Origin of the sequence: Streptomyces sp. 2-1 (assembly GCF_048564895.1) — a bacterium.
In the GTDB taxonomy this organism is placed as follows: Bacteria; Actinomycetota; Actinomycetes; order Streptomycetales; family Streptomycetaceae; genus Streptomyces; species Streptomyces phaeochromogenes.
Window position 1 is genome coordinate 968,400 of record NZ_CP183383.1, and the last position, 57,671, is coordinate 1,026,070.

The following is a 57,671-nucleotide window of genomic DNA, read 5'->3' on the forward strand; positions in this document are numbered from 1 at the left end:
CCTGCTGGTCACCCCTGGCGTCTACCACCTGAACCAGACCCTCAGGGTGACCCGCCCCGACACCGTCGTGCTCGGTCTGGGCCTCGCGACGCTCATCCCGGACAACGGCATCACCGCGATGACGGTCGCCGACGTGGACGGCGTCAAGCTCGCCGGGATCCTCGTCGACGCCGGAACGACCAACTCGGCGCAGCTCCTCGAGATGGGGCCGAGCGGCTCCTCCGCGGACCACGGCGCCAACCCGAGCTCCCTGCACGACGTGTTCTTCCGCGTCGGCGGCGCGGCCGTGGGCAAGGCCACCACCAGCCTCACGATCAACAGCGACGACGTCATCGGCGACCACCTGTGGATCTGGCGCGCCGACCACGGCAGCGGCGTCGGCTGGAACACCAACACCGCCGACACCGGGCTCGTGGTCAACGGCGACGACGTCACCATGTACGGCCTGTTCGTCGAGCACTACCAGAAGCACCAGACGATCTGGAACGGCAACGGCGGGCGGACGTACTTCTACCAGAACGAGATGCCGTACGACCCGCCCAACCAGGCGGCCTGGATGAACGGCTCCACCCAGGGCTACGCCGCCTACAAGGTCGCGAACTCAGTGACCAGCCACCAGGTGTACGGCTTCGGCAGCTACTGCTACTTCAACGTGAACCCGGGCGTCACCGCGGAGCACGCCATCGAGGCGCCCAACAACGCCAACGTGCGCTTCCGCAGCATGGTCACCGTCTCGCTCGGCGGCACCGGAACGATCCGGCACGTCATCAACGACCGCGGTGGCCCGTCGAACTCCGCCACCAACGTCGCCAACCTCGTCAGCCACCCGTGATCGTGAAAAGGCCTGTGATCGTGAAAAGGAAGGAACGTTCCATGCTCGGAATCAGATCCTCCGGTCCGGCGCGCGTCACTCCGCGGGTCCTCGCCCTACGAGTCCTCGTACTGCTCGCGACTCTGCTGGGCCTCGCCGCGCCGCCTGCCCAGGCGGCCTCCACGGCGGCCCCGTTCAAGGTGCTCGCCCTCTACAGCGGTACGTGGGACGCCGCGCACATCAGCTTCGTCCGCGAGGCCAACCAGTGGTTCCCGGCCCGGGCCGCCGAGAACGGCTTCACCTACACGTCGAGCACCGACTGGAACCTCCTGGCCAACGGGGGCGTGAACGCGTACCAGGTCGTGCTGTTCCTCGACGAACTGCCGCAGACCGCCAACCAGCGCGCGGGCTTCGAGCGGTACATGCGCGGGGGCGGCGGCTGGCTGGGCTTCCATGTCTCGGCGTTCACGACCGCGGCGCAGAACTGGCCCTGGTACCACCAGCAGTTCCTCGGCAGCGGGAACTTCAGGTCCAACACCTGGGGTCCGACGACCGCCGTCCTGCGGACCGAGGACCGCACGCACGCCTCGACCAGGAACCTGCCCGCCACGTTCACCTCGTCGGTCAGCGAGTGGTACAGCTGGTCCAACGACCTACGGCGGAATCCGGACATCAAGATCCTTGCGTCGGTCGACGCGAGCAGTTTCCCGCTGGGCACGGATCCCAACCAGACCTGGTACAGCGGGTACTACCCGATCCTGTGGACGAACGCGAAGTACCGCATGCTGTATGCAAACTTCGGCCACAACGCGATGGACTACGCCTCCAACACCCCGCTGTCCTCCACGTTCGCGAGTGCGACCCAGAACCGCTTTCTGCTCGACGGGCTGAAGTGGCTCGGCACCACCTGAACCGCTCTTTCCCGAAAGGACATCAAGCCAGGCGTTCGACGGTTCGTGCTCCACCCACCGCCGCCGTGGGCTAGATTTCGAACGCCTCGATTCCGGACTTCATCGGAGGGGCGCTCTGCGCGGAATTTCTGGAGCGGCACATGCACCCCTTGGAAGTAGTCAGACCGGCTCGGCCATTGATGCAGGGAGGGCTCGCGGACAGTCTCTTCGAGACGGCTGAACGCGATCCCACCCTGTCCCAACTGGCCCGTCGTTCGGACGCCGCTCCGGGGGCCTGGGAACCGGTGGCCGCGGTGGAGCTGCGGGACGAAGTCGTGGACGTGGCACGGGGCTTCATCGCCGCCGGAATCTTCCCGGGCCACCGCGTGGCCGTCATGGCGCGCACCCGCTACGAGTGGACCGTGCTCAGCTACGCGCTCTGGTCGGTGGGCGCCGAGATCGTGCCGATCTACCCGACGTCGTCGCACGAGCAGGTCGGCTGGATCCTCAAGGACGCCGGCTGTGTCGCCGTCGTGGTGGAGGACGAGCAGGGCATCATGACGGTCGGCTCCGTGTGCGCCTCGCTGCCGGCCCTGCAGCACGTCTGGCAGCTGGACTCCGGAGCCCTCACCGACCTGATGGAGCAGGGCCGTTCGGTACCCGTCACCACCGTCGAGTCGATGCGCCGGATCGTGCTGCCCGACTCGACCGCGGTCATCGCCTACACCTCGGGCACGACGGGACCTCCCAAGGGATGCGCCCTGAGCCATCGCAGCCTGGCGAGTTCCTGCGACACCCTGCTCGCCGGCTGGGGCCACACGGTGGCACCTCCAGGACAGCAGCCGGCCATCCTCGCCTTCCTGCCGTTCTCGCACGTGTACGGCCTCATGATCCAGGGGCTGTGCATGCGCGGCGGGATGCTGATGGGGCACGTGCCCGATCTGCGCCCGGAGACGCTGTCCGCCGCCCTCCTGTCCTTCCGGCCCACGTTCCTCTACGCCGTCCCGTCCGTCTTCGAGAAGATCTACAAGAATTTCCTGCGCAAGGCTCAGGAGGCGGGCCGCGGCGCCCTGTTCGAGCGCGCGGTCCGCACGGCGCAGGATTTCGCCGCGGCCTCCGAGCGGCAGCGGCTGGGAACGGGTCCGGGCCCCGGTTTCGATCTGCGGCTGCAACACGCCCTCTACGAGAAAACGGTGTACCGAAAGCTGCGTGCGGGGCTGGGCGGAAGAGTCCGCGGCGCGGTGTCGGGCGGCTCGCCCCTCAACCGTGAACTCGCCCTCTTCTACTCGGGAATCGGGATTTTCGTCCACGACGGATACGGGCTCACGGAAACCAGCGGAGGAATTACGGCTCAGCCGGTGGGCCGGGAGAAGTTCGGAACCGTCGGACGCCCCCTGCCCGACATGGAGGTCCACGTCGCCGAGGACGGGGAGATCCTGGTGCGGGGACCCTCGGTCTTCCAGGGCTACATCAACGACGAGGCGAGCACCCGGGCCGCGCTGTACAACGGCTGGCTGTCCACCGGCGACATCGGCCGGATCGACAGTGAGGGCTATCTCAGCATCACCGGGCGCAAGAAGGACATCGTCATCACGAGCAGCGGCAAGAGCGTGGCTCCCGCGGCTCTCGAAGAGCGGCTGCGGGTCCATCCGCTCATCCATCAGGCGGTCGTCGTGGGCGACAACCGGCCCTGTGTGGGAGCGCTGATCACCCTCGATCCGGACTTCCTGGCGCACTGGCGCTCGGTCCTCGCCATTCCGGGCGAGGTGCACGACCGCGAGATGCGCGAGGAGAACGCCCTGCGCGAAGAGGTCAAGCGTGCCGTCGCCGCGGCCAACAGCACCGTGTCGCGCTCGGAGTCTATCCGCGTGTACCGCGTGCTCCCCGAAGCGTTCGACCAGGCCAACGGCATGCTCACCCCCTCGATGAAGCTGCGCAGGGACGCCATCGCGGACCGCTACGCCGCCGAGATCGAGGCCATGTACCAATCGTCCTCGCGAGTCCCCCGTAGTCTCTCGGCCGGTGATCCCTACAGCTGGGACGACGCGGACAATGTCTTCAGGTGAGCTTCGTGTTCACCTGAAGACATTCGTACGACGCCTGACGTGGTCGGGTCCGGGAGACAGATATGCGACGAGTACACGGGGTCCGGCTGCCGGCGTTGGCCGGGGTGACGGCATTGCTGGCGGCCGTCGTGGCCTGTGGGAGCACGGAAGCGGGTGCCGGGGACGCCTCGCCCGGCTCCGACACCACCCAGGCCTCGCCCACCTCCCCCAGCACCCGCCCCTCGCCGTCGCACGCCCGCTTCGTCGAGGAGATCGAGTGGGCCGACGGGCGTCGCGTGGGCATGTACTACGCGGCGAAGCGCGGGCTCATGGAGCAGCACCAGGACACCGCGGGCGGGGCCTGGAGCAAGCCCCGCCTGGTGTACGCGACCAAGTCCGATCCGTGCCAGAGCATCATCCTCAAGGCGTTCGACGGCGGTACGGTCGCGGCCATCGCGAACTGGGGTCCCTACTGCTCCGACGGTGAACCGCCGATGGAGTCGATCGCCGCGGTCGGCACCAAGAACCTGTCGAAGTGGGACACGAAGCTCAAGGAGAGCTTCGACGGCTGGGCGAAGGTCGAGGCGTCGGACGGCGCCGAGCGCCTGACGTTCACCCGCTCGTCCACCGAGTGGCTGACCCGGCTGCGCTGGAGCCGGACGGACGGCTTCGGCGAGGTGGAGGAGACCCGCCGGTAGATCCACGGGGTCACCAACGACAGCCTCACCGCCCGGCCGGCTCTCCTCAGGAATTTGCGTCGTGCACGCTTCTTGACGCCTCTTGATCGAGAGACTTACTTTCGCAGCGATTAAAACGATTCAACCCACCAGGCCCCTCAGGGGGTCTCTTCGTGCTGCCCTCCGGGAGTGACAGGAACCATGGACGACCTCACCGCAGTTCACCGGCCGGGCATTCCACGCCGTACGCTGCTCGCCGCCGCCGCTGCCACGACGGCAGCGGCGGGTGCGCTCACCTGGGCGGGACCCGGGAGCGCCGCGGCCGCCTCCGCCACCGGGGCCTCCTCGGGCTTCGCCGAGCCGGGCCGCGCGGTGCGGCCGAAGTTCCGCTGGTGGTGGCCCGACGGCCTGGTGCGGCCCGACGAGATCAGACGGGAGATCGACCAGATCGCCGACGCGGGCTTCGGCGGCGCCGAGATAGCCGCCGTGCACCACAGCGTCGCCGACCCGTCGGTGCTGGACACCGAGCGCCACGGCTGGGGCAGCCCCTCCTGGGTCGCCGGTGTCGAGGCCGCACTGAGCCAGGCGGCCCGACGCGGCCTCACCATCGATCTCACCGTCGGCCCCGCGTGGCCCGCGGCGGTACCCGGCATCACCCCCGACAGCGAGGCCGCGGTCAAGGAACTCGCCCACGGGGCCGTCACGTTGGCCCCTGGTACCGCCTACTCCGGCCCGGTCCCCGAGCCCGTCCACGAGGCGGCGTCCGGCGTCACCGGGCAACGGCTGCTCCTGGTGCAGGCGGCGCGGGTGAACACCGCGAACTCCACCCGCAAGGAGACCGGCCTCGACCAGGACTCGGTCCGCGACCTCACCGCCGCCGTCTCCGACGGCACGATCGGCTGGACCGCGCCCGACGACGGCACCTGGGTCCTGATCGCGTACTGGGTGCGCGGCTCCGGCCAGACACCGGAGGCCGGCCCGCACACCGACCCGCCCTCCTACGTCGTCGACCACTTCAGCGCGGCCGGCACCCGAGCGGTGACCGACTTCTGGGAGGCCCACCTCCTCACCCCGGCGATCCGCCGCCTGCTCAAGGTCTCCGGCGGCGCGCTCTTCGAGGACTCCATCGAGCTGGAGACCGACGGGCTCCAGTGGACGCCCGGCCTGCCCGACGCGTTCCAGGAACACACCGGCCGTTCCCTGCTGCCGCTGCTGCCCGCCGTGATCCTCGACAACAGCAACCAGGTCTTCGCCTTCGAGGCCGCCGCCACCCGACAGATCCGGCACGACTTCTGGGAGACGGTCTCCACTCTCTTCAACAGGCACCACGTCGGGGCGCTGAGCACCTGGGCCCACTCGCTGGGCCTCCAACTGCGTTCCCAGCCGTACGGGTTGCAGACCGACGCCATCGCCTCGGCCGCGATCCTGGACATCGCCGAGGGCGAGTCCCTGGGCTTCAAGAACCTCGACGACTACCGCTGTCTGGCCGGCGGCCGTGACATGGCCGGGCACACCGTGCTCTCGTGCGAGGCGGGCGCCTACTCCGGCAGCGCCTACAGCACCACCTGGCAGCGGTTCCTGCGCACCATGGGCGGCGCCTACGCGGCCGGCGTCAACCAGACCGTCGTGCACGGCTTCTCCTACGCCGAGCTGCCGGGCGTCAACTGGCCGGGATACGCGGCCTTCACCCCGTACAGGGGCACGGTCGGCTACGGCGAGTCCTGGGGACCCCGCCATCCGACCTGGAAGCACGTGCCGGACGTCTCCGGCTACCTGGGGCGGGTCCACCAGGTGCTGCAGACCGGCCGGCCGAGAGCCGATGTGGCGGTGTTCCGGCAGACCGGCTACACCGCCACCGGCATCGGCGCCTCCTGGTTCACCGCCACGGGCATCACCATGGGCTGGACCCATCAGTTCCTCAGCGGCCCGCTGCTCGACCTGCCGGCCGCCACTGTGCGCAGGGGACGGCTCGCACCCGACGGCCCGGCCTACAAGGCACTGTTCGTCGAGGGTGACTTCTTCTACGGCTCCACGGTGACCCTTGCCCTGCGGGACGCCCGGGCCCTGCTGCGGCTCACCCGCGCCGGACTGCCGATCGTGCTGCTCGGGGCGTGGGACACCGTCGTGCCGTCCGGCGTCCCCGACAGCGGCGAGACCGACGAACTGCGTGCGGTGGTCGCGGAGTTGCTCACCCAGCCGCGGGTCCGTCGCGTCACCGACAAGACCGCGGTACCGGCCGCGCTCACCGAGCTCGGCGTAAGGCCCGACGTCGGGTACGCGTCCGCCTCCACTCTCCTCAACGCCCACCGGGTGGCCGACGGCGTCGACTACTACTACCTCTGCAACGGCAAGCACGCCGAGACCGTGAAGCCGCCGGTGGCCGCCATGGACCACGAGGTCACCCTGCGTCGCACGACGGCCAAGGGGGTGCCGTATCTGCTGGACCCGTGGACCGGCGGAGCCGAGCGCATCGCCCGGTACACGGAGGACGGCGACACGGTCACCGTGCGGGTCGCCCTGCAGCCCGCGGAGACCCTCGTCGTGGCGATCGGCCGCCCCGGCCTCTTCGGCGACCGCAACGGCGGCCGCCCGCACGCGGTCGCCAGCGAGGCCGAAGAGGTGCGCTTCACGGACGCCGGGCTCACCGTCCGCGCCACGACGGCGGGCACGTACCGGACCGATCTGTCCCACGGACGCACGGTGCGTACGTCCCTCAAGGACGTGCCCGAGCCGACGGAACTCACCTCCTGGCGCCTGCGCGTACAGGACTGGCGGCCCGGCGCCACGGCCGCCGGAACCACCGTCGTCGAGCACGACCTGACCCTGGACGCCCTGGTGCCCTGGTCGCAGATACCGGAACTGGCCGACGTCTCGGGCATCGGCCGCTACCGCACCACGGTCACGCTCGGGGACGCCTGGACGGGCGGCCGCGGCGCACGCCTCGAACTGGGCGCCGTCACCGACACCTGCCGCGTCACCGTCAACGGCCACCGCCTCGACCCGGTCGACCAGATCCACCCGGTGGTGGACTTCGGTGGCCTGCTCCGCCGCGGGCAGAACGTCATCGAGGTCGAGGTGGCGACCCCGCTCGCCAACCGGCTGCGGGTCAGCGATCCCGGGGTGTACGGCGGTCTGGCACGGCAGGCGTACGGGCTGATGGGGCCGGTACGCCTCGTGCCGTACGGAGAAGCCCGCGTCGGCACGCCCACTCGCTAGAAGCTCGCCGTGGTGTTCCGGAGGCCGGGCTCCCCCTGCCCCGGCCTCCGGAACCCCACTCGTCCGGCACTGTCCCCCGTCCGGTGTCGGCGGGCCGGCACCGCGGAACGTTCCCCCGTTGTTCCCCCGTGCTCCCCCGTACGCCCACGTCGGTCGCACCGGCCCGCCATGACCTCAGCCTTCAGGTTCGGGCCATTGTCCGGCAGTCCCCTGTCGCCACTTCAGACAATTTCCCGGCGCGAGTGGTGCGTTCTCGCCATGCCCCTTTCCCCACCGCCGCCAGGATTCGTAGCGTGCGGGGCGAACGGTGCACACAGCGACGGGGGATGCGATGGGACGTCGTGAGCGGCCACTGGACCCGGCCGACGGACCTGTCGCGCAATTCGCTTACGAGCTGCGGAAGTTGCGCCGGGAGGCGGGCGGGATCACCTACCGCGCGATGGCCAGGCAGGCGCACTACTCAGCGGCCACGCTCGCGCACGCGGCGGCCGGGGAGCGGCTCGCCTCGCTGCCGGTGGCCCTCGCCTATGCCGAGGCGTGCGGCGGGGACCGCGACGAGTGGGAGCGACGGTGGCACCAGGCCGCCCAGGACACGGCCGAGGAGAGCCGCGCGGCCGACGACGACGCGGAGGCTCCCTACCCCGGTCTGACCCGCTTCGAGGCGAGCGACAGCGAACGCTTCTTCGGCCGGGACCACCTCGTCGGCCAACTCGTCGACCTGGTCCGGGAGAAGGACTTCGTCGTCCTGACGGGCCCGTCCGGCAGCGGCAAGTCCTCACTGCTGCGCGCCGGCCTCATCCCGCGCCTCCAGAAGAGCGACCCGCCGCGCGTCCGGCCCGCGACGATCCGGATCCTCACCCCGGGACCGCACCCGGCGCGCACCCACGCCGACGTCCTGGATCCGGGCAACACCCGCCCCGGGACCGTCATCGTGGTCGACCAGTTCGAGGAACTCTTCACCCTCTGCGCCGATCCCGCCGAGCGAAAAGGCTTCCTCGACCTGCTGTTCACCGCCGTCCGACCCGATCACGGCAGCCGCGTCGTCGTCGCGGTCCGCGCCGACTTCTACGGCCACTGCGCCCGGTACCGCCGGCTCGCGCAGGCCGCACAGGAGGCGACGCTCCTGGTGGCTCCCATGAGTACGGAGGAGCTGCGCGAGACGATCGTGAAACCGGCCGCGCTCGGGGGTCTGATCGTCGAGCGGACGCTGACCTCGCGGATCGTCGCCGAGGTCCAGGACGAGCCCGGTGGCCTGCCCCTCATGTCGCACGCCCTGCTGGAAACCTGGCGCAGACGCCGGGGCAGAGCGCTGGGCGAGGCCGCGTACGACGCGGCGGGAGGCATCCACGGGGCGATCGCCCGCACCGCCGAGGAACTCTACGAGAGCCTCAGGGGCGGGCAGGCCGACACCGCCCGTCGCATCCTGCTCCGCCTGGTGAGCCCGGGTCAGGGGACCGGGGACACGCGCCGTCCGACCCGGCGCACGGAGCTCACCGCGCTGGGCGGCGGCACGGACGCCGACACGGATGTCGTACTCGAACGGCTCGCCCGCGCCCGTCTCATCACGCTCGACGAGGACACCGTCGACCTCGCCCACGAGGCCGTGCTCACCGCATGGCCCCGGCTGCGCACCTGGATCGACGAGGACCGCGAGCGGCTCAGGTCCCAGCACCGGCTCACCGAGGCGGCGGCCACCTGGCACGACCTCGGACGGGACGCGGGCTCCCTCTACCGGGGCGTACGGCTGTCCACCACCGAGGAGCAGTTCGGCGCCACGGACGATCTCACCCCGCTGGAACGGGAGTTCCTCGACGCCGGCCTCGACGCCCGCCGGGGCGAGCAGCGAGGCCGCAGGACCCGTACGGTCATCCTGTCCGTCCTCGTCGTGCTCAGCCTTGTCGCGGCGCTCGTCGCCTGGCAGCAGAACCAGTCGGGCGAACGGCGGCGGATCGAGGCGGAGGCCCGTCGGCTCGTCGGAGTCGCGGAGAGTCTGCGCCTGTCCGACCCGGTCACGGCGATGCGGCTGAGCCTCGCCGCGTGGCGTGTCGCCGACCTTCCCGAGACACGCTCCGCGCTGCTCGGCGCAGCGGCGCAGCGGAACCAGGACGTGTTCACCGATCCCGACGGCACCGACGAGACCATGCGGCATCTCAGCGCCGACGGCCGCACGCTCCTCAGCGTCGGCACCGATCGGGTGACCCGGTGGGACGTGGGGACAGGACGGCGTACGGCCACCTGGCCCGGGCTCGGCGGGGCCGCGAAGGACGTGGGGTTCATCCGGGCGGACGCGTCATGGATCCCCGAGTTCGACAAGGGAAGGGCCGCGCTGCGGAACCTCGCCACGGGGCGCCGGGATGGGACGCCGCTGGCGGTCGCCGACGGCGGTGTCGAGATGGGGCCGAGCGGTCGCAGCCTCCTCGTCTACCACGCCGAGCGATCCGAGCGCCGGGTGCAGCTGTGGGACGCCCGGTCCCGGCGGAAGCTCCTGGAGATCACGCGCGACACTGACCCGAAGACGGACGGGGCGACCGGCGCCCAGATCGAGTGGGCGAGACTCACGGCCCACATGAACCGGCAGCGGAAGGACGGCCGAGGTACGGCCCTGACGGACGACCCCGCCTTCACGGATGCCGCGGTCAGCGCGGACGACCGTCTGCTGGCCCTGTGCGTCCCGGGTGAGCGCTTCGAGTTGTGGGATGTCACCGAGAAGCGCCGCCTTCCCGCGCCCTGGCTGCCCAGGGCGACCATCGAGCAGTGCGTCAAGGAACGGATCGAGTTCACACCCGACGGCCGGTATCTGGGGCTGATCGACACCACCGGATTCCGGGCGTGGGAGGTCGCATCGGGCAAGGAGCTGCCCGCTGTCGCGTACCCCGGCCTGAAGGTCGCTCAACTCAGCGCGGACGGCGCCTTCTTGGTGGCGTCGGACGGCGAGGAGATCCTGGTCTGGCGGACGGACTCACCCGACTTCCCGGTCGTACGGCACCAGCTGGCCGGCGAGACCGTCCAGGAGATCCGGATCGACACGGAGGCGGGCATCGTCCGGTACCTCGGCGGCCCGGAGGGCTCATGGGGACCCGCCGTCCACACACTGAACGTGGGCAGCGCGGTGAACACCCGCTGGGATCAGTCCCCCGCCCTGGCCGTCGAGTTCGGCCCTGACGGCAGGACGCTCGCCACGGCCCGCCCGACCAAGGACGGGACGTACCTTCGGTTCCGCCTGGTCGACGGACGTACGGGACGACTGCTGGCCGAACCTCCGCGGATACCGTGCCGACCCCCCTCGAAGGATGTGCTGTTCCCCAGCTGCGACGCCCTCCTCGCCTTCGATTCCACCGGCAGGACGCTCGCGTACGGCGTGGTGAACTACGAGTCGGCGCCCACGGCGACGCAGCTGTCCCTCTACGACATCCCGCGGCGACGCGTCACCACCACCCTGGACAGCGACGCGCTGGGCATGGGCGCCCTGACCGACATCGCCTTCGGCGCCGACGACCGGTCGCTGCTCCTCTCCCCGCTGCCCGGGTCCGTACCCGAGACCACCCGCATCTGGGACCTGCGCCGCCGGACCACGACCGGCACGCTCCCCGGCTCCGTCGGCGCGGTGACCTCACATCCCGACGGCGACCTGCTCGTCACCGAGCGCGGCCAGGCCTATCGCATGCCCGCGGGCACCCGGCTGCCGTCAGTCAGAAGCCCCGGCAGGTCCACGGCTCTGGCGTTCAGCCCGGACGGTGATCATCTGGCCGTCGGTGACGGCTCCGGCCGGGTCGTCCTCTGGGACGGGCGCCTCGGCCGACGGCTCGGTGTCCTCGCCGACCCGGACACGACCACCTACCAGTACGTGTCGGCCCTGACCTTCTCCCCCGACGGCCGCACCCTCGCCGTCGCGGGCGACGAGGGCACCCTCCAACTCTGGGACGTCTCCTCCCGCCGACGGATCGGATCCGCACTCGTCACACCGGGCGACACTGTCCGCGCACTGGCGTTCGGCACCGACAGCGGCACCCTCTACGCCGCCGGGGACCACGCCCCCTTGCAGACGTACGAGATCACCCCGGACCGTGCGGCGGGGACCGTCTGCCGTCGCGTGACCACCGGGCTGTCGCGGGAGGACTGGGACCGTTACGTCCAGGGCGTGGCCTACAGACGGAGTTGCCCGAGTGGCTAGACGGACCGTCGGGGCGCCCCCGGCGAGGAACGCCACCGGCCCGCGACCGCCTGAGCGGTTGCGGGCCGGTGCGGCGTTCTCCCCGGAGACCGGATGGATCCACAGGGCCTACCCGGAGGCCGCCGCGACGACCTCGTCCTCGATCGAGCCCACGGGCGTGGAGAACGCCATCGCAGGTACGGGCATCTCGCGGGGCGTCCGCCGCGCCTCGCGCAGACTGGGCGCGGGGCCGGCCGGGACCAACGGGGCGCGCTCGATGGCTCGGGCCCGGCGCGAGAACCAGACGATCTTTCCGCCGGTGTCCGTGCCGCAACAGCCCCATCCGTCGCTCAGCGCGGCGATGCGGGCCAGACAGCCGGGCGTGGCGGACTCCGGGTGGAACCCGCCGTCGGTGTCGGCGACGGCGGTGATGAGGTGCTGGCCGTTCCACCACATCTCGATCGTGGTGTTCTTGTCGGCCGCGTGCTCCCCGATCGAGCGGAGCAGCACATCGGCGCAGTGACAGACGGGCTCGACGAGGTTCTCAAGGTTCCAGTACCGGAGATGGGCGGCCAGAATGCGCCTTACCTGGTCGACCCGCTCCGGACTGACTTCCACGTCGAGGTGGTAGTAGCAGGGCACTACGGTCTTCATCGTCGTTGGCTCCTCACCGGCGAAGCTCTTGCTCCTCCTCGCCCCCTGCGGGCCGAGCCCCGAACACGAAGCGTGAGCAGTGATCGCTCCTGAGTCAGTCCCAGAGTGGGATCGGTACTCCATTCGTGCAACACGAGAGCGCGCCTGATGTAGTTGAAGCGACAACAGGACGTTGAGTGTCACCGCGTGCACCATGGGTGAGGGCGTCGGCCGCTGTAGTCGGTCGATGCCTCTCCGTGCACGGGCCTCACGCACGATCCGGGCGAACCGTGCACATTCGAGGGAGTGGAAGGTGACCAGTGAAATGCTGCTGCCTGCCAAAACCGAGGTCGCCAGGCATCTGGAGCTGTACCGAGCCTGGGAACGCATGATGCTCGCGGCCCCCGCCGACCGTGCGGCGCGGGGCAATTTCGAGGACACGGGATACACGCTGTGCGTGCTCATGGGCAAACGCTGCGCGCGGGAGGCCGTACACGCCGCCGAGCGTTATCTGTCGGTCGGGCCGGGCGCCCGCCGCCGCGACCGGGCCAAAGGCGGCTCGGCCAACGGCAGACGCCCCGCCAAGTCCGGCAGGCCCGGCCGTTCCGACGGTCTCGCGGCAAGCCCGGTGGCGTAACGGGATCTCCGACGCTGCTGCCCGGCTCGGACCGGGCGCGAGGAACGACGAGAACGACGAGGAACGGCGGGAGCGGCGAGGACGGCGCGAACGCCGAAGAAGCAAGCACAGCGAAGAAAGCGCAGAAGTTCGCAGATGACGACGGAGGTGAGATCCATGACCGACAACCCGGCCGACGGCCGTGTCCCCCCTGTTGGCCGCGTGCCCATCGTCCCGATCGGCCGCGTCCCTGTGGTGGATGTCCGACCGGCCGTCGACCGCGGCACCCGCCCGGCGAAGGCGGTACCGGGCGAAACGTTCCAGGTCACCGCCACCGTCTTCGGCGAGGGTCACGACGCGGTCGCCGCGAACGTCGTCCTGCGCGATCCGCAGGGCCGTACGGGCCCCTGGACCCCGATGCGCGAACTGGCCCCCGGCACCGACCTCTGGGGCGCCGAGGTCACCCCCGGATCGGTGGGCGACTGGGTCTACTGGGTGGAGGCCTGGTCCGACCCCGTGACCACCTGGCGCCGCGCCGCCGGCATCAAGATTCCGGCGGGCATCGATGTCGGGCTGGTCCTGGAGGAAGGCGCCGAACTGTACGAACGGGCCGCCTCCGGAGTCCCGCACGAGGCCGGGCGAGCGGCGGTACTGACCGCCGTTGCCGCCCTGCGCGACGAGTCCCGGCCGCCCATCGCCCGCCTCGCCGCCGTCCTGACCCCGGACGTGGACACGGCGCTGGCGGACCACCCCCTGCGGGAACGGGTCTCCCAGTCGGCCCCGCTGCCTTTGCTGGTGGAGCGGGAGCGGGCGCTGTACGGCTCCTGGTACGAGTTCTTCCCGCGCTCGGAGGGCGCGGTGGTCGAGGACGGCAAGCCGCCGGTCACCGGCACGTTCCGGACCGCCGCGCGACGGCTGCCCGCGATCGCGGAGATGGGCTTCGACGTGGTGTACCTGCCACCGATCCACCCCATCGGTACGACCTTCCGCAAGGGCCCCAACAACAACCTGTCGGCAGGCCGTCAGGACGTCGGAGTCCCCTGGGCGATCGGCTCACCAGAGGGCGGGCACGACGCCGTCCACCCGGATCTGGGCACGATCGACGACTTCGACGCCTTCGTACGCACCGCGGCGGAGCTGGATCTCGAAGTCGCCCTGGACTTCGCGCTCCAGTGCTCGCCGGACCACCCGTGGGTGGAGAAGCACCCGGAGTGGTTCCACCACCGCTCGGACGGCACGATCGCGTACGCCGAGAACCCGCCGAAGAAGTACCAGGACATCTACCCGATCGCCTTCAACAAGGACATGCCGGGTCTGGTCGCCGAGACCGGGCGGATTCTGCGGTTCTGGATGGACCACGGTGTACGGATCTTCCGCGTGGACAATCCGCACACAAAGCCGGTGCTGTTCTGGGAGCAGGTCATCGCGGACATCAACCGCACCGACCCCGATGTCATCTTCCTGGCCGAGGCGTTCACCCGCCCGGAGATCATGCATTCCTTGGCGCGCGTGGGTTTCCAGCAGTCGTACACCTACTTCACCTGGCGCGACACCAAGGCCGAGCTGACCGAATACCTCACCGAACTCTCGAGCGACGACGTCGCCGCGTATATGCGTCCCAACTTCTTTGTGAACACGCCCGACATCCTGCCCGGGTATCTCCAGCACGGCGGCCGGCCGGCTTTCGAAGTGCGGGCCGTTCTGGCGGCGACCCTTTCGCCGGCCTGGGGAATGTACGCCGGATACGAGCTGTGCGAGAACACCCCGTTCCGGGCGGGCGGTGAGGACTACCTCGACTCGGAGAAGTACCAGCTGCGGCCCCGGGACTGGGCGTCGGCCGAGCGTGACGGGCGTTCCATCGCGCCTCTCATCGGTTCCCTGAACCGGATCAGACGGCAGCACAGCGCACTGCGCCGGCTCAGGAATCTCCACTTCCACGAGACCGACAACGATGCGGTGCTCGCGTACAGCAAGCACGACGAGTCCGACAGGGTATTGGTGGTGGTGAATCTCGACCCTCACCACACCCAGGAGGCCACGGTCTCGTTGGACATGCCACGACTCGGCCTCGACTGGCACGAGTCGTTCCCGGTGCGCGACGAGCTCACCGGCGAGACCTACCACTGGGGCAGGACCAACTACGTACGCCTAGCGCCCGGGCACCAGCCCGCGCACGTACTGACCGTCCTGCGACCGTCCTCACCGCCAACCGGAGGGTCACCCACACCATGATCGTCAACGAGCCCGTCCCGGACACCTTCGAAGACACCCCGCAGAAAGACCGGGACCCCGAATGGTTCAAACGCGCCGTCTTCTACGAAGTCCTCGTCCGCTCCTTCCAGGACAGCAACGGCGACGGCATCGGCGACCTCAAAGGCCTCACCGCCAAACTCGACTACCTGCAATGGCTCGGCGTCGACTGCCTCTGGCTCCCCCCCTTCTTCAAATCCCCGCTCCGCGACGGCGGCTACGACGTCTCCGACTACACCGCCGTCCTCCCCGAATTCGGTGACCTCGCCGACTTCGTCGAATTCGTCGACGCCGCCCACCAACGCGGCATGCGCGTCATCATCGACTTCGTCATGAACCACACCAGCGACCAGCACCCCTGGTTCCAGCAGTCCCGCAACGACCCAGACGGGCCCTACGGCGACTACTACATGTGGGCCGACGACGACAAGCAATACCCCGACGCCCGCATCATCTTCGTCGACACCGAAGCCTCCAACTGGACCTTCGACCCCGTCCGCAAGCAGTACTACTGGCACCGCTTCTTCTCCCACCAACCGGATCTGAACTTCGAGAACCCGGCCGTCCAGGAGGAGATCGTCTCCGCGCTGCGGTTCTGGCTGGACCTGGGCATCGACGGCTTCCGCCTCGATGCGGTGCCGTACCTGTTCGCGGAGGAGGGCACCGACTGCGAGAACCTCCCCGCCACCCACGAGGTCCTCAAGCGGGTCCGCGCCGAGATCGACGCCCACTACCCCGACACCGTCCTCCTCGCCGAGGCCAACCAGTGGCCCGAGGACGTCGTCGACTACTTCGGCGACTACAGCGCCGGCGGCGACGAATGCCACATGGCGTTCCACTTCCCCGTCATGCCGCGCATCTTCATGGCCGTGCGCCGCGAGTCCCGCTACCCGGTCTCCGAAATCCTCGCGAAGACGCCGGCGATCCCCTCCGGCTGCCAGTGGGGCATCTTCCTGCGCAACCACGACGAGCTCACCCTCGAAATGGTCACCGACGAGGAACGCGACTACATGTACGCGGAGTACGCCAAGGACCCGCGCATGCGCGCCAACATCGGCATCCGACGCCGGCTGGCCACCCTGCTGGACAACGACCGCAACCAGATCGAACTCTTCACCGCCCTGCTGCTGTCCCTGCCCGGCAGCCCGATTCTGTATTACGGCGACGAGATCGGCATGGGCGACAACATCTGGCTCGGCGACCGCGACGCGGTCCGCACCCCCATGCAGTGGACCCCGGACCGCAACGCCGGTTTCTCCTCCTGCGACCCGGGACGCCTCTACCTGCCGACGATCATGGACCCGGTCTACGGCTACCAGGTCACCAACGTCGAAGCCTCCATGAGCTCGCCCTCGTCGCTGCTGCACTGGACCCGGCGGATGATCGAGATCCGCAAACAGAACCCCGCCTTCGGCCTGGGCTCCTACACCGAACTGCCCTCCTCCAACCCCGCCGTCATCGCCTTCCTGCGCGAACACGGCGACGACCTCGTCCTGTGCGTCCACAACTTCTCCCGCTTCGCCCAGCCCACCGAACTGGACCTCCAGGCCTTCAGCGGACGCCACCCCGTCGAACTCATCGGCGGCGTCCGCTTCCCCGCCATCGGCGAACTCCCCTACCTCCTCACCCTCGCCGGACACGGCTTCTACTGGTTCCGACTCCGCGCGGTAGCTCCCCACACCAAACAGCGCTTGATGGTGTGCGCCTGAAAGGACGGGTCGCCATGCGCAAGGTCGTATCACCCCGCCCCAGCAGTCACAGTCCGGCTCTTCTGCTGACGTCTCTCGCGGGACTGCTGCGGACGTGGCTGCCGGAGCAGCGCTGGTTCGCGGGCAAGGGCCGGCGGGTCACGGAGCTGGCGCTGCTGTCGGCGACCGAGCTGCATCCGGGATGCCTGCATCTCCTGGTCAGTACGCGGCACGACACCGCCGCTCATCTGCCCGGGGACTGCTACCAGTTGCTTCTCGGTGTCCGGGAGGTCCTGCCACCACGGCTGGCCCACACCCGTATCGGCCGGGCAAGCGAGGGACCGCTGGCCGGAATGATGGTGTACGACGCCCTTCAGGAGCCCCGGTCGGCGGACCTGCTCCTGGAACGGCTGCGCACTCCGGGGACGGTGGGCCCACTGCGGTTCGAGCGCGAGGCGCATGTGGCGATCCCCGCCGGTCTCACCCCACGTCTCCTCGACGCGGAGCAGTCCAACTCCTCGCTGGTGTACGGGGATTCGTACATCCTGAAGATCTTCCGGCGGGTCCAGCCCGGCATCAACCCTGATCTCGAAGTGCCCTGGGCGCTGGCCCGGCAGGGCTGCACCCGCGTACCCGCACCTGTGGCATGGTTCCGGACCTCGCAGCCGCAGGAGGCGACCCTCGGTGTGCTGCAGCCCTTCCTGCGCGATGCCGACGACGGATGGACCCTGGCACTCGAATCGCTCGCCGCGGGACGGGACTTCACCGACGAGGCGTACGAGCTGGGCAAGGCGACGGCCGAGGTGCATCTCGCACTGGCCGGTGCGTTCGCCCTCGGCGTCCCGGTCGGACGCCGGAGCAGACGGCTCGCGGCCTCGATGAACGAGCGGCTGGACGCCACGAGCCGGTCGGTGCCGGACCTGCTGCCGTACGTGGACGGGCTGCGGGGTGCCTTCGACGCACTGGCCGCCCTCGACTCGGGCCGTCCGGTGCAGCGGATCCACGGCGATCTCCACCTCGGTCAGGTGCTGCGGGCCGGAACGCGGTGGTTCGTCATCGACTTCGAGGGCGAACCGGCCCGGCCCATCGCCGAGCGACGGCACCCCCAGCCTCCCGTACGCGATGTCGCGGGCATGCTCCGCTCCTTCGACTACGCCGCCCGCAGCCGTCGCCCGTGGCGTCCGGAGTGGGCGCGGCGCTGCCGGGACGCGTACTGCGCGGGGTATGCCGCCCAGGCACGCTGGGACCCGCGCGCCGAGCCCGAGTTGCTGCGCGCCTACGAGACGGACCGGGCCGTGTACGAGGTGCTGTACGAGGCCCGGCACCGACCCGACTGGCTGCCCGTACCGATGGCGGCGATCGCCCGCCTCGCCGAGCTCGCCCCCGCATCCTCCGGCACTGGTCCGCAGAAGCCGGTCCCGTCCTTCCACTCATTCCACAGCGCTCAAGGAGGCTGAACCCGTGGCCCGCAACATCACCGCAGCCGTGACTCTTCCGGTGACCGAGGACGTCCGGCCCGCAGCGCGGCCGTCGGCGTTCCCCATGGACGTGACGGATCGGGAGCGTCTGTTGTCGGGCGCCCACCACGATCCTCACGCGCTGCTGGGGGCCCATCCCGTGCAGGACGGGGTCGTCTTCCGCGCGTTGCGGCCGTTCGCCATGGCCGTGGCCGTGTTGTTGGCGGACGGGCGGCGCATGGAGCTGGACAGCGAGGGGGATGGTCTCTTCTCGGGTGTACTGCCGCTCGATTCGTTCCCCGAGTACACGTTGCTGGTGAAGTACGAGGGCGGCAGCGAGCTGGCAGTTCAGGATCCCTACCGGTTCCTTCCCTCGCTCGGCGAGTTCGATCTGCATCTGTTCGGCGAGGGACGGCACGAACAGCTGTGGAAGGCGCTCGGCGCCGAGCCGATGGCCCACCAGGGTGTGGCCGGCACGCGCTTCACCGTCTGGGCACCCAACGCGCGGGGTGTCCGGGTGGCCGGGGACTTCAGCCACTGGGACGGGACCGCGTTCCCGATGCGGTCCCTGGGTTCGTCCGGGGTGTGGGAACTGTTCCTGCCGGGCATCGGCGAGGGCGCGCGGTACAAGTTCGAGATCACCTCACGGCACGGCCACCGGTTCCTCAAGGCCGACCCGATGGCACGCCGGACCGAGGTGCCGCCCGCGACGGCGTCGATCGTGACGGCGTCCCACCACGAGTGGGGCGACCAGGAGTGGCTGGCGCACCGCGGGGACATCGCCGTGCACGAGGCGCCGTTCTCCGTCTACGAGGTCCATCTGCCGTCCTGGCGACCGGGGCTGTCGTACCGTCAACTGGCGGAGGAGCTCCCGGAGTACGTCAAGGACCTCGGCTTCACCCATGTTCAGCTGATGCCGGTGGCGGAGCACCCCTTCGGCGGTTCCTGGGGCTACCAGGTCACCGGCTTCTACGCACCGACCTCCAGGCTTGGTACACCCGACGACTTCAAGTACCTCGTCGACGCGCTGCACCGGGCCGGGATCGGCGTGATCATGGACTGGGTGCCCGCCCACTTCCCGAAGGACGACTGGGCGCTGGCCCGCTTCGACGGGGAGCCGCTGTACGAACCGGGCGACTCGCGCCGCGCCGAGCATCCCGACTGGGGGACCTACGAGTTCGACTACGGTCGCACCGAGGTGCGCAACTTCCTCGTCGCCAACGCGGTGTACTGGTGCGAGGAGTTCCACATCGACGGCCTGCGGGTCGACGCGGTGGCTTCCATGCTCTACCTCGACTACTCCCGCGAGCCCGGGCAGTGGGCGCCCAACGTCCGTGGCGGGCGCGAGGATCTCGCCGCGGTCGCGTTCCTCCAGGAGATGAACGCGACGGTCTACCGACGAGTGCCGGGTGTGATGACCATCGCCGAGGAGTCGACCGCCTGGGAGGGGGTGACCCGTCCCACCGACAGTGGTGGTCTGGGGTTCGGTCTGAAGTGGAACATGGGCTGGATGCACGACTCTCTCGAGTACATCGCGCACGAGCCCGTCCATCGCAAGTACCACCACAACGAGATGACGTTCTCGATGGTGTACGCGTACAGCGAGAACTACGTCCTGCCGATCTCCCACGACGAAGTCGTCCACGGCAAGCAGTCGTTGGTGTCCAAGATGCCGGGTGACTGGTGGCAGCAGCGGGCCACGCACCGGGCGTATCTCGGCTTCATGTGGGCGCACCCCGGCAAGCAACTCCTCTTCATGGGGCAGGAGTTCGCGCAGGGCGCCGAGTGGTCCGAGGCGCACGGGCCCGACTGGTGGCTCCTCGACCCGTCGTACGGGGCCGCCGCCGATCACCAGGGTGTGCGGGACCTCGTCCGGGAGCTCAATCGTCAGTACGGGGTGACGCGGGCGCTCTGGGAGCGGGACTGTGACCCCTCCGGGTTCGCCTGGGTCGCCGGGGGTGCGGCTGAGGACAATGTCTTCGCATTCATGCGGTTCGACGCGGATGGCTCGCCGTTGCTCGCCGTGTCCAACTTCTCGCCTGTGGTGCGGCACGAGTACCGGCTCGGGGTTCCGGATGACGTGCCTGCGTGGGGGGAGGTTCTGAACACCGATGCGGTGTCCTTCGGAGGCAGCGGTGTGACGGGGCTCGGCCCCGTCAAAGCCGAGGCTCAGGGGGAGCAGGGGTGGGCGGCGAGTGTGCGGCTTACGCTGCCGCCGCTGGCGACGGTGTGGCTGCGGCCGGCATAGCGTTTCTCGCCCCCGCCGCCCCTACCCATTCCCGTCCCTTTTCAGGGGCTCCGCCCCCGAACCCCCGCTCCTCAAACGCCGGAGAGGCTGGAGGGAAGTGGCGGCTGGGTGGGTGGGGGCTTGCGGGGTGGATGTGCGCGGGTGAGTCGTGGCTGGACTGCGCAGTTCCCCGCGCCCCTAGAAACCTAGGGGCGCGGGGAACTGCGCAATCTTTTGGGGGTTCGGGGGCGAAGCCCCTGAGTACGGGATGGGAATGGGTAGGGGCGGCGGGGGCGAAAAAAGCCCTACACACTCCCCCGGTACCGCCGCAACGCCGGCATCGTCGCCGCCAGCACCAACATCGTGACGACCACAAGCAGCCCGCCACCGGCGACAGCCGTACGGGCGCCCAGGGCGGAGCCCGCCGTCCCGTGGAGGACGTCGGCCAGGCGCGGACCACCCGCGACGACGACCGTGAAGACGCCCTGCATACGGCCACGAAGTTCGTCGGTGACGGCCGACAGAAGGATGGCCCCGCGGAAGACCATGGAGACCATGTCGGCAACCCCCGCGGCGGCGAGAAACGCCACCCCCACCCACAGATTGGAGCTCAGGCCGAACCCCGTGATGGCTACTCCCCAGGCGACCACCGCGGCGATGACCATGAACCCGTGCCGCCGCGCACGCGAGAACGTACCGGACATCAGTCCACCAAGCACCGCACCGATGGGAATCGCCGCGAAGAGAAGCCCGAGCGCGAGCCCCTCTCCGTACGGGGCGTACGTCTGGGCGGCCAGCTGCGGGAACAGGGCGCGCGGCATGCCGAAGACCATGGCGACGATGTCGGCGAGGAAGGACAGCAGGAGCACCTGATTGAGGGAGATGTAGCGGAAGCCCTCCGCGATCCCCCGCAGCCCTGCCCGCCCGGCGGCAGCCGTGGTGGTGCCCAGGGGCGGCAGCGCGGGGAGCCGGTAGACCGCCCATACCGTGGCGCACAGGGCCAGGGCGTCGATCAGGTACAACTCGGCGAGGCCCACGACGGGGATGAGCGCTCCGGCCAGCAACGGGCCGGCGACGAGGCCGGTCTGCATGACGGTCGAGCCGAGCGCGTTCGCCGCGGCCAGTTCGTCCTTGGGGACCAGCCGGGCGATGGAGGCCTGGCGGGCCGGGGAGTTGAGGCCGAAGAACGCCTGCTGGACGGCGAGCAGCACCATCAGGACGCCGACCGATTCGAGTCCGGTGACGGCCTGTATCCAGAAGAGCAGGGACGTGACTGCGATCCCGATGTTCGTCACAAGGAGGAGCTTGCGCCGGTCCACGCTGTCGGCGATCGCACCGCCCCACAGCGCGAAGACGACAAGGGGCAGGAGTCCCGCGAAGCTCGCGTAACCGACCCAGGCCGAGGATCCGGTGATGTCGTAGATCTGCTTGGGTACGGCGACGGCGGTGAGCTGGCTGCCCACGGCCGTGACGATGGTCGAGGACCAGAGGCGGCGGTAGGCGGGGCGGCGCAGCGGCCGGGTGTCCATGGCCCAGCGGCGCCAGCCGCCGCTTCTCTCCGGTTCTGCCGGTTCAGCCGGTACCGCCGACCCCAGCGCCCCGGTCTCCGATTCCGCGCTGTTTTCCGCACCGCTCTTGCTCGTGTCCACGCCCGTCCTGGTTCCTCGACCCGACCACTCGACCTGATTGCTCGATACATCTTTCGATTCGAGGATCACTATCGCCGATACGGGGCCGCCTTCGCCCGGCGGACCGATCCGTGGACGGGACGGGGCACCCGACAAAGCGGGCAGGCGAGCGCGTCAGCCCGTCGTGCGTGAGTCCTCGACCGTCGCCAGAAGCGCTGCCGCCTGCTCACGGGCGTGGTCGAGTGCGCCGGGAAAGATGCGGAGACCGTGGGCCACGAGGGCGCCCTCGTGGAGCAGCATCAGAGTGCGGCCCAGGGAGTCGGCCGAGGCGGGCGCGAGAGGGCGTACGAGGTCGGTGAACAGGGTGAGCATCCACTGCTTCTGGCCGGTGATGATCGCGTACGCCGGGTGGGACGTGTCGTCGATCTCCGCGTGGGCGTTGACCATGCTGCACCCGCGTGGGCTGGACGCGTCCATCCAGTCGCGCGAGGCCTCGAAGACGGCGAGAACGCCGTCGTGCGGGGTGTGGGCCGCGTCGAGGCGGGGCGTGAGGAAGGCCCGCCAGCGCTCGTCACGGTCGGCCAGGTACTCGACGACGATCTGATCCTTCGAACCGAACCGGTCGTAGAGCGTCTTCTTCGTGACACCGGCCTCGGCGGCGATGAGGTCGACGCCGACGGCGTGGATACCGCGGTCGTAGAACAGCCGCCCGGCCGCCTCCAGCGCCCGGCGGGCGCCGGGGGTCAGCGGCACTCGGCGCGGCCCGTTCGAGGCGGTCGACGAGATCGGCGTATTCGACGTGCTCGGCGTGCTCGGCGTACTCGATGGGTTCCGCGCGCTCTGCGTGCCCTGCGCGCTCTGCGTCTTCGAGGTGCTCATTCCTCCAGAGTAGACCGATCTGTATACTCGGTGCCAGGTATACAGATCGGTCTACTCGTGTCGGTCGTCCGGCCTTGGAGGTGTGCGGTGTCGTGAACATCCTGTTGTCGATCGCGTTCGTCGGGGCCTGGAGCTCCGGTTTCATCGGGGCCAAGCTCGGATCGGGCAGCGCCCCCACCGTCACGCTTCTCATGTGGCGCTTCCTGCCACTCGCCGTTGTCCTGGGCGTCATCGCGCTGACCGCGACGCGGGCTTCGTGGCGTGGGCTCACACCCCGCGTTCTCGTCCGGCAGGCCGCCGTGGGGGCGCTGTCGCAGAGCGGCTATCTCCTGACGGTCTACTACGCGATAGAGCTGGGCGTCTCCAGCGGTACTACGGCTCTGATCGACGGCACACAGCCCTTGGTGGCCGGAGCGCTGGCCGGGCCGCTGCTGGGCCTGCCGGTGTCGCGCAGGCAGTGGCTCGGACTGGGGCTGGGCGTGACCGGTGTCGCCGTCGTCACCGTGGCCGACGCGGGCGCCGGGACGGGCGTCGCGTGGTGGGCGTATCTCGTGCCGTTCCTCGGCATGCTGTCCCTGGTGGCGGCGACCTTCCTGGACCGCCGGTCCCGTACGGACGTCCGTCCGATGGTGTCGATGACGGTCCACGCCGTCACAAGTGCCGTCGTGTTCACAGCACTTGCCGCGGCCACCAGCGCGGTGACACCACCCGCGAGCGGTTCCTTCTGGACCGCGGTGGTGTGGCTCGTGGTGCTCTCCACGTTCGGCGGGTACGGGCTGTACTGGCTGATCCTGCGGCGGTCGGGGGTGACCAAGGTCAACACCCTCATGTTCCTGATGGCCCCCGTCACGGCCGTTTGGGGTGCGCTGATGTTCGGCGAACCTTTCGGGACGCAGACGGTGGTGGGACTGGCACTCGGCCTCCTGGCCGTCGCCGTCGTCCACCGAGGAGACCGCCACGACCACCACGACCACCACAGCCATCACGACCGCGACGACCGCCACCTTGACGACCAGGACCGCCAACAGCCTCCGGCCCCGGGGCCGTTCACGCCCCGGCGATCAGGCTGGCACCGAGCGCGATCATCATCGCGGCGACCAGAGCGTCCAGTACGCGCCACGCCGACGGCCGGGCCAGGAAGCGGCTGAGCAGCCGGGCGCCGAAGCCCAGGGCGGCGAACCAGACCAGGCTGGCGAGGACGGCACCGAGGCCGAAGGTCCAGCGCAGCGGGCCGCGGTCGGCCGCGATGGAGCCGAGCAGGAACACGGTGTCCAGGTAGACGTGCGGGTTGAGCCAGGTCATCGCCAGACAGGTGAGTACGGCCCGCCGTCGCGAGCCGGCCGTCCCCGTCTCCACGATCAGCGCCGAGGGCCGGAACACCCTGCGTACGGCGAGACAGCCGTAGGCGATGAGGAAGGCGCCGCCGATCAGCGCGACCGCGGTCAGCGCCTCCGGCCAGGCCACCACCACCGCCCCGACACCGCCGACGCCGAGGGCGATGAGTGCCGCGTCGGACAGGGCGCAGATGCCCACCACCGCGAGCACGGCGTCCCTGCGGATGCCCTGCCGCAGGACGAAGGCGTTCTGTGCGCCGATGGCGACGATGAGGGAGAGGCCGGTACCGAACCCGGCGGCAGCGGCGGTCAGAGTGCTGGTCACAGGGACACGCTAGGAAGGCGGCCGTCAAGAGTACAGCTAAAGATTCTTACGTATCATTAGCGCTCGTGATGACAGAGCTTCCCCTCGACCAGGTGCGTACCCTGCTGGCCGTCGTCGACGAGGGCACGTTCGACGCGGCGGCCATGGTGCTCCATGTGACGCCGTCGGCGGTGAGCCAGCGGGTCAAGGCGCTCGAACAGCGCACGGGGCGTGTCCTGTTGATGCGCACGAAGCCGGTCCGGCCGACCGAGTCCGGCGAGGTCGTCGTGCGGTTCGCGCGCCAACTGGCCCGCCTCGAGGACGAGGCCAGGACCGAACTCGGCATGTCGGGGTCCGCCGAGCCGACGCGGCTGTCGATCGCGGTGAACTCCGACTCGCTGGCGACCTGGTTCCTGCCCGCGCTCGCCCGCGTACCGGAGGAGCTCGGCCTCTGCTACGAGTTGCGCCGCGAGGACCAGGACCACACTGCCGCGCTGCTGCGCGAGGGGCTGGTGATGGCGGCGGTGACCTCGTCGCCGGAGGCGGTGACGGGTTGTTCCGTGCGGAGTCTCGGGCGTATGCGGTACGTCCCGGTGGCCGGCCCCGATTTCGCCGCGCGGCGGCTCGGCGGGTGGCCGGACACGCCCCTGCGGGATGTGATCGGCGACGCGCCCGTGGTGACCTTCGACCGACGTGACGATCTCCAGGACGCGTTCGTCCGGGGGCTCAAACGCGGTCGCGGCACGGCGAGTTCACTGCGGCATCTCGTGCCGACCTCGGAGGGGTTCGTCGACGCCGTCGCGGCCGGAATGGGATGGGGCATGGTTCCCGAGGTACAGGCGGCGCCGCTGCTCGACTCGGGACGGCTCGTCAATCTCGCGCCGGAGTCGAAGATCTACATTCCCTTGTACTGGCAGCAGTGGAAGCTCGACTTCCCGGCGCTCGCCGCCGTGTCAGAGGCCGTCGCGGCTGCGGCCTCCGAGGCCCTGGACTCGGGACGAGGCCGCTGATCCTCGACCAGAGCGGCTCCGACCAGAACGGCTCTGACCAGAACGGCTCTGCCTTTCCAGGCGTCAGGAAGCCGGGCCCTGGCCCGCTTCCCTCTCCAGGAAGCTGATCACCTGGGCGGCGAGACCGTCTGCCGCGGATTCGGGGCGGGCGCCGACGCCGACCGCCGGCTCGTGCAGGCCGATGCCGCCGGACCAGAGGTAGCGCTCGGTCCACTCGTCGTCGACCTTCAACTGGACCTGGATGTCCACGTAGGAGAGGCCGCTTTCGGGAGCCGCGGCGAACAGGACCGCGGTAGCCCGCCGCAGTGGATAGACGTCGAAGCCCTCGATGAACTGCGAGTTGCGCCAGTCCAGAAACGCGCTCTCGCCGTCGGTACCGATACGGATGTCGAGCTGGCCGTCTTCGAGATGAATGCCGAAATGCTCGGTCGTCCGGTTTTCGACGGTCACCCGGAATCGGAAGTAGATCAGGCCCTCGGCCGCGTCGTCACGCCCGCGCGGCGGCTCCGCCTTCTCCAAGCCATGAACGCGAATGCGCAGGCCGGCATGCTCATCGTCGTACTCCTGCCAGTCCCCGACCACATTCGGCTCGTACACGGTTCACCTCTCGACCTCAGAGGGCTGCTGTCTATCCCTGAGCGCGACGAGGTGTCAAATGAGCAGAATGGGCGTTGGCCAGGGATTTTACCCGGCTTGATCGCTGATCAAGCCGTGCCCAGCCAGAACCCCTCTCACAGGCGTCACGGCCGCCGCCGCGGCGTGCTGCACATCACGTCCCCCGGCCCGGGCCGGCGACGCGGCGCCCGGCGGCGCCGGTGCCGGCCAGGGCCCCACCTCCGGCGCCAGATGCTGTGCGCTGCATTTGAGCCAACCAAGTGGACTTCGCAGGCCGAATAAGGCCGCTCGCATTTCCCTCACATTTTCGCTGTTGATTATTGAATCGATTGAATGCCAGAATCCGTTCAGCCTCGCCGACATACCCCATCGGCCGGGCCGTCCCGGTTGATCGGGTGAGGATTTCAGTGGCAATTCTGGCCGATTCCCGACCCGCTCGATCCAGAAACTTGAGCCGCGTTCAGCAATGCCTCTTGAGCTGCACTCTTATTTGATAAGGCACGGTATGCCACAACACCCAAGCCCGTACTACGGTTCCCCTCCGGACAGCACGCAGTCCGGAACCGTGGCCCGGAACAAGATCGGTTCGCATCCCGACTTCCGCTCCCTGCGCGGCGCCCAGCGCAGATTCGGGGCGGTGGCGCTGTCGATCTCGGTGGGCGGGTTCCTGCTGTTCGTGCTGCTGTCGAGTTTCCTGCCCGACGTGCTCAATCGGCCGCTGTTCGGTCATGTGACGCTGGGACTCGCGGGCGGGGTGGGGCAGTTCGCCGTGATGGCCCTGACCGCGTGGCGGTACCTGGTGCACATGGAGCGGCGGGTCGACCCGGCCGCCGACCGTCTGCGCGCCGAGATGCACCGCGACGCTGCCGCGCGGGCCCGGGTCCCTCAGCAGCAGAGGCGGTTCGGCGGATGGTGACACTCCCCCAGGACCACCTGGTCACTCTCTCCGCGGGCGTAGTGGGCGGCTTCAGCCTGAAGCTGACCTTCATCCTGTTCGTGTCGGTCGTCGTGGTCAGCATGTTCACCGCGCTCATCATCGCGCCGCAGGGTGACGAGATCAGCGAGTTCTATCTCGGCAACCGCACGATGACACCGCTGCGCAACGGCCTGGCGATGTGCGGGGACTATCTCTCCGCCGCCACCCTGCTCGGCAGCACCGGTCTGGTCGCACTGACCGGGTACGACGGCCTGCTGTACCTCGTGGGCACCAGCGTGGCCTGGGTGATGGTGCTGCTCCTGATCGCCGAACCTCTGCGCAACTCCGGCAGGTTCACGCTCGGCGACACCCTGGCACTGCGTCTGCCGCGCAGCCGGCGCTCCGTCCGCCTCGCCCTCGCCTTCTGCACGCTGACCATCACCGTGCTGTATCTCGTCGCCCAACTGGTCGGCAGTGTGGCCCTGTTGACGCAGTTCCTCGGCGAACCGTCCAGCGCCACCCGCACCCTGTGCATCGTGGCCATCGGCACCTTGGTCGTGCTGTACGTGGCGCTCGGCGGTATGCCCGGCGCGACCTTCATCCAGATCGTCAAAGCCGTCATGCTGGTCGTAGGTGTCGCGGTGACCGCCGTCATGGTGCTGCACCGCTACCAGTGGAACGTCGACGACCTGCTCGGCGGAGCCGCCTCCGGCAGCGGGATCGGCCAGCGGTTCCTGGAGCCCGGGTTGCGCTACGGCGGCAGCACGGCCAGCAAGCTCGACTTCTTCAGCCTGCAGATCGCCATCGTGCTGGGGCTGGCCGCACTCCCCCACGTGATGATGCGGCTGCTGGCCCCGAGTGCCACCCGGGTGCTGCGGCGCTCCATCCTGTGGGCCATGGGCCTGGTCGGTTTCGTGTGCCTCGCCGCCGGCGTACTCGGCCTCGGGGCGACGGCGATCGTCGGCCGTGACGTCATCGCGGACATCGACGCGAAGGGCGACGCCGCGGTGCTGCTGCTCGCCCAGGACCTCGGCGGCGCCCTGCTCACCGCGCTCATCTCCTGTCTGGCGTTCGTGACGCTGCTGGCCGTGGCCGCGGGCCTCACCCTCGCGGCGGCCTCCTCCCTCGCGCACGACCTGTACGCGGAGGTGATCCGCAAGGGCCGGGCGAGCCAGCGGGAGGAGCTGACCGTGGCCCGGCTGTCCGCCGTCGTGATCGGTGTCCTGGGGATGCTGCTCGCGCTCGTCTCCTGGGGGACGAACACCGCCACCCTGGCGTTCCTGGCCTTCGCCATCGCCGCGTCCGCGATCCTCCCGACGATGGTCTACAGCCTGTTCTGGCGCCGCTTCAACGCGCGCGGGGCCCTGCTCAGCCTGTACGGCGGCCTCGTCACGTCCGTGCTGCTGGTCGTCTGCTCGCCCGTCGTCTCCTCCAGGCCCGGCTCGTTCTACCCGGACGCGGACTTCGCCTTCTTCCCGCTGCAGAACCCGGGCATCGTCTCCGTCCCGGCCGGGTTCCTGCTGGGCTGGCTGGGCACCGTCCTGGCCTCCCGCCCCAAGGACACCGAGCCGTCCGAGACGTACGAGAAGTTCGAGGTCCGTGCGGTGCTGGGGGTGGATCAGCCGGTCTGAGCCGAGTCGCGGGCGCATCTCCCACCGGGGTCCAGCGGGTGACAAAACAGACGTCCATGTTGACGAAGGGGACGTCGAGGTGCGGAGATGCTCCTGCGACATGACGGCCGACCATAAGGGCAGGGCAAGCGAGCGATGGCATTGCAGATCAGCGCCACCAACCCGGAGCATCCCGCGCTCCTGCTCGACCTGCCGTGGCAGCTGCCCCTGGAGGAATGGCCGGAGCACTATCTGGTGCCGCTGCCGCGGGGTATCTCGCGGCACGTCGTGCGTTACGCGCGCGCCGGGGCGGAGGTCGTGGCGGTCAAGGAGCTCGCCGAGCGGCCCGCCCTGCGGGAGTACGAGCTGCTGCGCAGTCTCGACCGGCTCAACATCCCGTCGGTGGACCCGCTCGCCGTGGTCACCGGCCGCACCGACGAGGGCGGCGAGCCGCTGGAATCCGTACTCATCACCCGCCATCTCGGCGGCTCGATGCCCTACCGGTCGATGTTCGAGACGACCATGCGGCCCGCCACCATGCACCGGCTCATGGACGCGCTGGCCGTGCTGCTCGTCCGGCTCCACCTCGCCGGGTTCGCCTGGGGCGACTGCTCGCTGTCCAACACGCTGTTCCGGCGGGACGCGGGCGCGTACGCCGCGTATCTCGTCGACGCCGAGACCGGGGAGCTGCATCCGCAACTGAGCCCCGGGCAGCGCGAGTACGACCTGGACCTCGCGCGCGTGAACATCAGCGGGGAGCTGCTGGACCTGGAGGCGTCCGGCGCTCTCCACCCGTCGGTGGACCCGATCGAGTTCGGTATGGAGATCTGCGCGCGCTACAACCGGCTGTGGGAGGAGCTCACCCGCACGTCCGTGTACCCGGCGGGCAAGCACCACTACATCGACCGCCGCATCCGCCGCCTCAACGACCTCGGTTTCGACGTCGCCGAGATGCAGATCGCGCACTCCTCCAACGGTGACACCGTCACGTTCGTGCCGAAGGTCGTCGACGCGGGCCACCACCAGCGCCAGTTGCTGCGGCTGACCGGGCTCGACGCCGAGGAGAACCAGGCGCGGCGGCTGCTCAACGACCTGGAGGCCTGGATGGCCACCCAGGACGACTACGCGCCCGGCGACCCGCTCGCCGCCCGCCCGGAAGTGCTGGCCCACCGCTGGGTGCGGGACGTCTTCCGGCCGACCGTGCGCGCCGTCCCGCGCGAGCTGCGGGGCTCGATGGATTCGGCCGAGCTCTACCACGGGCTGCTCGAACACCGCTGGTACCTGTCCGAGCGGGCCCAGCACGACATCGGCCTGGACACGGCGGTCGAGGACTACGTCAAGAACATCCTGCCCCCGATGCGGGACGCGCTGCCGCCGCCGACGGACGACGCCGCGCCCTCGGTCTGAGGCGGGCGGTCAGGCCGGCGGGACGACCGCCACCGGGCAGGGCGCGTGGTGCATGGCCGCGTGGGCCACCGAACCCACCCGCGCGCCGACGGCGGAGCGGTGCGCGCGCCGGCCGACCACCAGCAGCTGGGCCGGCGCCGCCGCCGTGAGCAGTACCTCGCCAGCGCTGCCCATCTCGACGTGCCGCGTCACCCGCACGTCGGGGAACCTCTCCGTGAAAGGCAGGAGCGCCTCCGAGAGTGCCTTCTCCTCGTACTGCTCAAGTCCCCCGGCCTCGTCGGCGAGCCTCAGCGAGCCGGGGCTGAAGGTGAAGACGGTGGGCAGGCTCCAGGCCCGTACGACGCGTACGGCGGCGCCACGTGCCGCCGCCGTCTCGAACGCGAACTCCAGTGCCGCCGCGCTGTCGTCCGGGCCGCCCTGCTGCCCGACGACGATCTCGCGCCCTGCCGCCTCGGACTCGGCGAGATCCCCGGCGCGTACGAGGACGACGGGCCGCGCGGACTCGGCGACCACCTGCTGGCCGACGGAACCGAGCAGGAAGCCGACGATCGCCCCGTGCCCGCGGGTGCCGAGCACCAGCGTCTCGGCGTCCGCCGCCTCGGCGACCAGCGCCTCGACCCGGTCGCCTTCGAGGAGGTCGGTGGTCACCGGCAGGTCCGCGTGCCGGTCGGTGACCTCGCGTGCGGTCTCCGCCAGCGCGTCCCGCACGTCCCCGGTCCGGTCCTCGCCGTCGGACTTCTCCCAGGCGTGCACCACACGCAGCGCCAGTGAACGGCGTACCGCCTCCCTGGCCGCCCAGTGCACGGCGGCCAGGGATTCGGCGGAACCGTCTACTCCCACGGTGATCGGGCGGGTCATGTGACAGCCTCCGTCGCGTTGGTTGATGTGCCCACGCTACAGAGCCATTACGCCGGCCCGCACGGCGGTGCTGTCAGCTCGTCAGCAGGGCGAGTTCGGTGCCCCCGAGCAGGAAGGCCCCCACGCCGAAGTCCGAGGTGCTGTCGTACGTGACGGGCTGGCTGGACTCCGGGCGGTCACCCACCTTCTGTACGTAGCCGAGGAAGCCGTCGGGGTGGACGGCCGTGGTGACGAGGCCCTGCCATGCCCGGGTCGCCACCGGCAGGAACGCCGCCCGGCGGACGAGGCCGGCACGGATCGCGTACGCCGTGCCGTACAGGAAGAAGGACGTACCGCTCGTCTCGGGGCCGGGCAGATGCTCCGGGTCGGCGAGGTTGACGTTCCAGAAGCCGTCCGTGCGCTGTGCGGCGGGCAGGGCGGTGACCAGCCGGGTCAGGGTGTCCCGGTACTCGCCGGTGTGCCGCTCCGACCGGGGCAGGGCCTTGAGGGTCTTGACGTGCCCGCCGGCCACCCAGCCGTTGCCGCGCGACCAGACCACCGGTTTGCCGGTGGGCGAGACGATCGCGCCGGGCAGGAACCGCTTGTCGCGGTACCACAGGCCGGTGCCCGGATCGAGGAGACCTGGCCCGCCCTCGACGCGCTTGGTGTGGCCGTAGAGGGCGTACAGCTTCTCCCAGTACCGCGGGTCGTTGCGGAGGACGCCGAGGCGGGCGAACGGCGGCATGCCCATATGGAGGGCGTCGTCCCACCACCAGTCGTCGTTCTTGCCCGGCTGGTCCGTGAGAACCATGCGGCGCAGGGACGCCTCGATCGCGGCGAGTTTCCCTTCCTCGGGCTCGATCTCGTAGAGGTCGAGGTATGCCTGCCCTGCGTTGTGGTTGTCGGCATGGCGGGTCGTCACCCCGCCCCGCAGGCCGTACGCGTGCTTCTCGGCCCAGCCGCGCGCGTACGCCAGGTAGCGGGGGTCGCCCGTCAGCCGGTGCAGCGCGAGGAGTCCGCTGAAGAACGTCGCGTTGGCCCAGCCGTTGTCCCCCGGGTCCGTGTGCGTGGCGATCCAGTGGTCGGCGACCCGGCGCAGGACGGCGAGGATCTCGGCTCTCGTCGGCAGCGCCGGGGCCGTGCGGGCGGTCGCGGTCGGGGTGGTGAGGAGGGTGGCGGAGGCCGCGAGGGCGGTCCCGCCGGTGAGTAGGCGACGTCGGTTCACTGGGTCAACTCCTCTGTGTGTGGGGCACATTGGGGCGATGTGTCAGTGCGGTGCGTCAGTGCGATGCGTCAATGCCGTATGTCAGTGCGTTGCCGCGGCGCTCCTCCTCGGCGCGGTGCTCATGCGGAGCATTCGAGGCTCTTGAGGTCAACGGCGTCGGCCATCGCCTGCATGCCCTTGTCGTTGGGGTGCAGCCGGTCGCCGCCGTCGAAGACGGGGAGGATGCGCTCGTGGTCGTAGGGGCTGCGGAGGATGCGGTCGAAGTCGGTGACGGCGTCGAACTCCCCGCTGTCCCGGATGAATTGGTTGATCTCCTGGCGTACGGACTCGGCGGCGGTGTCCCACTCGTACCAGCCCTTGAAGGGCGCGACGGTGGCTCCGACGACGCACTTCCCGGCCTCGTGGGCGCGGGCGATGATCTCGCGATAGCCCTTGATCATGTCCTGGGCCGTGACGCCGGAGTGGGCCTTGATGTCGTTGACGCCCTCGAAGAGGAACACCGTGCGGACGCCCGGGAGGGAGAGGACGTCCCGGTCCAGCCGGTTGAGGGCGCTCTGCCCGGCGCCGTCCGCGAGGACCTTGTTCCCGGAGATGCCCTCATTGGCAACTCCCCTGACCTGACCGGTCGTTGCCCGCAGACGACGGGCGAGGTAGTCGGGCCAGCGGCGGTTCAGATCGCTCGTGGACTGCCAGCCGTCCGTGATGGAGTCGCCGAGCGCGACCACGGCCCCGGTGGCCGAACTCGTCCGTACGGACACGGCGTCGAGGTAGAACCAGGAGCCGATCGCCTGGGTCCAGGAGGCCGCGGCCTCCTCGCCCGTGTGGTCGCCCTCCGCCGCGTACGAGGTCTGCATGGCCATGGAGTGCCCCGTGGCCGTGCCGCTCGCCTCGCTGGTGTGGATGCTGACGGCCAGGTCGGTCGCGGCGGGCAGCTTGCCGGGGAGCGGGTCGCTGTACGCGGTGGCCCCGGCGGGGACCGTGACGGAGCGGGAACCGCCGAAGGTCAGCCGCTTGTTGGTGCCGCGGACCACCGTGGCGCCCTCCTGCCGGATGCCGGCGTAGACGCTGTCGAACGTCAGCGGCCGGTCGCCGAAGGCGTTGGAGAGCCGGATGCGCAGGTCGTCCCCGGCGACGCTGGTGCGCACGATCAGGCGGTAGCTGCGGTCGTTGACGGCGTCGCCGATACGGTCCGCGCTCGCGCCCCAGGTGACCACGTCGTGCCGCTGCGCGGCGGCTTCGGCCGTGGTCGTGTGCGTATCGGCCGGCTGCGCCGCCGCGGGCGTCACCTGGACGCCCGCGGCGATCAGCAGCAGGACGGCCAGGCGGCCCGCACGAGCGAACCGGGCCGTCATCGGGCGAAGTCCCGCAGCGTGACGGACCCGCCGGGCTTCAGCGTCACCGTGCGGGACGTGTTGCCGTACGCCACCGTCGTGGTCCGGCCGCCGACGCTGTGGATCCGGGCCTCGGTGGGCTTCCCGTCGCGCCAGCGCAGGTCGATGGTGAATCCGCCGCGGACGCCGACCCCCGTGACGGAGCCGGACTTCGCCCAGGCGTCGGGCAGGGCCGGGAGCAGTTCCAGGTGGCCCGGTCGGGAGTACACGAGCATCTCGATCATCGCCGCGGGTGTGCCGAAGTTGGCCTCGATCTGGAAGATGCCGCGCCCCTTCTCCACTTCGTAGATGTCGAAGAGGTTGGGGGCGGTGCCGTTGCCGCCGTCGATCGACGGGCGGAGGTTGTTGACGACCAGCTGGTAGGCCTTGTCCGCGTCCTTGAGCCGGGCCCAGCACAGACTGCGCCAGGCGTTGGCCCAGCCGAAGCTCTCCATGCCGCGCGCGGCGAGCAGGGCCGTGGCGCCCTCCACGATCTCCGGCGGGGTGGAGTCGTCGGGGCGGATCCGGTCCCCGGGGAAAAGCCCGATCAGCGGGGACAGGTGGCGGTGGGTGGTCTCGCCGAGGTTGTCGGGCGACATCCACTCCTCCAGCCAGCCCGTCTTGGGGCTCACCTTCGGCATGTACAGCCGCTTCTGGAGGCCACCGATCTTCTTCGCGTAGGCGGAGTCCTTCTTCAACTCCTTGGACGCCGTGAGGAAGTGGTCGAACAGCACCCACACCAGTTCCTGCGCGTACGTCATGCCCTTCGCGTCCTGCGGGCCGTGCTCGGGCGACCAGTCGCTGTCGTCGATGAGCACTTCCTGCGAGGTGCCGGGGAGCGTCGTGGTGATCAGCCGCGCCTCCCAGAACTCGCAGGCACCCTTCAGGAGCGGGTAGATCCTCGCCAGATGGGAGCGCGACCGGGTGAACTCGTAGTGCTCCCACAGGGTCGTGCACAGCCAGGCGTTGCCGGCCGGATGCCACCACCAGCCGCTTCCGCCATGGATGTTGGTGGAGAAGGCGACGGCCCAGCCGGCGACCTTCCCGGTGGAGTTGCGGAAGCGGTTGCGCGGGTCGTTGTAGAGGTCGTTGGTGAGCTTCGTCCAGGACGGGAACTGGGCGAGGCAGTAGTCGGTGAGCGCGTCGAAGCACTGGGACAGCCCGGCGCGGTCGGCCATCCAGTAGTTCATCTGGATGTTGATGTCCGTGTGGTAGTCGCCCATCCAGTCCGGGTCGTTGCCGTCGAGCCACAGCCCCTGGAGGTTGAGCGGGAGGCTGCTGCGGGACCCGGAGATCATCAGATAGCGGCCGAACTGCAGGTAGGCGGCCTCCAGTTCGGGATCGGGCTCACCGTCCCGGGCTCGCGCGCCGAGACGGTCCCAGGTGTCGAGTGAGCGCTGCTCGTCCGACGACGTGCCGAGCGAGATGTCCAACTGCTCGAACAGCTCGCGGTGGTCGGCGACATGGGTGCGCAGCAGGGTGTCCGCCGAGTGGTCCGCCGCGTCACGGACCTTCGTACGGGCCAGCCGCTCGGGGTCGAGGGACGGATCGCGGTAGCCCTTGGCGGCGTCGGGCGCGTAGTTGGTGCCGCCGCTCATCACTACGGTCAGTTCCCTGCAGCCGGAGAAGTCGATCCGCGGGCCGTTCACCCGGACGCTGCCGCCACTGCTCGACGCCTTCACGGCCGCGCCGTAGCGCAGACCGTTGGGGAAGGCGGCCCCGAAGGAGGTGCCCGTCACGCTCTCGTCGTGCGTCCCTTCCAGGGTGATGCTGCCGGTGTATCGGCCGCCGCCGCTCTGCGTGAAGTGCAGGACGATCGCGTCGTCGGGCCGGCTGGCGAAGATCTGCCGCTCGTACGTCACTCCGGAGCGGACGTACGACGTGGTCACCACGCCCTGCGCCAGGTCGAGGGTGCGGCGGTAGCCGTTCACGGCGCCCAGGTCGTGGTCGGGGATGTCGACGGTGAGGCGGCCGAGGAGCGTGAAGGACCCGAAGTTCTCGCGGTCGTAGGGGAATTGGCCGTCCGAGTCGAGCTTGTCGTTGAGGCCGCCGGTCCACATGGTGGCGTCGGTGATCAGGAGGAGCTCACGGCCGGGGTCGTTGCTCGCGAGGGCGCCGAGGCGGCCGTTGCCGACGGGCAGGCCCTGTTCGATCATCGAGTGCTCGTCGCCGGGCGCCTGCCACCACAGCTGGTTCCGTGAACTCCCCTTCGGGAGCGGGGCGTCGACGGGCCGCTGAGGTGCGGCCGACGCGGTGAAGGCGGGCAGGCCGCCGAGGGCGGTGGCGACGCCGGCCGCCGCGGCCAGTGAGAGAAGTCTTCGCCTGCTGGGCTCGGTCGGGTTGCTGTCCATGGTGCGGCTCCAGGGAGATGAGAACGGCGGTCAGGACGACGACTTCGGGACGTCGATGCGGTCGATGTCCGGGGCGTAGCCGGTGCCGCTGTCGAAGGTGATGGTGTTGGCGCCGGCCTTGAGGGTGACGGGCACGCTGACGGTCTCGGCGGTTCCCCAGTCCCCGGTGGAGGGGAACTTGTGGTGCCTCGCGCCGTTGCCGTTCGCGGAGACGTCGATGGAGCGCGCGTCACCGCTGACGTAGCCGACCTTCACCATGTACGTACCGGCCTTGGCGACGACGACGTCGTTGAAGCGGAGCTTGCCGCCGACGTAGAGGTTGCCGACCTTCTTGCCGCCCGAGCAGGCGGAGCAGTCGGCGAGGGCGGCGTTGCCGCTGAGGGTGTTGGTGGTGGCTTCGGCCTCATAGCCGGTCGAGGCGAGGGCGGCGCCGCGCGGGGTGACGGTGAAGAGGCGGGAGCCGTGGGCGGGCAGGGCCTGCGTCACCTTGTTCGTGTGCGTGCCGAGGTTCTCGCGGTTCCACAGGTCCCGTACGGAGGCCTTGCCGGTGAAGCCGAGGGTCGACCAGTCGGCGGTGACGGCGGCGGGAGAGTCGGCGAGGTTGAACAGGGCCACGGTGTAGCTGCCGTCGGCGTTCTTGGCCGCCCACACCTGCTGCGGGTCGGACGGGGTGACCGGACGGGCGGGCGGCGTGCTGCCCTGGTTGAGGGCGATGACCTCGCGATTGGTCAGCAGCGACACGCCGTAGGAGTCGAGCTTGGTCAGGTCGTCACCGGTGTAGAGCGGGGACTTGGCGATGGCCCACAGGGTCGCGTAGCTCTGCCGCTCGGCCTTGGTGAGGCCGTCCATCTGGCCGTTGCCGACGTCCAGGGAGTCCAGGTCGTTCCAGCCGCCCGCACCTGCATGGCGGGTCCAGCCGGGGGCGTCGTCCCAGCGGTCGTCGACCGAGTTCTCCCAGCTGACAAGGGTGTTGCAGTAGCACTCGACGTCGGTGTCGATGCGCCAGCCGTTGGAGTACTTCTTCCAGTCGGCGACCCGGCCGATGTCGAGCGACCAGGAGATCTCCAGGTGGATCGGGCGGCCGGTGGCGGCGATGGCCTTCTGCCAGGCGGCGACGTCGGCAACGTTGTCGTACTGGTCGCCGTTCTTGCCGGAACCCGGTCCGACCCCGTCGAGCTTGAGGAAGTCGTAGCCCCAGTCGGCGAAGAGCCGGGCCTGCGAGTCGACGTACTTCTGGGCGCAGGGGTTGGAGAAGTCGAGCTTGTAGGCGCTGTCCCAGCCGTTGGTGGTGCGCAGGTCGCTGTACACGATGTCGGCGGTCGTGCAGCCCTCGGCGTTCCAGATGGGGGTCTTGCCCTCCCCGTACGCCTCCTTCTCCAGGCCGACGGGCAGGTAGATGCCCGCCTTGAGTCCCTTGCCGTGGATGTGGTCGGCGACGGGCTTCATGCCACGCGGGAAGCGGTTCGGGTCCGCCTTCTGGCGGGCGTACTCGTCGAAGCCGGGCTTCCAGTCCTTGGCACGCCACCATCCGGCGTCGAGGTTGACGTACTCGTATCCGTACGGCTTGAGCTTGGCCGCCAGCGCGTCCGCCTGCTTGAGGACGTTCTTCTCGGTGAGGTAGCTGTAGTCGCCGTCGGGGTTCAGTCCGGGGTACTTCGAGGACTGCATGCTCCAGCTCGACCAGCCCATGTAGGGCTTGGCCGCGACCGCCTCGGCACCGGCGGCGGCCGTGGACTTGGACGTGGTCGTGGGAGTGGTGGCGGTGGGGGTGGCGGCCTGGGCTGCCGGGAGGGTCGTCGCCATGGCCGCGGTGAGGGCCACGACGAGCACGGCTCTGGTGGAGCGGCGGGCGGGGGTTCCGGGGGCGTACGAGGATGACCTCATGGGTCGGACCTCCAGTGATGGGTTCGGCTCTACGCGGGTGCGGGTGCGGGTGCGGGTGCGGGTGGTGAAGTGATGCGGTGGTGCTCGAACTTCCTTGGAGGCCAAGGAGCTTGACGGTTCATCAGGAGTCCGTCAGCAGTTGAGGCGGCTCATCCCTGGCCGCGGGTCGGACCACTGATGAAGGACTGGATGGCGGTGGCCGCGGCTCCGCGCGCCCACTCGTCGAAGGGCAACGGACGCGTCAGCAGGTCGCATCGCGCGGCCGTGCCGAAGGCCGAAGCGGTGAAGGCCTCGCGGATCTGTTCGGCGAACAGGTCGTAGGCGGCGAGGCCCTCGCCGGAGATGATCACGCGCTGGGGGCCCATGAGGTTGGCGACGGTCGCGATGGCCCGGCCGATCGCCTCCCCGGCCCGCGCGTACACCTCACGGGCGCCGGGGTCGCCCCGGCGGGCCAGGTCGACGGCCTGCGCGGCGTCGGCCACCGGCAGGCGGGTCGCCTCGCGTACCGCGGCGACGATCGCGGGGTCCGCGGCGATGGCCTCGGCGCACCCGCGGTTTCCGCAGTGGCACGGTGGTCCCGTCGGGTCGATGACCACGTGCCCGATCTCGCCGGCCACCCCGTGCGCGCCCGAGACGACCTTGCCGTGCACGACCAGGCCGCAGCCGATGCCCGCACCGACCGTCACCACCGCGAAGTCGGAGAGGCCGATGCCCGCGCCGAACCACTGTTCGGCGACGGTCAGGGCCCGGACGTCGTTGTCGACGGTGACCGGCAGTCCGGTCGTCATCTCCATGAGTTCGGCGAGGGGAAGGTCACGCCACTCCAGGAAGGGCGAGAAGCGCACCTCTCCGGCGGCGCGGTCCACATCGCCTGAGACGGCTACGCCGAGCCCCTGGACCTGAACGCCGAACCCGTCGGCCTCCGCGAGGAGTTCCTGCGCGAGGGCGGCGACCGAGGCGAGCACGGCCTTCGGTTCGCGGTCGTTCAGGGGTACGTGCCGGGCGACGCGGATGCGGCAGCACAGGTCCGTCAGTACGGCGATGATCTCGTTGCCGGTGATCTTTACGCCGATGAACAGGGCCCGTCCGCCGTCCACCCGTACGGGGTTGGCGGGCCGCCCCAGGGACGGGCGTGCCTCGTCTCCCGCGTCCTCCACCAGGTACCCGGCCTCGATCAGCGGCCGGACCGCCTTCGTGACCGCCGCCGCCGAAAGGCCGGCGCGGCCGGCCATGTCCGACCGGGTGAGCGGGCCGTGGGACAGCACGGTGGTGAAGATCTGGGCAGCGGCCGGCGTGTGTGCCGGGAACGCCTCCGTACCAGGAGTCGAGCGCATGCCCGGAACCTAGGTCCGTTCTTTTCCGCCGTCAATAAAAGAAGCAAGGTTCCTTTGAAGAGGGGGGATTTGACGCTTTAGCCCTACGGATGCGCCCCATCACCGGATATCGCACCGGCACTTGCCCGGCACCGCCCCCGCTCATGCGTGAAGTCCATGGTCTCCTGGCATGCTGCCTCCATGCCGATACCGACAGGGCCCCGTCCGCCCGTTGCCACGTCTCTCGCTCCGGTCGACGGTCTGCGGATCCGGGCGCGTCGGCTCACCCAGGAGGTGCGCGGAGCGGGGCGCGTACTGGACGACGTGTCCCTCGATGCCGCCCCCGGGCGGATCGTCGTGATCGCCGGCAGCAGCGGCGCGGGCAAGACGGTACTGCTGGAAACGCTCGCGGGACTGCGGTCGGCCGGCGAGGGTTCCGTACTGCACGACGGGGCCCAACCGGGCCCGCCCGGACCGGAGTTCGGGTTCGTTCCGCAGGAGGACATCCTGCATCGCGACCTCCCGCTGCACCGGACGCTGGTGTACGCGGCGGGTTTGCGGATGCCACCGGGGACGTCGGCCGAGTCGGTCACCGCGGCCGTGGACCGGGTCCTGGACACCCTGGGGCTGGCGCACCGGGCCGGTACGCCCGTCCGTGCACTCAGCGGCGGCGAACGCAAACGGGCAAGCATCGCCGCCGAGTTGCTCACCAGACCGCGGGCGCTCTTCCTCGACGAACCCACCTCCGGGCTCGATCCGGTCACCGGGGCGGCCCTGTTGCGGACCCTGCGCGCCCTCGCCGAGCACGGCACCACCATCGTGCTGACCACGCATGTCCTCGCGGACCTCCTCCGCGGCGACGACGTCGTGTTCCTGGCCCCGGGCGGACAGGTCGCTTACACGGGTGAACCGGACGCCCTGTGCCGGGAGTTCGGGGTCGCCACGGTCGAGGAGGTGTACGAAGCGGTCGCCGACGGCGCGCGCATCGAACCCGCGTTGCCCCCTGAAGAGCCCACGGAGTCCGAGGACAGCGCGGTCCGTCCTCAGCGGCCGGGGTCACGGCCTCGCGTCGGCGCCGTACGCCAGTGGTCACTCCTCACCCGGCGCGGAACGGCTCTGCTGCTGCACAACCGGCTCTCGGTCGCCGTGCTGGCCGGTTCGCCCGTAATGATCGTGGCGATGTTCGCGGTGCTGTTCCGCGCGGGCGCGTTCGATCCGGCGGACCCGGATCCGGGGTCGTCCGCGATGATCATGTTCTGGATCGCGTTCGGCGCGTTCTTCTTCGGGCTGACGTACGGCCTGCTGCAGATCTGCACGGAACTGCCCGTGCTCCGCCGCGAATGGCTGGCCGGGCTGCGGATCGGCCCATACGTGGCGTCCAAGCTCACCACCATGCTCCCGGTGCTGGCCGCCGCGGACGCCCTGCTCCTCGCCGTGCTGCGCGCCCTGGACCGGCTGCCCGCGGCGGGCTGGGACACGTACGTCTCGCTGTTCGTGTCGAGCGTGCTGGCCTCGGCCGCCGCGCTCGCCCTCGGACTGCTCGCCTCCGCCGCCGTGACGGACCCGGGGCAGGCGACGCTGATGCTGCCGCTGCTCTGCTTCCCGCAGGTGCTGTTCTCGGGGGCGTTCGTGCCGGTGCCCCGGATGACGGCGGCCGGAGAGGCGATCAGCTGGGCGATGACCAACCGGTGGGCGTTCGAGGCGCTGGGCAGCGGCGTCGGCCTGGAGTCGCTGTGGCGCGACGGTGCCTCCCGGCTGGGACCGCCGCTGCTGGACTCGTACGGCGACTCGTTCGCCCATCCCGCGAGCCGGGGCTGGCTGATCCTGGCCGGGTTCGCCCTGCTGTTCCTTGCGACGACGTGGGCCGTGCTGGTGCGCAAGTGCCGGAACGGGGTGGTGCGCGGACGGGCGGGAAGGTGAGCCGACGCCCGGCGAGCGCTCAGCAGCCCGCCCTCGCCTCCAGTCCGGTGGCCCCTGGCACCCGGTCCCGGTAGGTCTCCCGTACGAACGTCAGGAACGTCTCGATGTCCCTGGGCTGTGACGACAGGCCGAGCGAGATCCGGACCGCGCCCGCCGACGGCAGACGCAGCAGCTCCAAGTACTCCTCCAGGGACGCGACTTGGCGGCGTGCGGCCGAGCGGAGTCGGCGCGGTGCCAGGGCGAAGGCCGCCTCGCCCGCGCCCGGGTTGCAGAAGCAGCCGGTGCGCAGCGAGATCCCGCGCCGGGCGCTGTCGCGGGTGACGACCCGTTCGTCGATGACACGGCCGTCGGCACCCAGCAGGTTCAGCGCGACCGTTCCGCCGCGGGCCACGAGGTCGACGGGGCCGTACATCCTGACCATCGGTGAACCATCGCTGTGCCGCAACTGTCTTAGCCCCGCGAGGAGTTGACCGGTCAGGGCGGTGACGTGGGCGTGCACGCGGTCCATGCCGATGTTGTCGATCCACTCCAGCCCGGCCGTCACATCGGGGACGGACAGGAAGTTGACCGTACCGTCCTCGAAGGCCGCCTCGTCGTCCGCGAGGACGTGCCACTGCGCCTGCGCGCTGACCGCGTAGATGGTGCCGCCGGAGAACCAGGGGCGTCGCAGCCTGGCGAGCGCGTCCCGGCGGGCGATCAGGCTGCCGACGCCGGTGGGGTGGCCGAACACCTTGTACCAGCTGACGACCGTGAAGTCGGGGTGGTACAGGCTCAGGTCGAGGGTGTTGGCGGGTACGTACGCGGCGGCGTCGAGCAGCACGTCGTAGCCGCGTGCCTGGGCCGCCGCGATCCAGGTGAGCGGGTGCTGGACGCCGGTGAAGTTGCTCTGCGCCGGGTAGGCGAGCAGGCCGTGCGGGCGGTCGCCGGCGCGGCCCCGCCGCGGGCCCGGGCCGAGTCCGAGTCCGAGTCCGGGGCCGCGTTCGCGCGCGGGCAGGGCGGCTCTCAGTCGCTGCTCGTCCATCCGCAGCCCGGGGCCGCTCACGGGTACGTACGCCGTCGCCGCGCCGCGCGAACGCGCGTACTCCCGCAGGCCGTTGACCGAGTTGTGGTTGTCCAACGACATCACCAGCCTGCTGCGGCGGGTGAAGGGGTACGCCTCGCCGACCAGGCGCAGGGCGCCGGTCGCGTTGGCGGTGAAGATCACGGCGTACTCGGCCGGGTCCGCGTTGAAGTGGCGGAGCACCGCGCGGCGGGCCTGGGACAGCAGCTCTCCCGAGGCGCGGGAGGCGGGGCTCTCGGAGTGCGGGTTCCCGAAGAGTCCGCCGGTGATGCGGGCGGCGCTCCCCCGCACCAATGAGGTCGGCGGAAGGCCCGCTCCCGTGTGGTCGAGGTAGGTGTGCCCGCCGGCGTCGAGGTAGTCGAAGTCCTCGTCCCGTAAGTCCGCCAAGTCCCCTGCGTGGGCGTCGCCTTCGGGTATGTGGCCGGTGGTCTGCGCCTTGTCCACTGATCCTCCCGCATGAGAGGCCCGGCCCGTCCCCGAGTCCTGGGCCGGGCACGGTCTCCCAACATCATGCTGCTATTCGTCCCGGTGGGAAGGGGTTGCCGGGAATCGGCGCGATCGTGCCGCTGGGGCCGGAGCGACCCGGTCAGTCAGAGGGTGCCGACGGGCTCGGCCAGGACGGTGGTGACTCCGCGTGCGCGCAGTTCGGCGAGGATGCCGGGGTCGGCCGTCTCGTCCGTGACCAGGGTCCAGCCCTCGGGGAGGGTGGCCCAGGCGTGGAAGGGACGGCGGCCGAGCTTGGCCGCGTGGGCGAGTACGTAGACGTGGTCGGCGCGGCGGGCCATGAGTTCCTTGAGGCGGGTCTGGCGCAGGTCCGCCTCGCAGATCCCGTGCTCCGGCGAGACTCCGTCGGTGCCGAGGAAGACCCGGTCGAAGGTGAGCCGTTCGAGGGCGGCCTCGGTCAAAGGGCCGACGAAGCCCTGGCTGAGCGGTCTGAGGGTGCCGCCGAGGCACTCGACGTGCACCGTCTCGACGTCGGCGAGTTCCTGAAGCGCCGTCAGCCCGGTGGTCGCGATGGTCACGTCCTTGGCCGTACGCAGCTCGTGTGCGAGCGCGCCGACCGTGGAGCCCGCGTCGAGGAGCAGGGTCTCGCCGGGCTGGACCTGGGCCGCCGCCCAACGGGCGATGGCACGCTTGGCGTCATAGGCCTCGCCGGTGCGCTGACGCAGCGAGGCCTCCGGGTGCGCGGACAGGGCCATCGCGCCGCCGTACGTACGGGCGAGCCGTCCGTCGGTGGTGAGCCTGGCGAGGTCGCGGCGAATGGTGGAGGCCGTGACGCCGAACAGCTGGGAGAGCTCCTCCACACTGGTCAGGCCGGTGGTGGTGGCGAGCTGGACGATCCGGTCGCGCCGGGCCTTGGAGCCGATCGCAGACATCAGTCTCTGTCCTCTGGTGTCCTGTGGTGCCGATGGTGCCGACGGGCCGGGGTCAGCGGGCGGCGGCCGGAGCGGATGACATCTCGGCGGCCTGGCGCAGCGCCTCGACCATGCTACCGGCCTCCGCGCGGCCCGTTCCTGCGATGTCGAAGGCGGTGCCGTGGTCGACGGAGGTGCGGATGACCGGCAGGCCCACGGTGAGGTTGACGCCCGCCTCGATGCCGAGGACCTTCACCGGGCCGTGGCCCTGGTCGTGGTACATGGCGACGATGAGGTCGTAGTCGCCGCGGCCGGCGAGATAGAAGGCCGTGTCGGCGGGGAGCGGGCCGCGGGCGTCGATGCCGTCGGCGCGCAGGACCTCCAGGGCGGGGACGATCTTCGTCTCCTCCTCGCCGTAGCCGAACAGACCGTTCTCGCCCGCGTGCGGGTTGATTCCGCACACCCCGATCACGGGTGCCTCGACGCCGGCGCGGACCATCGCGTCGTGGCCGCGGCGCACGGTGCGCTCGACGAGTCCGGGCTCGATCCGGTTGACGGCGTCGATCAGGCCGATGTGCGTGGTGACGTGGATGACCTTCACCTTGGGCGTGGACAGCATCATCGACACCTCCTCGACGCCGGTGAGATGGGCGAGGAGTTCGGTGTGTCCGGGGTAGAGGTGTCCGGCGGCGTGCAGGGCCTCCTTGTTGAGGGGGGCGGTGCAGATGCCGTGGACGTCGCCGTTCAGGGCGAGTTCGGCGGCGACCCGGATGTACTGGTACGCCGCGTCGCCGGCCTTCGCCGAGAGGGCACCCCAGGGGAGGTCGGCGGGGAGCAGGCCGAGGTCGACGACGTTGATGCGGCCGGGCGTGAACTCGGCCTGGGCGGGGCCGTCGACGGGCACGATGTCGCAGGTGACGCCGAGGATGCGGGCCGCCTCGCGGAGGCGTTCGGCATCACCGACGACGACGGGACGGCAGCCGCGCAGGGTGTCGGCGTTCAGCAGGGCCGGGACGATGACCTCCGGTCCGATTCCGGCGCCGTCGCCCATGGTCACCGCGATGATCGGGAGCGGACGTCCGGCGGTCCCGGACTGCTCGGCGGGCGCGGCGGTGGGGGCTGCGTTCACGTGGGTTCTCCTAGCGGGGCGGGCGGGACGGGTGGGACGACCGGCTGGCCGGAGGGCGCCTGGCCGGAGGGCGGCGCGAGACCGGGGCGCAGTGCGCGGGCGATGCGCAGCAGGGAGTCTGTGGCTCCGTAGCTGCCGGGTCGGGTGACGACGTGGCGGCCGTCGACGGTGCGGGAGCGGACGGCGCCGTGGTGGATCTGGTCGAGCGGCAGGAGTTCGCGGATGCCGAGTGCGTCGAGGACGCGGCGGGCGGTCTCGCCGCCGGTCAGGACGAGGTCGCTGTCCTGCGCGGCTTCGGCGACCGCGTGGGCCAGGCCAGCGGCAAGGCTGCGGGCCGCGCCGGGGTGGACGGCATGGGTGCCGTCGATGCTGACGACGGTGACGCCGTCCGGCGTTCGGCCGCCTTCTGTACGGATGTTCAGGGGCGGCAGGGTGGAGCGGTCGGTGAGAGTGTGCGCGGGCAGCGATACGTGGTGCGCACCGGCCGCGACGAGTTGCGCGATCTGCGCAACAGCGGTGGGTTCGGCGGTGCCGACCACCACCAGTAGAGGTCTGGAGGGGGTGCCGTCGGGGGCCGGTGACACGTCGTCGGCTCGGGCAAGACCAGCCCGATCGGCCGCGTGTGTCCTGCTTGGGCGGTCCAGGTCGGCTTCCGTGGAACGATCCCGCACGGGCTCCGTGGAAAGGTCCGGCTTCGCCGCCATGGGATGACGGTGACCGTCAATTCCCGGGGCCCCCGACCCGCCCCCGTCCGCTCGCGCGAGCCTGCGTCCCAGTGCCGCCGCGAGCCCGCCCGTGCCCATCAGCCGTATCCCCGGCCCGAGTTGGAGCGCCGCCTCGGAGATCGCGTCGAGGTCCGTGTCCGTCTCCGCGTCGCACACCGGGTGGTACCCCTCGGCGACGAGCGCCTGCAGCCGGTCGTACAGCGCGGGCGCGGGCGCGCGCACCGTCGCCAGTGGCACCACCCGCGTGGGTACGCCACCCAGGGCGGCCCCCACCGACACGGGCGCCGTGCCCCGCTCCGCACGCCAGGCGTCGGTCGTGTGCAGGGCGGTGCCGTGCAGGTTGACGACGCCCTCGCGGACGGTACGGCCGGCCACGGGCAGGGCGGGCGCGATCACGACACCCCTGGCGCCGGTCGCGTAGGCGGCCGCCTCGGCGGCGAGGTTGCCCCGCAGCAGCGAGTCGATCTTCTTCAGGACAACGCCCCCGTCGGCGTACGCCAGCGCGGCCCGTACCGCGCTCGCCGCGTCCTGCGGGGCCGACTGCCGGGTGTCCAGGTCCAGTACGACCGACTCGCCGTCGCGCGGCGGCGCGGTGGCGGGGCCCAGCACGATCCGCCCGCGCAGGCCGAGCGCGGCGGCGACCTCGGCGGCGCCGGACAGGTCGTCCGCGAGGGCGAACACGCGGGGCGCGAGCACCGTGCGGGTGGTGCGGGACACGCGGACCTCCTTCGGCGGCTAGCTCTTCGGGCGGTCCGGACGGGCGGACGGCCTCGGCGCCGATGATGACACAGCTTGCGCGAAGTGCGCGAGACCTCTTGCGCACTTCGCGCAGTCGTGCCACCTTTTCCGGCGCGACACCTGTTCGTCGCCCGGTGTCCGGGCGACATCAGCAAGAGCCGGTCGCCCTCCAGAATCCGAGAAGGTCGACGATGACCCCAACTCCTCACCTCCTTCCCCCGCCCGGACCGCCAAGCCGCCGGACCGTACTGCGCTGGGGCGCCCTCGGCGGCACGGGCGTCGCGCTCGGTCCGCTGTCCGCCTGCGCAGGACCCACCGGAGCACCCGGCCCCGGGACACTCACGCTCGGCCTGAACCGATCCCTGGTGAGTCTCGACAACAAGCTGAACCAGTTCGACGCCGCGGTGACCGTGCAGCGCGCCGTACGCCAGGCGCTCACCTGGATCGGCCCGGACCTGCAACCCCGGCTCGTGCTCGCCGACCGGTTCGAGATGACCTCTCCGACCGCGTGGAGCGTGCGGCTGCGCGAAGGTGTCCGCTACTCGGACGCCAGCCCCGTCACCGTCAGGGACGTGGACACGGCCCTGCGCATGTACGGCAAGGTCAACGGCTCGTTCCTGCTCGGCCTCTTCCCCGAGATGCCGACGGTCGAGGCCACCGGCGAGCGGACGTTCCTCCTGCGCACCGAACGCCCGGTACCGGTGCTCGACCGGCTGATGGCCAACATCCACATCACCCCGGCCAAGGCCAACCGGCCCGAGGAACTGCAGTCGGGGCTCGGCTCGGGCCCGTACCGCGTCGTCAGCGCGAACGGCGGTGCGGGCGAGTACACGCTGGCCCGCAACACCGAGTACTGGGGGAAGCAGCCGCCCGTCGACAAGGTGCGGGTCCGGTTCGTGCCCGAGGAGTCCAGCCGGGTCATCGCCCTGCGCAGCGGCGAACTGGACGTCGTGGACACCCTCACCCCCGACTCCGCCGAGCAGCTCGCCGGCCTGCCCGGCGTCGCCGTCCAGGAGACCCCCGGCGTCCGGATCTGCCAGCTCTTCTACAACTTCCGCAAACCCGAAGGGCATCCGCTCGCCGACGCGCGCGTGCGCCACGCGCTCACCTACGCGATCGACGGCGAGTCCCTGATCCGCGACGTCCTCATCGACTCCGCCGAGGCGGCCGAGGGAGTGGTGCCGCTCGCGCTCCAGGGGGCGGTGCGCACGGGCACGTACGCATACGACCCGCGCAGGGCCAAGGCGCTCCTGAAGTCGCTGGACGCCGAGGACCTGCGGATCACCATCATGTGGGAGTCGGGCGAGTTCGCGGGTGACACCTCTGTGATGGAGGCCGTCGTCGACATGCTCAAGGACGTCGGCGTACGCGCCTCGCTGCGGCAGTTCGAGCCCGGCGGCGACATCCTGAAGTGGCGGCAGGGACGCGGCGGCGACTGGGACGTCATCGGCAACGGCTTCCCCGGCACGACCGGCCAGGCCCTCACCTCCCTCCAGGGCATGTACGGGGGCACGGCCGAGAAAGAACGCACCCGCGACACCTACATGGGCTATGTAGTCCCGCGCATCGAGCGGCAGCTCTCCGACGCCGCGACCGAGACGGACGCCGCCGAACGCGACAGGAAACTGGCCGCGCTCCAGCACGCCGTCTGGGACACCTGGCCCAGCCTGTGGGCGTTCGCGCCCAAGACGCTGCTCGCGCGCCGCGACCGCGTCCAGGGCCTGGCGCTCCAGCCGGTCAACTCCTATGACCTGACCGCCGTACGGCTGGAGGGCTGAGCCGTGCCGACGTATCTCGCCCGCCGCATCGGGCAGAGCCTGCTGACCGTGTTCCTCACGCTCACCACCGTCTTCCTGCTGGTGCGGCTCGCGCCCGGCGATCCCGCCTCCGCGTACGCCGCGCCCAGCGCGACCAGCGCCGATCTCGCCCGGATCCGCGAGCAGTTCGGCCTCGACGAGCCGCTGTTCGTCCAGTACGGCTACTTCGTCCGCGACCTGTTCACCGGGGACCTGGGAACGAGCTACTCCTTCCACTCCCCCGCGCTGGACGTGGTCCTGGACCGGATGCCGTACACGATCACGCTCGCCGTCTCCGCCATCGCGGTCACGACACTGGTCGCCGTGCCGCTCGGTGTGTGGATGGCCCGCCGCGCCGACACGCGCCGGGAGCTGGGCGCGAACGTGCTGACCATCGCCGGTCAGTCGATGCCGGACTTCTGGACCGGAGTGATGCTGCTGACCGTCTTCGCCGTGCTCGTGCCGGTGCTTCCCGCGTCCGGGTTCACCTCGTGGAGCGGTCTGGTGCTGCCGACGGTGACCGTGGCCGTACTCCAACTCGCCCTGATCTCACGGCTGGTGCGTCGCGAGATGTCCACCGCCCTGGCTTCCTCGTACGTCACGGTCGCCCGCTCCCGGGGTGTCTCGGAGTCCGCGCTGACCTGGCGCTACGCGCTCGCGAACTCCTCGGTGCCACTGGTCACCGCGCTCGGTACGCGCTTCGCGGCTCTGTTGAACGGTGTGGTGGTGGTCGAGGTCGTCTTCGGCTGGCCCGGGGTCGGCTCCCTCGTCGTACGCGCTCTGGAGACCCGCGACTATCCGCTCATCCAGGCCACCGTGCTGGTCACCGCGACCCTCGCGATCCTCGTCCAACTCCTCGTCGACCTGGCCTATCCGCTGCTCGATCCGCGGGTACGCCTCGGAAAGGCGGCCTGAACCATGAGTACCGCCGTAGGCACCGGGCGGCCCAGTGCCGTCACCGCCCGCGATCTCGCCCGGGCCACCGCGACCCGGCAGCGGCGCGGCGCCCGTTTCAAGCTGTGGGCCGGAGGCGTGTGCACCGCGCTCGTCGTGCTGCCCGTGGCCCTCGCCGGACTGCTGCCGTTGCCCGGGGCGAACGCCCAGGACCTGTCGCGGCGGAGGCTGCCGCCGCTGAGCGAGGGCCATCTGTTCGGGACCGACCAGCTGGGCCGCGATCTGCTGTCGCGGGTCCTGCACGGCGGCCAGGTCTCCCTGACCGTCGGTGTACTCGCCGTGCTGGTCTCCGGTCTGATCGGCATCGCGGCCGGCTCGGCGGCCGGGTTCTTCGGCGGCTGGGTCGACGCGCTCGTCTCCCGGTTCCTGGAGGCCCAACTCGCCCTGCCCCTGCTGATGATGCTGCTTCTCGTGGTCGCCCTGTTCGGGCCGTCCGTCACCGTCATCACCTGTGTGATCGCGGTCGCGCAGTGGCCGGAGGTGGCCCGGCTGACCCGTTCGCTCGTCCTCGTCGAACGCGAGAAGCCGTACGTGGCCGCCGCCCGCGTCCTAGGACTGCGCTCCTGGTCGGTCCTCGTACGGCATGTGATCCCCAACGTCGTCCGTCCGGCGAGCCTCGTCGTTCTGCTGCTGCTCGCGCAGGCGGTGCTGCTGGAGAGCGCGCTGAGCTTCCTGGGTGCGGGCCCGCAGCGGCCGTTCGCGACCTGGGGCCGGATCATCTCCGACGGCCAGGACTACATCACCACCTCGTGGTGGCTGGTGACTCTGCCCGGACTGGTCATCGTGGTGCTGGTGGTCGGGGTCAATCTGCTCGGGGACGGGCTTCGGGACCGTACGCGCACCGGGTCGCGTGCCCGCCTGCGGAAGGGAGCGTGAGCCATGGCCGAGGACACACCGCTGCTCGACGTGGCGGACCTACAGGTCGAACTCATCACCGGGCAGGGCGTGGTGCGCGCGGTCGACGGGGTGACGTTCACCGTCCGCCGGGGCGAGACCGTCACCCTGATCGGCGAGTCGGGGTCGGGGAAGTCGACCACGGCGATGGGCGTGCTGCGACTGCTGCCCGAGGGCCTCGCCGTGCTGTCGGGGAGCGTCCGGATCGCGGGGCGGGACGTCGTGGCCGATCCCGACGCCGCGCGTGCGGTGCGTGGGCGGACGGTGTCGCTGATCCCGCAGGATCCGATGACGGCCCTGAGTCCCGTGCACACGATCGGCCGTCAGCTGGGCGACGCGCTGCGGCTGCGCCACCCGGACCTGACCCGAACCGAGGCCCGGGACAAGGGAGTCGAGCTTCTCGGCCGGGTGCGGATCTCCGAGCCGGAGACCCGTTGGAAGGCGTATCCCCACCAGTTCTCCGGCGGCATGCTGCAGCGCATCCTCATCGCGACCGCGCTCGCCGCCGAACCGGAGCTGCTGGTGGCGGACGAGCCCACCTCCGCGCTGGACGCCACCGTGCAGGCGAGCGTCCTCGATCTGCTGATGGAACTTCAGGAACACACCGGCATCGGGATGTTGATGATCACGCACGACCTCGGGGTGGCACGGCTCGTCTCCGACCGTATCCATGTGATGAAGGACGGGCGGTTCGTCGAGTCGGGCTCCGCCGAGGAGATCGTCGAGCGGCCGGCCGAGCCGTACACCCGCGAGCTGCTCGCCGCCGTGCCGCGCCTCGGCGCGTGGGACGAGGACGGCGACGGCAACGGGCGGATCGAACCCCTGGTGCAGGGAGCAGCGTCATGACCGACAACAGCGCCGTGACCGACGGGACCGCTGACGGGACGACCAGTGGCAGCTCCTCGGCGGCCGGGCCGCTGCTCTCCGTCGAGAAACTCGTCGTCGAGTACGCCACCGCGAAGGGGCCGTTCAAGGCTGTCGACGGGGTCGGCTTCCAGGTGTCGCGCGGGGGTTCGCTCGCCGTGGTCGGCGAGTCCGGCTGCGGAAAATCGACCCTCGCCCGGGCCCTCGTGCGGCTGCTCAAGCCGGTGAGCGGCCGGATCGTCCTGGACGGCACCGACATCGCGGCCCTGCCCGAGCGGCGGCTGCGTCCGCTGCGGCGGCGGGTGCAGATGGTCTTCCAGGATCCGTACGGTTCGCTGGATCCCCATCTCACGGCCCAGCAGATCGTCGCCGAACCGTTGCGGGTGGCCGGAGTCTCCGACAGAGCCCAACGCGCCAGACGTGCGACCGAGTTGATCGACCGGGTCGGCCTGCCGTCCTCGGCCCTGGACCGACGACCGCCCGAGTTCTCCGGCGGCCAGCGCCAGCGCATCGGCATCGCACGGGCCCTCGCCTCCCGGCCCGACCTCCTCGTCTGCGACGAGGCGACGTCCGCCCTCGATGTCTCCGTACAGGCCCAAGTGCTCGATCTGCTGCGGGAGTTGCAGGCGGACACCGGCATCGCCTATCTCGTCATCGCCCACAACCTCGGTGTCGTCCGGGAGATCAGCACCGATGTGGTGGTGATGCGCGCGGGCCGGGTCGTGGAGACAGGACCGACAGCCGCCGTGCTCGCCTCGCCCGCCGACCCGTACACCCGCGCGCTGCGCCGCGCCTCCCTCGACCCGACCACGATCCGAGGTGTGAAGCCCCGGGCCGTTCTGTCTGCCGCGCCCGACACGTCGTCCCCGCCCTCTCCGACCTCCCCGTCTCCTGTGGCTTCTGTGGCTCCCGCTTCTCCTGCTTCATCTGCCTCTCCCGCTTCTCCCACCACACCCGCATCGGAAGGAAACCGCTCGTGACCACCGGCATCACCCTGCCGAACATCCCTGTCCCGCTCTCCCGGCTCGTCCTCGGCACCATGACGTTCGGCGACACCGTGGACACCGCCGGAGCGGCGGCCATGCTCGACGCCGCGCTCGACGCCGGCATCACCGGCGTCGACACGGCCAACGGCTACGCGGGCGGCGAGAGCGAACGCATCCTCGCCGGGCTCCTGCCGGGCCGGCGCGACCGGATCGTCCTGGCGACCAAGGCCGGGATCCCGCATCCCGACCAGGGCGAGCACGCCCCGCTCTCCGCCGCCGGCCTGCGGGCCGCCCTGGAGGGCAGCCTCAAGCGGCTCGGCACCGACTCGGTCGACCTCTTCTACCTCCACCAGCCCGACCGCGCGACACCGATCGCCGAAACCCTCGCCACCGTTGCCGAGTTCGCCGCCGAGGGCAAGATCCGTGCCCTCGGCGTCTCCAACTACGCGGCCTGGCAGATCGCCGAACTCGTGCGCACCGCCGAGGAGGTGGGCGCGCCGCGTCCCGTCGTCGCCCAGCAGCTGCACAATCTGCTCGCACGCCGCATCGAGGAGGAGTACGTCGAGTACGCCGCCGTGAGCGGCTTGCGCACGATGGTCTACAACCCGCTCGGCGGGGGCCTGCTCACCGGTCGGCACCGCTTCGAACAGGCCCCGGAATCAGGGCGGTTCGGGGATTCCCGGGTGGCCGCGATGTACCGGGAGCGCTACTGGGACGAGCGCCTCTTCTCCGCCGTCGACCGGCTCGCCGCCGTCGCGGAAGCCGCCGGCATGCCGCTCACCGACCTCGCGCTGCGCTGGCTCCTGAGCCGCGACTCCACCGACGCGTTGCTGCTCGGCGGGTCGAAGACCGCGCATCTGCTCGCCAACATCGCCGCCGCGCAGGCCGGTCCGCTGCCGGCCGATGTGATGGCGGCCTGTGACGAGGTCGGGGTGGGGTTGCGTGGGCCAATGCCTGCGTACAACCGGTGACCGTCACGCTGTGGTCCCGCTACCGGGCAGCACTCCGGGCGCGGGTCGTTCGTGGCTGGTCGCGCAGTTCCCCGCGCCCCTGAAGGGGCGTCCCCCTCCACAACCGCGAAGCCGCCTGTCGGTCGCCCGAAACGCTTGAACCGTACGAATCCCGAAGGAGCCCTCATGTCCACCCCCTCCCCCGGAACCCCCGCCGCGTTCGCGGCCGCCTTGCGCGCCCGTGAGCCGCTGGTCGGCTACTGGTCCGTCCTCGACTCGCCGGTCTCGACCGAGCGCATCGCCCGTCTCGGCTACGACTATGTGGCGCTGGACGCCCAGCACGGGCTGTTGGAGTACGCGGGCGTGCTGGCCTCCCTGACCGCGATCGACACCAAGGGGTCGACCGCCGTCGGTCTGGTCCGGGTCGAGGCCAACGACCCGATGCCGATCGGCAAGGCGCTGGACGCGGGCGCGGCCGGTGTCATCGTCCCGCTCGTCGACAATGCGCAGGACGCCGCCGCGGCGGTGGCCGCCGTACGCTATCCGCCGCTCGGCAGGCGCTCGTACGGGCCCATGCGTTCGGGCCTGCGCATCGGACCCAACCCCGCCGACGCCCACGCGCAGACCGTGGTCCTCGCGATGATCGAGACTGCCCAGGGCCTCGCCAACGTGGACGAGATCTGCGCGACCGACGGGCTCGACGGGGTCTACATCGGCCCCTCCGACCTGCGCATCGCGCTCGGCGGCGCCACCTCCACCGACCCCGCGATCGCGGACGAGTTCGAGGCCGCGCTGGTCAGGGTGCGGGAGGCCGCCGCGGCTGCCGGGATCGCCGTCGGCGTTCACAACGCGGACGGCGCGAGCGCCGCCAAGCGGCTCGCCGAGGGCTTCACGTATGTCACCGTCGCCTGCGATCTCGTACATCTGGAGCAGGCCGCGGGTCAGCACCTCACCGCCGCGCGTGCCTCGGGGCTGGTCCGATGACGTCGCCGCCGACGCTCGCCGACGGCGTCGTGCACCCGCATCCCACCGAACCCGGCCGCGCCGAGGCCCAGTTGTCGGCGCCGGCCGTGCAGAACCACGCCGCGAACCTCACCGTGCTGCCGGGCGGCGGGCTGGGCTGTGTCTGGTTCGCGGGCACGCAGGAGGGCGTCGCGGACATCTCGGTGTGGTTCTCGCGGCTCGACCCCGATAGTGACGTCTGGTCGACACCTGTGCAGCTGTCGCACGACGACACCCGGTCCGAGCAGAACCCGGTGCTGTCCATCGACCCCGCCGGCGACTGGTGGCTGCTGCACACGGCACAGCGGGCCGGACACCAGGACACCGCCGAGGTACGGCTGCGCGTCAGTCGCGACGAGGGTGTGACGTGGGGCCCGTCCCGGACGCTCTTCGACGGCGGGGTCTTCGTCCGGCAGCCGGTGACCGTGCTGCCCTCGGGCCGTCGGCTGCTCCCCGTCTTCCGCTGCGTCGCCGCGCCGGGCGAGACCTGGTCGGGCGACCGGGACACCAGCTCCGTGATGGTCAGCGACGACGCCGGGACGAGCTGGCGCGAGGTTCCGGTGCCGGGCTCGACCGGACTCGTACACATGAACATCCGCCCGCTGCCGGACAGTTCACTCCTCGCCCTGTTCCGCAGCCGCCGGGCGGACGCCGTGCACCGGAGCGTGTCGTACGACGACGGGGAGAGCTGGACCGAGCCGCGTCCGCTGGACGTGCCTAACAACAACTCCTCCATCCAGTACGTGCCGTTGGCCGACGGCCGGCTCGCCCTCGTGCACAACCACAGCAGCGCCGCGGACGCCGTCGCGCGCCGCGTCTCCCTGTACGACGAGATAGGCGAGGAGGGATTGAGGGAGACCGGGGACCATGAACCCGGTGACGGGGCGGCCGGTGACGACGAACCCACCGCAGCCGCCGCGACAGGAGCCGCCTTCTGGGGCGCACCCCGTGCCCCGCTCACCCTCTCCGTCTCCTCGGACGGCGGGCTGACCTGGCCCGTACGCCGTGACCTGGAGACCGGTGACGGCCACTGCCTCACCAACAACTCCCGCGACGGCCTGAACCGCGAGCTCTCCTACCCGTCCGTCGTCCAGACCCCGGAGGGCACGCTGCACATCGCGTTCACCCGGCACCGCCGCACGATCAAGTACCTCCGCCTGAGCCCGACTTGGACGGACCGGGAGCTCCCCGTATGACGACGACGCTCATCACCACGCCCACCTTCTCCCGCCACTCCCCCGAGCCCTGGCGGATCCTGGAACAGGCGGGCGCGGGCCCGGTGCGCCCGTACGACAACACCGCGTTGCCGGGCAGCGAGCTGCGTGAGCGGATAGCCGAGGTCGACGCGCTGGTGGTCGGCATGGACGCCGTCACCGCCGAGGTCATCGACTCGGCCGACCGGCTCAAGGTCATCGCGAAGCACGGCGTCGGCGTCGACACCATCGACGTGGCCGCCGCGCAGGCCCGAGGCATCCCCGTGGTGTGCGCGCCCGGCAGCAACTCCCGTGCGGTCGCAGAGTTCACCTTCGGGCTCATTTTGGACGCCACCCGCCGCATCACCGCGTCCCACCAGCGGGTGGCGCACGGCGAGTGGCCGAAGCTGTTCGGGCCCGAACTCGCCGGAAGGACCCTGGCCGTGGTGGGCTTCGGCCGCATCGGACGCCTGCTCACCACCTACGCGCTCGCCTTCGGCATGACCGTCCTCGCGCACGATCCGTACGTCGACGACGCGGACATCCGCGCGCTCGATGCCACGCCCGCCCCGCTGGACGACTGCCTGGCCCGTGCCGACGTCGTCAGCCTGCATCTGCCCGCGACGTCCGGCGCGGGCCCGCTCCTGGACCGTCGCCGGCTCGCCGCCATGAAGCCGGGCGCGTTGCTGGTGAACGCCGCCCGGGGCGGGCTCGTCGACGAGGAGGCACTCGCGGCGCTCCTCGTCGAAGGCCACCTGGGCGGAGCCGCGCTCGACGCCTTCGCACACGAGCCGCTCGGCGACAGCCCGCTGCGCACCGCCCCGAACGTCCTGCTCACCTCGCACATGGCGGCATGCAGCCACGAGGCCAACCGCACGATGGGCGCGATGATCGCCGAAGACGTCGTACGGGTCCTCGCGGGCCGGCAACCGCTGCGCGCTGCCCACTGAACCGTCCGTCCTCCCCGAAGCCCCGCAGCGCCCTCCCCTCCCCCGTCCCCGAGTCCGGGCAACGACGCCGGACACCTCGAAGGACCCCGCCATGCCTGAAACGACTGCCCGGACGGCATCCGCCGCCGTCCCGACCGAGCCCGACCCGTACGCCCTGCGCGCCGAGGACGTCCGCGAGGCGCCGACCACCTTCACCGGGCGGCTGCGCCATCTCGGCCCCGGTTTCGTCCTGTCGGCCGCCGTGGTCGGCTCCGGCGAGCTCATCGTGACCACCTCGCTCGGCGCGCGCGCCGGGTTCGTGCTGCTGTGGCTGGTCGTGATCAGCACCGGGGTGAAGGTGTGGGTGCAGATGGAGCTGGCCCGCTGGACGATCCTCAACGGCCGTACCGCGCTTGAGGGTTACCGCGAGGTCGGCCCGCGGATCGGCCCCGTGAGCTGGATCAACTGGCTGTGGATCGGGATGGACTTCGCCAAGATGTTCCAGCGGGGCGGCATCATCGGTGGCACCGCGGCCGCCTGCTCCGTGATGTGGCCGGTCACCGGCGAGGCACTGAGCTACCGCTCGCTCGCGGTGTGGACGGTCGTCGTCACCGCCCTAGCCGTGGTGCTGCTCAGGACGGGCAAGTACAACGTCGTCGAGCAGCTCTGCGTGGCGTCCGTGGTCATCTTCACCGTGGCCACGGTCGCACTGGCTCTCGGGCTTCCGCTGACCGAATTCGGTTACGGGACCGGCGAGTTGGGCGAGGGCTTCAGCTTCCTGATACCCGCGGGCACGGCCGGGGTGGCGCTGGCCATGTTCGGGATCACCGGTGTCGGCGCCGACGAGATGACCACGTACACCTACTGGTGCATCGAGAAGGGCTACGCCCGCTGGACGGGTCCGGACGACGGGACCGAGGAGCGTGCGCGGCGGGCCGAGGGGTGGCTGAAGGTGATGCGGCTGGACGTCGCCGCCGGCTGGCTGGTCTGCACGCTGTGCACCCTCTCGTTCTACGTCATCGGGGCGGCCGTGCTGCATCCGCAGAAACTGGTGCCCGAGGGCAACTCGATGATCACCACACTGTCCCGCATCTACACCGACACGATGGGTCCCTGGGCCGAGTATCTCTTCCTCATCGGTGCGTTCACCGTGCTCTTCTCGACGCTCGTCGGGTCGACGGCCAGTGTGCCGCGGCTGTGGACCAACACGCTCGGGCTTCTCGGAGTGATCGACTGGCACGACGTCCGCGTACGGCGGCGCACGATCCAGATCCTGACCTGGTGCCTGCCGGCGGTGTGGGCGTCGTTCTTCCTGTTCGTGCAGTCGCCGGTGCTGATGGTGCAGATCGGTGGCATCGGCGGCGGTGTCTTCCTGCTCGCCGTGGTGATCGCGGCCTGGCGCCTTCGGTCCACCGGCGTCGAGAAGCGTTTCCGGGGCAGCCCCTGGCTGACCGTGGCACTCGCCGTCAGCAGCGCGGCGATCGTGTTCCTCGGTGTCTACGGCGTCCTGGACGTCTTCGGCATCAGCCTCACGGGATCCTGAGCCGGCCGGTTCCGTACGGAGCAAGGGGCAGGTCGGGCGGCCGGAGTTCCCGATGGCCGCCTCCGACCAGCCGACGGAGAATGGACTGGTCGGCGCGCGGCGGCCGTGCCCCTCGGCAGGTCGCGGGAGAGAGGTGAGCGGCGATGACCGACCTCCTGGGCTCGCTGCCCGACCACCACAGACGGCTGCTGCGTGACGCGCCTCCCGGTGTGGAACTGGCCTCCCGGCCGATGCTCGCCACGCTGAGCGACCGGCGCGACTTCCCCGGCGAGTGGCTCTTCGAGCGGAAG

General features: G+C 70.5%; 42 protein-coding genes and 1 pseudogene (2 of these 43 cut by a window edge). 28 read left to right on the forward strand and 15 right to left on the reverse strand.

Features of this window, described 5'->3' with window-relative positions; translation table 11 throughout:
* From ACN20J_RS04440 to ACN20J_RS04465, 6 genes and pseudogenes are all read left to right on the forward strand, one after another.
* Positions 1-832 carry the 3' portion of an RICIN domain-containing protein gene (locus tag ACN20J_RS04440; protein ID WP_419665285.1) on the forward strand. Its footprint begins 1,379 nt before the window's first position, so only the last 832 of its 2,211 coding nucleotides appear in the window; the start codon falls outside the window, past its left edge; its stop codon occupies positions 830-832.
* Between the two features lie 41 nt (positions 833-873).
* A pseudogene (locus ACN20J_RS04445) lies at positions 874-1,713 on the forward strand (ThuA domain-containing protein); the annotation flags it as partial.
* A 188-nt stretch (positions 1,714-1,901) separates the two neighbouring features.
* On the forward strand, positions 1,902-3,767 hold the full coding sequence (locus ACN20J_RS04450; RefSeq protein WP_246575539.1) for an AMP-dependent synthetase/ligase: 1,866 nt from the start codon (positions 1,902-1,904) through the stop codon (positions 3,765-3,767).
* 62 nt (positions 3,768-3,829) lie between these two features.
* Entirely contained in the window at positions 3,830-4,444 is a 615-nt protein-coding gene (locus tag ACN20J_RS04455) for a hypothetical protein (RefSeq protein ID WP_361914901.1), read from the forward strand.
* A gap of 180 nt (positions 4,445-4,624) precedes the next feature.
* On the forward strand, positions 4,625-7,639 hold the full coding sequence (locus ACN20J_RS04460; protein WP_419665286.1) for a glycosyl hydrolase: 3,015 nt from the start codon (positions 4,625-4,627) through the stop codon (positions 7,637-7,639).
* Between the two features lie 331 nt (positions 7,640-7,970).
* A complete protein-coding gene (locus ACN20J_RS04465) occupies positions 7,971-11,810 on the forward strand; it encodes a helix-turn-helix domain-containing protein (protein ID WP_419665287.1) in 3,840 nt (1,279 codons plus the stop codon).
* Positions 11,811-11,918: 108 nt separating this feature from the next.
* Here ACN20J_RS04465 and ACN20J_RS04470 read toward each other — a convergent pair whose 3' ends face one another.
* On the reverse strand, positions 11,919-12,443 hold the full coding sequence (locus ACN20J_RS04470; RefSeq protein WP_190231338.1) for a pep a2: 525 nt from the start codon (positions 12,441-12,443) through the stop codon (positions 11,919-11,921).
* A gap of 304 nt (positions 12,444-12,747) precedes the next feature.
* Between ACN20J_RS04470 and ACN20J_RS04475 the strand changes: the two genes are divergently transcribed.
* From ACN20J_RS04475 to glgB, 5 genes are all read left to right on the forward strand, one after another.
* Positions 12,748-13,059 carry a DUF5133 domain-containing protein gene (locus ACN20J_RS04475; protein WP_189841969.1) on the forward strand — a complete coding sequence of 104 codons (312 nt, stop codon included), beginning with the start codon at positions 12,748-12,750 and terminating at the stop codon, positions 13,057-13,059.
* A gap of 156 nt (positions 13,060-13,215) precedes the next feature.
* Positions 13,216-15,270, forward strand: a complete 2,055-nt coding sequence (locus ACN20J_RS04480; protein ID WP_419665288.1) for an alpha-1,4-glucan--maltose-1-phosphate maltosyltransferase — start codon at positions 13,216-13,218, stop codon at positions 15,268-15,270.
* Positions 15,267-16,997: a maltose alpha-D-glucosyltransferase gene (treS, locus tag ACN20J_RS04485; protein WP_419665289.1), complete on the forward strand. Its 1,731-nt coding sequence runs from the start codon at positions 15,267-15,269 to the stop codon at positions 16,995-16,997. The genes ACN20J_RS04480 and treS overlap by 4 nt, the downstream gene beginning before the upstream one ends.
* Positions 16,998-17,011: 14 nt before the next feature.
* Positions 17,012-18,433, forward strand: a complete 1,422-nt coding sequence (locus ACN20J_RS04490) for a maltokinase N-terminal cap-like domain-containing protein (RefSeq protein WP_190228301.1) — start codon at positions 17,012-17,014, stop codon at positions 18,431-18,433.
* 85 nt (positions 18,434-18,518) lie between these two features.
* A complete protein-coding gene (glgB, locus tag ACN20J_RS04495) occupies positions 18,519-20,681 on the forward strand; it encodes a 1,4-alpha-glucan branching enzyme (RefSeq protein ID WP_419668832.1) in 2,163 nt (720 codons plus the stop codon).
* 284 nt (positions 20,682-20,965) lie between these two features.
* Here the strand turns inward: glgB and ACN20J_RS04500 are convergent, their stop codons facing one another.
* Positions 20,966-22,309, reverse strand: coding sequence for an MFS transporter (locus ACN20J_RS04500; RefSeq protein WP_419665290.1), 1,344 nt, complete (start codon positions 22,307-22,309; stop codon positions 20,966-20,968).
* A gap of 153 nt (positions 22,310-22,462) precedes the next feature.
* On the reverse strand, positions 22,463-23,035 hold the full coding sequence (locus ACN20J_RS04505) for a TetR/AcrR family transcriptional regulator (protein WP_246575111.1): 573 nt from the start codon (positions 23,033-23,035) through the stop codon (positions 22,463-22,465).
* Positions 23,036-23,259: 224 nt separating this feature from the next.
* Here ACN20J_RS04505 and ACN20J_RS04510 point away from each other — a divergent pair, with 224 nt between their 5' ends.
* Positions 23,260-24,315, forward strand: coding sequence for a DMT family transporter (locus ACN20J_RS04510; RefSeq protein WP_419665291.1), 1,056 nt, complete (start codon positions 23,260-23,262; stop codon positions 24,313-24,315).
* Here ACN20J_RS04510 and ACN20J_RS04515 read toward each other — a convergent pair.
* The gene (locus tag ACN20J_RS04515; protein WP_189839171.1) at positions 24,215-24,826 is read right to left on the reverse strand and encodes a LysE/ArgO family amino acid transporter; all 612 of its coding nucleotides are present in this window, start codon (positions 24,824-24,826) and stop codon (positions 24,215-24,217) included. The genes ACN20J_RS04510 and ACN20J_RS04515 overlap by 101 nt on opposite strands.
* A gap of 65 nt (positions 24,827-24,891) precedes the next feature.
* Here ACN20J_RS04515 and ACN20J_RS04520 point away from each other — a divergent pair, with 65 nt between their 5' ends.
* Positions 24,892-25,815, forward strand: coding sequence for a LysR family transcriptional regulator ArgP (locus ACN20J_RS04520; protein WP_246575047.1), 924 nt, complete (start codon positions 24,892-24,894; stop codon positions 25,813-25,815).
* Between the two features lie 63 nt (positions 25,816-25,878).
* Here the strand turns inward: ACN20J_RS04520 and ACN20J_RS04525 are convergent, their stop codons facing one another.
* The gene (locus ACN20J_RS04525; RefSeq protein WP_419665292.1) at positions 25,879-26,412 is read right to left on the reverse strand and encodes a hypothetical protein; all 534 of its coding nucleotides are present in this window, start codon (positions 26,410-26,412) and stop codon (positions 25,879-25,881) included.
* A gap of 583 nt (positions 26,413-26,995) precedes the next feature.
* Between ACN20J_RS04525 and ACN20J_RS04530 the strand changes: the two genes are divergently transcribed.
* The 3 genes from ACN20J_RS04530 to ACN20J_RS04540 all read left to right on the forward strand — a co-directional run bounded on the left by ACN20J_RS04530 (position 26,996) and on the right by ACN20J_RS04540 (position 30,363).
* Positions 26,996-27,346: a DUF485 domain-containing protein gene (locus tag ACN20J_RS04530; RefSeq protein WP_246575048.1), complete on the forward strand. Its 351-nt coding sequence runs from the start codon at positions 26,996-26,998 to the stop codon at positions 27,344-27,346.
* Positions 27,340-28,977, forward strand: a complete 1,638-nt coding sequence (locus ACN20J_RS04535) for a cation acetate symporter (RefSeq protein ID WP_419665293.1) — start codon at positions 27,340-27,342, stop codon at positions 28,975-28,977. The genes ACN20J_RS04530 and ACN20J_RS04535 overlap by 7 nt, the downstream gene beginning before the upstream one ends.
* Positions 28,978-29,112: 135 nt before the next feature.
* A complete protein-coding gene (locus ACN20J_RS04540; protein WP_190228777.1) occupies positions 29,113-30,363 on the forward strand; it encodes a DUF4032 domain-containing protein in 1,251 nt (416 codons plus the stop codon).
* A 9-nt stretch (positions 30,364-30,372) separates the two neighbouring features.
* Here the strand turns inward: ACN20J_RS04540 and ACN20J_RS04545 are convergent, their stop codons facing one another.
* The 6 genes from ACN20J_RS04545 to ACN20J_RS04570 all read right to left on the reverse strand — a co-directional run bounded on the left by ACN20J_RS04545 (position 30,373) and on the right by ACN20J_RS04570 (position 39,364).
* Positions 30,373-31,221 (reverse strand): universal stress protein, encoded by an 849-nt coding sequence (locus ACN20J_RS04545; RefSeq protein ID WP_419665294.1) that lies wholly within the window; start codon positions 31,219-31,221, stop codon positions 30,373-30,375.
* Between the two features lie 73 nt (positions 31,222-31,294).
* Entirely contained in the window at positions 31,295-32,425 is a 1,131-nt protein-coding gene (locus tag ACN20J_RS04550) for a glycoside hydrolase family 88 protein (protein ID WP_419665295.1), read from the reverse strand.
* Between the two features lie 119 nt (positions 32,426-32,544).
* Complete coding sequence (locus ACN20J_RS04555; protein WP_419665296.1) at positions 32,545-33,777, reverse strand: SGNH/GDSL hydrolase family protein; 1,233 nt, start codon at positions 33,775-33,777, stop codon at positions 32,545-32,547.
* On the reverse strand, positions 33,774-36,146 hold the full coding sequence (locus ACN20J_RS04560) for a glycosyl hydrolase family 95 catalytic domain-containing protein (protein WP_419665297.1): 2,373 nt from the start codon (positions 36,144-36,146) through the stop codon (positions 33,774-33,776). Before ACN20J_RS04560 ends, ACN20J_RS04555 begins: the two co-directional genes overlap by 4 nt.
* Positions 36,147-36,176: 30 nt before the next feature.
* A complete protein-coding gene (locus ACN20J_RS04565; protein WP_419665298.1) occupies positions 36,177-38,030 on the reverse strand; it encodes an alpha-galactosidase D in 1,854 nt (617 codons plus the stop codon).
* A gap of 149 nt (positions 38,031-38,179) precedes the next feature.
* Positions 38,180-39,364 carry an ROK family transcriptional regulator gene (locus ACN20J_RS04570; protein WP_189839163.1) on the reverse strand — a complete coding sequence of 395 codons (1,185 nt, stop codon included), beginning with the start codon at positions 39,362-39,364 and terminating at the stop codon, positions 38,180-38,182.
* Positions 39,365-39,544: 180 nt separating this feature from the next.
* Between ACN20J_RS04570 and ACN20J_RS04575 the strand changes: the two genes are divergently transcribed.
* Complete coding sequence (locus tag ACN20J_RS04575) at positions 39,545-41,263, forward strand: ATP-binding cassette domain-containing protein (protein WP_419665299.1); 1,719 nt, start codon at positions 39,545-39,547, stop codon at positions 41,261-41,263.
* Positions 41,264-41,282: 19 nt separating this feature from the next.
* Here ACN20J_RS04575 and ACN20J_RS04580 read toward each other — a convergent pair whose 3' ends face one another.
* From ACN20J_RS04580 to ACN20J_RS04595, 4 genes are all read right to left on the reverse strand, one after another.
* Entirely contained in the window at positions 41,283-42,767 is a 1,485-nt protein-coding gene (locus ACN20J_RS04580) for an aminotransferase class V-fold PLP-dependent enzyme (protein WP_419665300.1), read from the reverse strand.
* Positions 42,768-42,913: 146 nt separating this feature from the next.
* Positions 42,914-43,699 (reverse strand): DeoR/GlpR family DNA-binding transcription regulator, encoded by a 786-nt coding sequence (locus ACN20J_RS04585; RefSeq protein WP_055617497.1) that lies wholly within the window; start codon positions 43,697-43,699, stop codon positions 42,914-42,916.
* Positions 43,700-43,751: 52 nt separating this feature from the next.
* Positions 43,752-44,807, reverse strand: a complete 1,056-nt coding sequence (gene pdxA, locus ACN20J_RS04590) for a 4-hydroxythreonine-4-phosphate dehydrogenase PdxA (protein ID WP_419665301.1) — start codon at positions 44,805-44,807, stop codon at positions 43,752-43,754.
* The gene (locus ACN20J_RS04595) at positions 44,804-46,249 is read right to left on the reverse strand and encodes a four-carbon acid sugar kinase family protein (RefSeq protein WP_419665302.1); all 1,446 of its coding nucleotides are present in this window, start codon (positions 46,247-46,249) and stop codon (positions 44,804-44,806) included. The genes pdxA and ACN20J_RS04595 overlap by 4 nt, the downstream gene beginning before the upstream one ends.
* A gap of 212 nt (positions 46,250-46,461) precedes the next feature.
* Here ACN20J_RS04595 and ACN20J_RS04600 point away from each other — a divergent pair, with 212 nt between their 5' ends.
* From ACN20J_RS04600 to ligD, 11 genes are all read left to right on the forward strand, one after another.
* Positions 46,462-48,048: an ABC transporter substrate-binding protein gene (locus ACN20J_RS04600; protein ID WP_419665303.1), complete on the forward strand. Its 1,587-nt coding sequence runs from the start codon at positions 46,462-46,464 to the stop codon at positions 48,046-48,048.
* A 3-nt stretch (positions 48,049-48,051) separates the two neighbouring features.
* Entirely contained in the window at positions 48,052-48,981 is a 930-nt protein-coding gene (locus tag ACN20J_RS04605) for an ABC transporter permease (RefSeq protein ID WP_055615027.1), read from the forward strand.
* Between the two features lie 3 nt (positions 48,982-48,984).
* The gene (locus ACN20J_RS04610) at positions 48,985-49,896 is read left to right on the forward strand and encodes an ABC transporter permease (RefSeq protein ID WP_189839158.1); all 912 of its coding nucleotides are present in this window, start codon (positions 48,985-48,987) and stop codon (positions 49,894-49,896) included.
* Positions 49,897-49,899: 3 nt separating this feature from the next.
* On the forward strand, positions 49,900-50,760 hold the full coding sequence (locus ACN20J_RS04615) for an ABC transporter ATP-binding protein (RefSeq protein ID WP_361913722.1): 861 nt from the start codon (positions 49,900-49,902) through the stop codon (positions 50,758-50,760).
* Positions 50,757-51,758, forward strand: coding sequence for an ATP-binding cassette domain-containing protein (locus ACN20J_RS04620; protein ID WP_419665304.1), 1,002 nt, complete (start codon positions 50,757-50,759; stop codon positions 51,756-51,758). Before ACN20J_RS04615 ends, ACN20J_RS04620 begins: the two co-directional genes overlap by 4 nt.
* Positions 51,755-52,735 (forward strand): aldo/keto reductase, encoded by a 981-nt coding sequence (locus ACN20J_RS04625; protein ID WP_214665949.1) that lies wholly within the window; start codon positions 51,755-51,757, stop codon positions 52,733-52,735. Before ACN20J_RS04620 ends, ACN20J_RS04625 begins: the two co-directional genes overlap by 4 nt.
* A gap of 165 nt (positions 52,736-52,900) precedes the next feature.
* Positions 52,901-53,698: an HpcH/HpaI aldolase family protein gene (locus ACN20J_RS04630; protein WP_189839155.1), complete on the forward strand. Its 798-nt coding sequence runs from the start codon at positions 52,901-52,903 to the stop codon at positions 53,696-53,698.
* Positions 53,695-54,912, forward strand: a complete 1,218-nt coding sequence (locus ACN20J_RS04635) for a sialidase family protein (RefSeq protein WP_419665305.1) — start codon at positions 53,695-53,697, stop codon at positions 54,910-54,912. The genes ACN20J_RS04630 and ACN20J_RS04635 overlap by 4 nt, the downstream gene beginning before the upstream one ends.
* On the forward strand, positions 54,909-55,859 hold the full coding sequence (locus tag ACN20J_RS04640; RefSeq protein ID WP_419665306.1) for a phosphoglycerate dehydrogenase: 951 nt from the start codon (positions 54,909-54,911) through the stop codon (positions 55,857-55,859). The genes ACN20J_RS04635 and ACN20J_RS04640 overlap by 4 nt, the downstream gene beginning before the upstream one ends.
* Positions 55,860-55,950: 91 nt before the next feature.
* Positions 55,951-57,381 (forward strand): Nramp family divalent metal transporter, encoded by a 1,431-nt coding sequence (locus ACN20J_RS04645; protein ID WP_361891781.1) that lies wholly within the window; start codon positions 55,951-55,953, stop codon positions 57,379-57,381.
* A 143-nt stretch (positions 57,382-57,524) separates the two neighbouring features.
* Positions 57,525-57,671, forward strand: partial view of a non-homologous end-joining DNA ligase gene (gene ligD / locus ACN20J_RS04650; protein WP_419665307.1) — the beginning only. The gene runs 864 nt beyond the window's last position; the window shows 147 of its 1,011 coding nt (coding positions 1-147); its start codon is at positions 57,525-57,527; the stop codon falls past the right edge of the window.

Coding starts and splice junctions, on each gene's coding strand:
- ACN20J_RS04450 (WP_246575539.1), top strand. CDS start 1,902: ATGCAGGGAGGGCTCGCGGACAGTCTCTTCGAGACGGCTGAACGCGAT.
- ACN20J_RS04455 (WP_361914901.1), top strand. CDS start 3,830: ATGCGACGAGTACACGGGGTCCGGCTGCCGGCGTTGGCCGGGGTGACG.
- ACN20J_RS04460 (WP_419665286.1), top strand. CDS start 4,625: ATGGACGACCTCACCGCAGTTCACCGGCCGGGCATTCCACGCCGTACG.
- ACN20J_RS04465 (WP_419665287.1), top strand. CDS start 7,971: ATGGGACGTCGTGAGCGGCCACTGGACCCGGCCGACGGACCTGTCGCG.
- ACN20J_RS04470 (WP_190231338.1), bottom strand. CDS start 12,443: ATGAAGACCGTAGTGCCCTGCTACTACCACCTCGACGTGGAAGTCAGT.
- ACN20J_RS04475 (WP_189841969.1), top strand. CDS start 12,748: ATGCTGCTGCCTGCCAAAACCGAGGTCGCCAGGCATCTGGAGCTGTAC.
- ACN20J_RS04480 (WP_419665288.1), top strand. CDS start 13,216: ATGACCGACAACCCGGCCGACGGCCGTGTCCCCCCTGTTGGCCGCGTG.
- treS (WP_419665289.1), top strand. CDS start 15,267: ATGATCGTCAACGAGCCCGTCCCGGACACCTTCGAAGACACCCCGCAG.
- ACN20J_RS04490 (WP_190228301.1), top strand. CDS start 17,012: ATGCGCAAGGTCGTATCACCCCGCCCCAGCAGTCACAGTCCGGCTCTT.
- glgB (WP_419668832.1), top strand. CDS start 18,519: ATGGACGTGACGGATCGGGAGCGTCTGTTGTCGGGCGCCCACCACGAT.
- ACN20J_RS04535 (WP_419665293.1), top strand. CDS start 27,340: ATGGTGACACTCCCCCAGGACCACCTGGTCACTCTCTCCGCGGGCGTA.
- ACN20J_RS04540 (WP_190228777.1), top strand. CDS start 29,113: ATGGCATTGCAGATCAGCGCCACCAACCCGGAGCATCCCGCGCTCCTG.
- ACN20J_RS04545 (WP_419665294.1), bottom strand. CDS start 31,221: ATGACCCGCCCGATCACCGTGGGAGTAGACGGTTCCGCCGAATCCCTG.
- ACN20J_RS04555 (WP_419665296.1), bottom strand. CDS start 33,777: ATGACGGCCCGGTTCGCTCGTGCGGGCCGCCTGGCCGTCCTGCTGCTG.
- ACN20J_RS04560 (WP_419665297.1), bottom strand. CDS start 36,146: ATGGACAGCAACCCGACCGAGCCCAGCAGGCGAAGACTTCTCTCACTG.
- ACN20J_RS04565 (WP_419665298.1), bottom strand. CDS start 38,030: ATGAGGTCATCCTCGTACGCCCCCGGAACCCCCGCCCGCCGCTCCACC.
- ACN20J_RS04570 (WP_189839163.1), bottom strand. CDS start 39,364: ATGCGCTCGACTCCTGGTACGGAGGCGTTCCCGGCACACACGCCGGCC.
- ACN20J_RS04575 (WP_419665299.1), top strand. CDS start 39,545: ATGCCGATACCGACAGGGCCCCGTCCGCCCGTTGCCACGTCTCTCGCT.
- ACN20J_RS04585 (WP_055617497.1), bottom strand. CDS start 43,699: ATGTCTGCGATCGGCTCCAAGGCCCGGCGCGACCGGATCGTCCAGCTC.
- ACN20J_RS04600 (WP_419665303.1), top strand. CDS start 46,462: ATGACCCCAACTCCTCACCTCCTTCCCCCGCCCGGACCGCCAAGCCGC.
- ACN20J_RS04610 (WP_189839158.1), top strand. CDS start 48,985: ATGAGTACCGCCGTAGGCACCGGGCGGCCCAGTGCCGTCACCGCCCGC.
- ACN20J_RS04615 (WP_361913722.1), top strand. CDS start 49,900: ATGGCCGAGGACACACCGCTGCTCGACGTGGCGGACCTACAGGTCGAA.
- ACN20J_RS04620 (WP_419665304.1), top strand. CDS start 50,757: ATGACCGACAACAGCGCCGTGACCGACGGGACCGCTGACGGGACGACC.
- ACN20J_RS04630 (WP_189839155.1), top strand. CDS start 52,901: ATGTCCACCCCCTCCCCCGGAACCCCCGCCGCGTTCGCGGCCGCCTTG.
- ACN20J_RS04635 (WP_419665305.1), top strand. CDS start 53,695: ATGACGTCGCCGCCGACGCTCGCCGACGGCGTCGTGCACCCGCATCCC.
- ACN20J_RS04640 (WP_419665306.1), top strand. CDS start 54,909: ATGACGACGACGCTCATCACCACGCCCACCTTCTCCCGCCACTCCCCC.
- ACN20J_RS04645 (WP_361891781.1), top strand. CDS start 55,951: ATGCCTGAAACGACTGCCCGGACGGCATCCGCCGCCGTCCCGACCGAG.